Raw genomic sequence first — 55,529 nt, forward strand, 5'->3', positions numbered from 1 at the left:
CCACGGCGTCCGCGTTCTTCGCGAACTCGGGGGCCTCGGTGGTGTCGAGGACGAGGAGGTGGACCTCGACCCCGAAGGTCCGGACGGCGTAGGCCGCCTCCTCGGCGAGGTCCACGATGGTGCCGGGACAGGCCCGCATGGTGGGCAGGGCGAGGCAGACTCGTTGCATGGTGTGGGATCTCCGTCTGATCGTCAGATTCGTTGCGACGCCTGGCAGTCGAGCGAGGAGAAGACGCCCCGACCGGCCCGCCGGGCCGTCCCGGACGGGCTCGCCGGCGGGCGGAGGGCTGCGGCGGCGCCGTGGACGACCTGGTTCCACCACCCTGGATCAGGCCGAACCGGGGTGTCAACGCACCGCCCCCGGCCCGTCCCCGCCGCCCGCCGACACTGCCCGATGGGGCAGCGGACCCTGCCCCGGACGGGCCCCGGCGCGGAATGGTCCGCATGCGCCCGGGGGCTCTCCGGGTGAACGGGGAACGGTCGTGCGGAATCCCGCCGGGAATCGCCCGCGGCCGCCGCGGCCCGCCTTCCGTGCCCGAAGTCCGCCGGAGCGGAACCCGGCCGGGGCGATTGATCTCCCGCGCGCCTATTCGGCACCCGGCCGCCCGCACCGAAATTGATCCGTGATGATCGTTGCGCACCCTGCGCCGAATATCTCGGGAAGATAACGGACTTGCGGTGGAGATGTTCCGGAGTGGGCGAACGCCCTTGAATTCGGGCCGCCCCGGACCGGCCGCCTACGCCAGGCAGGTCCGGCCGCGGCCGTGCTCCCCGAGGTCCGCCAGCGCGAGGTCGATGGCGCTCAGCGCCCCCGCCCGACGGTGCTCCAGACCGACCCGCTCGGCGATCGCCAACGCCTCCTCGGCCGCCTCCAGCGCCTGGGCCGGACGCCCGGCGGCCCGGTAGGAATCGGCCAGCGACACCAGCACGCCCGGCATCCGGTCCCAGGAGCCGAGCGCGCGCAACGCGCCCAGACACTCCTCGTAGTCCCGGCCCGCCGCCTCGAACCGGCCCGTCCCGTGCAGCGCCCCCGCCCGGGCGTACAGCATGTGGACCTGGCCGACGAAGTCACCGAGATCCTTGAAGGTCGCCAGGCTGCGCTCGGCCCGCTGCAACGCGGACTCCGGCCGGTCGACGGCGATGTCGGCCAGCGCCGCCATCCCCTCGACGAAGGCGTGCGCGGACCGGTTGCCCAACTCGACGCTCAGCGCCACGGCCTCGTCGCACCAGGCGGTGACCTCCTCGTCGGTGCAGTACGGAAGGCTGGTCAGCGCCAGCACGATCAGCGCACCGGGCAGCAGGGCCGCCTGCCCGGTCCGCCGCGCCAGCGCGACCACCCGGACCGCCTCGGAGCGGGCCTGCGAGGTGCGCTGGAACTCCCGCTGCGCCCACATCAGCGTGTACCGGGCCCGCGCCTCGCTCTCCGGCAGGCCCGCCGCGCCGGCGGCCTCGGCCACCCGCCCGGCCAGGTCGCACAGCTCCGGCACGGCCGTGCCCAGGTCGATCAGCTGGGTGAGCACCAGCGTCAGGTCCGCGACCACCGCCAGCGGGCCGTCCGGATCGCGGGCGGCCTGCCCGGCGACCGCCAGCACCGCGGGCACCTCCCGCCGGGCCCAGCGCAGCCCCTCGGCCGGCCCGGCGAAGACCGGCTCGACGACGACCGGTTCGACGAAGACCTGCCCGGCGGTGGCCTGCCCGGCGGTGGCCTGCCCGGCGGCCTCCGTCGCCACCAGGTCGGGGAAGGGGTAGCCGGGCCGGACCACCCGGTACAGGCCCGCCACCGTCGCCAGGTAGTGCCGCAGCAGCCGTTCGACGGCGGCCCGCCCGGCGGCGTCCCCGTCCACCTCCCGGACCAGCTCACGGGCGAACAGCCGCAGCAGGTCGTGGTACTGGTAGCGGCCGGGGTACGGGCAGGACAGCAGCCCCAGATCGGTCAGCGAATCGGCCAGCCGCTCGGCCTCCGGCTCCGGCAGCCCCAGCAGCACCGCGGCCGCCGCCGAGGACACCCCCGGGCCGTCCGCCGACGACAGCAGCCGGAACGCCCGGGCGGTCTCCGCGTCGAGCTGGTCGTAGCTGAGCCGGAACGAGGCGGCGACCGCCAGCTCCCCGGCCTCCAACTCGGCCAGCCGCCGCCGCTCGGAAGCCAGCCGGTCCGCCATGTGCGACAACTGCCAGGCCGGCCGGGCCGCCAACCGGGACGCCGCCGTCCGCACCGCCAGCGGCAGGAACCCGCAGGCCGCCGCCACCCGCCGGGCCGCCGCCGGCTCGGCCGACACCCGCGGCTCCCCGGCGATCGCCGTGAGCATCCGCACCGACTCCTCCGGGGTCAGCGGCTCCAGGCCGACCTGCCGGGTCATCGCCACTCCCGACAGCCAGGCCCGGCTGGTCACCAGCACCGCGCAGGTGCGGCTGCCGGGCAGCAGCGGCCCGATCTGCTGGGTGTCGCGGGCGTCGTCCAGCACGATCAGCACCCGCAGGCCCGCCACCCGGGACCGGAACAGCGCGGCCCGCTCCGCCGTTCCCTGCGGGACCACCGCGTCGGCCACCCCCAGCGCGCCCAGGAAACCGGCCAGCACCTCGCCCGGGTCGGCGGGGAACGCTCCCGCCCCCCGCAGGTTCACGTACAGCTGCCCGTCCGGGTACTGCCCGCCCACCGCATGCGCGACGTGCACCGCGAGCGTCGACTTGCCCACCCCGCCCAGGCCCGACACCCCCACCACCGGCATCGCCGGGCCGTCCGGCGCCAGGTCCGCGCAGAGCGCCGCGCAGAGCTCGTCCCGGCCGGTCCAGTCGGAGATGTCGGCGGGCAACTGGGCCGGCGGGAGCAGCGCGGAGCCGGCCGGCCCGCCGCCCGCCTCCAGCGGCGGCGCCGGTGGGGCGGCCGGCACGGCCAGCTTCGGATCGCCCGACAGGATGCCCAGGTGCAACTCCCGCAGCCGCGGCCCCGGTTCGACCCCCAGCTGCTCCAGCAGCGCGCGGCGGACGTCCGCGTACACGCCCAGCGCCTCGGCCTGCCGCCCGCCGCGGTACAGCGCCAGCATCAGCAGTTCGCGCATCGGCTCCAGCAGCGGGTACTGGCTGACCCACATGGTCAGCTCACCGACCGCTTCGGCGTGCCGCCCCGTCTCCAACTCGGCTTCCAGGCAGGCCTGGACGGCATTCAGCCGACGCTCGACCAGCCGGGCCCGGTGCGCCTGGGCGAGCGGCCCCGGCAGCTTGGCCAGCGGCTCGCCGTGCCACAGCCCGCATGCCTCCCGCAGCAGCCCGAGCGCCCCGGCGGTGTCCCCCAGCGCGCGGGCCCGGCCCGCCGCCGCGACCCGGTCCTCGAACACCTCGACGTCCATGCAGTCGGCCGGGAGCCGCAGCACGTAGCCGCTGCCCGAGGACACCAGCACCGTCGGCTGCACCCGGTCCGGCTCCAGCACCCGCCGCAGCCGCGACACGTACGTCCGCACGATGGCCGCAGCGCGGGCCGGCGGCTCCTCCCACAGCGCGTCGAGCAGCTCGTCGACGGACACGATCCGGCGGGCCCGCAGCGCCAACGCGGCCAGCAGCGCCCGCTGTTGCGGCGGGCCGAGCTCCAACTCGCGTTCCCCGCGCCAGGCCTGCACCGGCCCGAGCAGACACAGGCGCAGCCGTTCCCCGCCGTCCGGCTCCGGGGCCGGGCTGCCGTGGGGCTCTCCGATTTCCGTCATTGTCCGAAGGTAGCGGCTCGGCCCGCCGGACCGCGGTGCCGGGGCGGGCAATTCCACCGCCGCGGACGGGTCTTGTCGGTCGCCCGGGCCCGCGCATTCGATTCCGCCGGGTCCGCGCGCGGAAACGGCCGTGCCGCGGACCGTCCTCCCGCCGGGCCGAGAAATGCAAAATTTTCCCGTGGAACGGGAACCACTGGCGCAGATGCGCATCCATCAATCTTTTATTGACCGGCGGCGGATAGCTTGGCCCGGTCCGCCGAACCTCCGGTGGACACGGGCAACTCCCGCGGTGCCAGCCGGGCCGCGGGAGGAGGACAGGCGTCGCGTGCGGACGACGCCGGCCGACCGGTTCTGACGGTGCGCCACCGTCCGTGGGGGGCGGTGGCGCACCGGCGAGCGCAACGAAAGGAATCCAGCGCCGTGCTCCAGTACGCCGACGACGTCCGTACGACGACCCGACCGATCCCGACCGAGGCCACCCGGACGATCCCGGTGGCCGTCCACGCCCTGGACCCGCTCTCCCGGGCCGGAGTGGTGAGCTTCCTCCGGCAGTGCCCGGAGGTCTCCCTGGTGGACGACAGCCACCGGGGCGGGACCGGCGTGGCCCTGCTGGTCGCCGACACCTTCGACGAGACGGCCCTGACCAGCCTGTCCCGGCTCGTCCGGGCCGACCGCACCCGGGTGGTGCTGGTCCTGGACCGGATCCAGGAACCGGAACTGCTCAACGTCGTCTCGCTCGGCGTGACCGCCATCCTCTGGCGCCGTGAAGTGACCAGGGACCGCCTGCGCCAAGCCGTCCTCAGCGCCGACCGCGGCCACGGCGACCTCCCGCCCGACCTGCTGGGCAAACTGATCGGCTGCATGGGCCGCCAGCGCACCGGCGACGGCCCCGCGCACGACAACGGCCCCACCGACTTCGGCATGCTCCCGCGCGAGGTCGACGTCCTGCGCATGGTCGCCGACGGCATGGACACCGGCGAGATCGCCGTCAAGCTCCTCTACTCCGAGCGGACGATCAAGAACATCATCCACACCGTGACAACCCGCTTCCAACTGCGCAACCGCGCCCACGCCGTGGCCTACGCCCTGCGCGAGGGCTACATCTAGCCCGCCCCGCCCGGCCCCTCCGCCGGACTGCGGTCAGCAGAGCCAGTGCGCGGCGGCGGCCAGTAGGGCGGTGACGCCGGTGTGGATGGTGGGGTCGGGGACGGGGGCGTAGCGGGCGGAGTGGTTGGTGGGGACGTCGGCGGGGAGGCCGTTGGCGGCGAGGTCCTCGAGGGTGAGGCCGTGGAAGAGGGCGTGGTCGGTGCCGCCGAAGTGCCACATCACGGAGGGGACGCCGAGGGCGGTGCCGAAGACGCCGAAGTCCTCGCTGCCGGTGAGGGGGTGGGGCAGGACGACGACCTGCTGGTGGCCCAGGGTGTCGCCGAGGGCGGTGATCACGGAGTTGGTGGTGCCGGGGTCGTTGAAGGTCACCGGGAAGGACGGCAGGGCGGTGATCTCGGGGTGCTGTGGAGCGCCGGAGGCGGCCGCCTCGGCGTGGACGATGCGTTCGACGGCCCGGAGGATCCGGTCGCGCACCGCGGGGGCGGTGCTGCGGATGTTGATCAGCAGCTCGGCGGTGTCGGGGATGATGTTCTCCTTGGTGCCGGCGTGGATCGCGCCGACGGTCAGCACCGCCGTCTCCGTCCCGCCGACCTCGCGGGAGACGACCGTCTGAAGGCGCATCACCACGGCGGCGGCCATCACGATCGGATCCACCGTCATCTCCGGGACGGAGCCGTGCCCGCCGCGTCCGAAGAGGCGGATCCGGAAGCTGTCGGAGGCGGACATGATCGGGCCCGGGCGGGTGACGACGATGCCGACGGGGACGGGCATGACGTGCTGGGCGAGGCAGACCTCGGCCCGGGGGAAGCGGTCGAGGAATCCGTCCTCGATCATGGCCGGTGCGCCGCCGACCTCCTCGGCGGGCTGGAAGACCGCGACGACGGTGCCGCGCCAGTGCTCCCGGTGGGCGGCGAGCTGCGCGGTGGCGCCGAGCAGGCAGGTGACGTGCATGTCGTGGCCGCAGGCGTGCATCACCGGGACTTCGTTCCCGTCGGGGTCCACGGCCCGGACGGTGGAGGCGTACGGCAGGCCGGTCTGCTCCTCGACGGGCAGGCCGTCCATGTCGGCGCGCAGCAGCACGACCGGGCCGTCGCCGTTGGTGAGGACGCCGACGACGCCGGTGCCGCCGACCTGCTCGGTCACCGCCCAGTTCTGCGCGCGCAGTTGCTCGGCGACGATTCCCGCGGTGCGGACCTCCTGGAAGGACAGTTCGGGGTGGGCGTGCAGGTCCTCGTACAGCGCCCGCAGTCCGGGGACGCGGCCGGCGAGGCCGGCGAGCAGCTCGGTGGCGGGTGCGGGGACGGTGGCGGTCATGAGGGCTCCATGCCGGTGCTGGGAGTGCCGGTGGTCGGACGGGTGCGGACGCGCGCGCCGAACGCGGCGCGGAAGGAGGCGGGGTCCTGCGGGGTGAAGACGGCCATCAGCGCGGTGACGACCGCTCCGACGACGAGCGAGGCGAAGGCGGTCCGGAAGGAGAAGGCGTCGATGATCACGCCCATGACGGGCGGGGTGACCATGCCGGCCAGTTGGCCGCCGACCACGACGACGGCGCCTCCCACGCCGACGAAGGCGGGCGGCAGGCCGCTGAGCGGCACGGCGAAGATCGGCATGTAGGCCAGCGAGGCGGCGGCGACGACGACGGTGGCGAAGACCACGAAAGCGGTGGTCGAGGAGGAGAAGGCCATCAGCGGCAGCGCGATCGCGGCGACTGCCATGCCGGGCACGACCAGCTTGCGGTGGTGGCCGCCCAGCCGGTCGGACAGCCGCCCGCCGATGATCGTCGCGGCCGCGCCGGCGAGGGCCGGCGGGACCATCAGCGCGCCCACCGCGGCGAGCGGGACGCCCATCCTGGTGTTGAGGTAGGACGGGGCCCAGGCGAGCAGGCCGCCCTGAAGGATGTTGTAGCCGAACATCATCGCCGCGAAGCGCCAGAGCGCACCGACCCGCAGCACCTCCCGGAGGCCGTGGCGCCTCCCGGCGACCCCGGCCCCGACCCCGGCTTCGGCCCCGGCCTCGGTTCCGGTACGGGGCAGCGGGGCCGGCAGCCAGGCCCGCATCGCCAGGACGACGAACACGCCGAGCGCGGCGGCCGAGAAGAACGCCGAGCGCCAGCCGAAGACGGCGACCAGCGGGGCGACGGCGAGCGGGGCGGCGATGGCGGCGACGGCGCTGGAGCTCATGATCACGCCGTTGGCGCCCATCCGCTGCTCGGGGCTGGTCCGCTCGACCAGCACCTTCATCGAGGCCGGCGGGAAGATCCCCTCGGCCGCGCCGAACACGAAGCGCACGGCCAGCAGGGCGGCGAACGACCAGGCGAAGCCGGTCAGGGCGGTGAACAGCGACCAGGCGAGCAGGGCCCAGGTGGTGACCCGGTGGGCGCCGAAGCGGTCGGTGAGCAGGCCGCCCGGGATCTGGGCGAGGGCGTAGGCGAGGAAGAACGCCGAGACGACCAGGCCCTGTTGACCGTGCGACAGGTGGAATTCCTTGCCGACGGAGGGCAGGACGAAGTTGATGACCAGTCGGTCGGCGTAGTCGATCAGCCAGGCGGCGAAGAGCAGGACGACCGTGATCCTGGCGACGCGCTCGCCCGGGACGGCTCGGCCGACGGCGGCCGGCGCCGGGTGGGTGGACGGGGGCGGGACAGCGGGAGCAGACATGGCACTCCTCTCACCAGTGGTCAGGGCAGGGTTCAGCAGGGAAGTGCACCTAAGATCCGGCTTGTGAGGGAATAGATCGACGATTCGCCGGAAAATTGCAGAACTGGCCCACTGGTGCAGGATTCCGCCAACACGGCCCCGTCCCGGCCCCGGCCCGATACCGGCTGGACTCTCGCTGGAGCCCGGCTCGACCCGGGCCCCGCTCGACCTGGGTCCCGGGTCCGATCCGGGCCCGGCCTGCGTCGGATGCCCGGGTCGAGGTGACCGGGCGTCAGGCCGGGGTCCCGACGAGGTGGTGGGGGACGGGCGCGGCGTCGGGGGCGAGTCCCAGGACGCGGTCGAGGTAGGAGTTGGCGAAGACCCCGGACGGGTCGACGGCGTCGCGCTGGGCGACGAAGTCGTCGAAGTGCTGGTAGCGGGGGCGCAGGCCCGCCGCGTCGAGCGTGTGCATCTTGCCCCAGTGCGGGCGGCCGCCGTAGGAGCCGAGGATGTCCTCGCAGGCCTGGAAGTACCGGCGGTAGGGCATCCGGTGGTACTGGTGGAAGGCGATGTAGCAGGTCTCGCGGCCCTGCGCGGTGGACAGCCAGATGTCGTCGGCGGCGGCGAACCGCACCTCCAGTGGGAAGGACACCCGCTCGCCGGTGGAGTCGATCCACCGCTTCAGCTCCCGCAGCGCGTCGACCGCGTGCGCGCGCGGAATGGCGAACTCGCCTTCCTGGAACCGGACATCGCGCGGCGAGGCGAACACCTGCGGGGACAGGTCCGTCCACTCCCGGGTGGACATCGCCCGCGCCGCGAACCGGGCGATCGGCGGGACGAGGGCCGGGACCGCGGTGCCGATCCGGCACAGCGCCTCGAACCCGAGGTCGCTGACCGCCCGGTCGATGCGGCGGGCGGCGGGGCCGATCGGCTTCAGCGGGGTGGAGTCGGGCAGCCGGGTGAAGCGCCGGGTCAGCGCCAGCTCGCTGTGCGGGAACCAGAAGAACTCGAAGTGGTCGTTGTCCTCGGTCAGTTCGTCGATCCGGTCGAGGACCTCCCGGACCGGCATCGCCGTGTCGCGGGCGTGCAGGGCGAACCGGTCGACGCACTGCAGGGTGACCTCGGTGACCACGCCGAGTGCCCCGATCCCGACCCGGGCGGCCCGGAACAGTTCGGGACGCTCCTCGGCGGAGCAGCGCACCGTCGAGCCGTCGGCCAGGACCATCCGCAACGCCCTGATCTGGGTGGCGATTCCGCCGAAGCGCAGCCCCGAGCCGTGCGTCCCGGTGGAGACGGCCCCGGAGACGGTCTGCCGGTCGATGTCGCCCATGATTTCCATGGCGAGCCCGTGCGAGGCCAGCAGCGGGCTCAGCTTCCACAGCGGCATGCCGGCCCCGACGGTGACCAGCCGGCGGTCCGCGTCCACCGAGCACAGGCGGTCCATGGCGTCCAGGCGCAGCTGCATGCCGGGGGCGACGGCCGCGCCGCTGAACGAGTGCCCCGAGCCGACCGCCTTGACCCGCAGTCCGCGCCCGGCTGCCTCCGCGACGGCGGCGGCCACCTCGTCGGTGTTCGCCGGCCTTCGGACGAGGGCGGGCCTGACGCTCTCGCTGCCCGACCAGTTGCGCCACAGCTCGGTCATGCCGGAAGTCCTTTCCACGGGGTCGACAGGGGTTGACGGGGGTCGACGGGGGTCGACAGAGGGCAACGGGTCGAAGGCGCCGACCCGTCGGCGGGCGACGAGGTTTGTCGGGCAGCGTCGTCTTGGTCGGTTGTCCAAGTCAAGAGGCGCGGGCCATTGACTTGGACAACCGACCAAGTCAGGGTTGGCACCTCCGAGCAGGGCACACACTGCCCCGGGCAGGCCCCGGGCGCCGAGAAAGGCCCCGTCAGCCATGGGACGTCCCACCCCGATCCCGCCGACGACACACCCCGGCGGCAGCGACCGCACCCCCGCCCGGCGGCCCGCCACCCCCACCGAACTGGACCGGGCGACGGCCGGCCTCCAGCCGCCGTTCGCGGTCGTCGACCTCGGGGCGCTGGACGTCAACGCCGCCGCGATGGTCCGCCGCGCCGGCGGGAAGCCGATCCGCCTGGCCAGCAAGTCGCTGCGCTGCCGTCGGGTGATCCACGACGTCCTGCGCCGGCCCGGCTTCTCCGGCATCCTCGCCTTCACCCTCCCCGAGGCGCTCTGGCTGGCGCAGGACCACGAGGACGTCCTGGTCGGCTACCCCACGGCCGATCTGCCCGCGCTGCGACGCCTGGCGGCGGACCCCGAACTCGCCGCGCGCGTCACGCTGATGGTCGACTCCGTGGAGCACCTGGACCTGCTCTCCACCGTCACCGGGCCCGACGGCCCGCCGCTGCGCGTCTGCCTCGACCTGGACGCCTCCCTCCGGCTGGCCGGCGGACGCGTCCACCTCGGCATGCGCCGCTCACCGCTGCACACCCCCGGCCAGGCCCGCGACCTCGCCCGCGCGGTACTCGCCCGACCGCGGCTGCGCCTGGTCGGCGTGATGGCGTACGAGGGGCAGATCGCCGGCGTCGCCGACGACCGGCCCGGCCTGCCGCTCGCCCGCGCCGCCGTCCGACTGGTGCAGCGCCTCTCCGTGCGGGAGTTGAGCGAGCGCCGCGCCGCCGCGGTCGCGGCCGTCCGGGAGCTCGCCCCGCTGGAGTTCGTCAACGGCGGTGGAACCGGCAGCCTGGAGACCACCTCCGCCGAACCGGCCGTGACCGAACTCGGCGCGGGCTCGGGCCTGTTCGCGCCCGGGCTGTTCGACCACTACCGCCGCTTCCGCCCGCTGCCCGCCGCCCACTTCGTGCTGCCCGTCGTCCGCAGGCCCGCCCCCCGGCACATCACCCTCCTCGGCGGCGGATGGATCGCCTCCGGACCGCCGGGCCGCGACCGGCTGCCCCTTCCGGTCCGGCCGGCCGGGCTGCGGCTGCTGCCCGGGGAAGGCGCGGGCGAGGTCCAGACCCCGCTGGGCGGCGGCGTGGCCGACGGCCTGCGGCTGGGCGACCGGGTCTGGTTCCGGCACGCCAAGGCGGGCGAACTGTGCGAGCGCGTCAACGAGTTGCACCTGGTCGAGGGCGACCGGATCGTCGACGTGGCCCCCACCTACCGGGGCGAGGGGCGCGCCTTCCTGTAGCGACTGCCCGGCCCCGGCGGGCCGGTGCCGGGGTACCTTGACCGGGCCCGCCCCCGCCCCAGAACCACGGGAGACCACATGGTCCGCCAGTCCGCCGACGCGCGCCGCGAGCAGCTCGTCGAGGCCGCCATCCGCGTCATGATCCGCGACGGCGTGGCCAGGGCCACCACGCGGGCCGTCGTCGGCGAGGCCGGGCTCCCGCTGGGCGTGTTCCACTACTGCTTCCGCTCCAAGCAGCAGCTCCTGCACGGCGTGATCGAACGGATCATGCTCCGCTCGCTCGCCTTTCCCCCCGTCACCCCCACCGCCGGGGCCACCCCGCGGGACTTGCTGCACGCCTACCTGCACGCCTACTGGGACCGCGTCCGGCAGAGTCCCGACGAGCACCAACTCACCTACGAACTCGCGCAGTACGCGCTGCGCGAGCCGGGCCTGGAGGACGTGGCCCGCCGCCAGTACCGGCAGTACCTGGACGCCAACGTCGACCAGCTGGAGGCGGTCGCCCGGCTCGCCGGAATCCGCTGGAGCTTGGAGGTGCCCGTCCTCGCCCGCTACGGGATGAACTTCCTCGACGGTCTCACCCTCAACTGGCTGATCGACCGCGACGACGCCGCTGCCCGCGCCGCCCTCGACGCCTACGCCGACCACCTGTCGACCCTGGCGGTCGGCCGTGACTGAACCGGGCCGGTGCGCGAACCCGCAGGGCAGTCAACGTCGTTGATGTGTAACGGAGTTGGTTCCGAGGTGTGCGAGGTCCCTCAGGGCGGTGCCATGGTGAGCCCGGCGTCGGCGCCGCCGCGGCTGAGGACCACGGTGCGGATGTGGTCGAGCGCCCGGGCGAGGTCGGCGCGGTCCGGGTTGCGGCGGACCGCCGCGCCGAGGTCGAGGACCCGGTACGGCGGGCCGTCCATGAGCTGCGGGAGGAACTCGGCCTTGGTGACGGTCCATCGACGGCCGGGTCCGGCGGGTGGCGAGAAGGTGAATCGGGCGATCGAACTCCAGTTGCCGCGCGGGTCCTTGGCGCCGGTGTAGTTGTACATCTGGCCGGCGATCTGGTCGCCCATTCCGTAGACCGTCCAGGTCCCGTTGACCTTCTCGTACGCCTGGGGGATGTGCGCGTGGGTGCCGAGGATCAGGTCGATGTCGGGCGCGTCGGCGGGCTGGTCGGCAGTCAACTCGCGGGTGAGGGAGAGTTGTTGATCGTTCGGCTCGTCCTGCCACTCGGTGCCCCAGTGCAGGCTGACCACGACGATGTCCGCGCCGGCGTCGCGGGCGGCCCGGGCGTCGGAGAGGATCCGGTCCCGGTCGATCAGGTTGACCGCCCAGGGCTGCCCCGGTGGCAGCGGGATGTCGTTGGTGCCGTAGGTGTAGGCGAGTTGAGCGACGACGGCGCCGTGCACCCGCAGCAGGGCGGGCGCGCCCGCCTCGTCGGCCGTCCGGGCCGAGCCGGTGTGGGCCAGGCCCACCGCGTCCATGGCGTCGAGGGTCCGGCGGATGCCGTCGGGGCCGTCGTCGAGGCTGTGGTTCGACGCCGTGTCGCACGAGGCGTAGCCGGCGTCCTTGAGGGCGCGGGCGACCTGCGGGGGAGACTTGAACGTCGGCCAGCCGGAGAACGGCCCGCCGTCGGCCCCGTACACGGTCTCCATGTGGCAGATGGCCAGATCCGCGGCGCTCACCACCGGCTTGACGTCCGCGAGCATCTTCGAGAAGTCGTAACCGTTCTCGCCGGCGTCGTCCGCGGCCTGCCGGATGATCTCGGCGTGCGGCAGGACGTCGCCCGAGGCGAGCAGCGTGAACGGCTGCGGCCCGGCGGGGGAGGCGGCCGCGGTGCCCGGCTGGTGCCGCTGCGACCGGGCCTGCGGTGACGGCGGCGGGGCGCCGCACGCCGCGAGGGCCGTGAACAGTGCGGCAGCCATCGTCATCGCCGGCAGACGCATCCCGGAGCCTCCTCGCAGTCGGGAACGGATCGAGCAAGTCCCGAACCATGCAAGCCGCCGCCCCGCCGCAACGGAGCGGCACACGGTGGACGAGTCGCCTGGCAGCACCAACAGGAACCCCCGGGCGGCGGAAGCCCCGCCGGGACGGCGTCGCCGTTGCGGCCGAAGCCGAGCAGCGCCTGCCGCACCTGCTCCTGCCGCGCCTGCTCCCGCTGCCCGAGCTCGTACGGCTCGGCGATGGCGGCGTCCCCGAGCGGATCACCGGTGGTGCGCATGCGGCCGAGCAGGTCGAGCAGGTCGGCCGTCCAGCCGCCGGCGGCCATGTGATCCTCCTTCAGGGCCGGTAGGTGCTGCGCACGAGTACCAGCTCGCGCCGTGCCGAGGCGGCAACCCCACCCGAACGAAGGCGCGTCGAACCCGTCGGCCGGGCTCGGGCGACCCGGCGGCTCCCTGCCGGCCGCGGGGAGTCGGGCACCCGAATACCGGCCCTCCGCTGCTGTGCGACTACCGGCCGTTCGACCGGTCGGAACCGGCCATGCAGGCGGACGGCGTGTTGAACCCCCGTGCGGACGGGCACCGTTGACGGCGAAGGACGGCAAGCAGTCGGCTGCCGTCCCGGCGGGTGCTCGGGAGGACCGCGCTGTGGCATCGCTCGCGCCGTACCTCCTGGCCGGCGCGCCGCCCACCGCCCTCGGGCGGGTCGTGAAGCCCGGCCGCCGGCGCCCTTGCCGAGCTGATCGGCCGCAGCGGGTTCCGGCTGTGCGGGGCCTGTCTCGTCGCGGCTGCGGCGCACGGCCGGGTGCTCGGGCCGGCGCTGCCGGCGTGGCGGCGCGCCCTGCAACAGGCCCGCGCGGCACCGAACTTGGCCCTTTCCGGCCGGCGGCCGACCGGATCGCCACCGTCCTCGCGCGGAAGAACCCCGCGCTCGTCGGCCTGCCCGCCATGCGCCGCCGGACCGCGCTCACCCGCCGGGCGTCTGCCGGAACGACGGCCGAAGCGGGGCCGGCGTGAGCCGGGGCACGAGTTCGGTTCCACCAGGACAGTCGTCACCCGGGGGTGGGCATTGGGCACGGAATCTCGGCGGGCGGCGCAGTCGTCGCTGTTCCGGATGCTGGAGCGGCACGAGTGGATCGAGAACGAGCGCCTGCACCCCCGGGGCCGGGTGTTCGTGTCGGACTACAACGGCGCACATCCGTTCGTGGAGACATACCTGGGCGAGCTGGCCGACCTCGCGCCGCACCGCCTGACGGACATCACCCGCTACTCGGCCCTGGACGAGGACACGGCACTGCGCGACAAGATCGCCCGGATGCACGCCCGCCTCGACGGCGTCCCGTACGAGGCGCAGAACGTGGTCCCGGCGGGCGGATCGAGCGGCCTGCTGGCCACGTTCGTCCTGTGGCTGCTCGTCAACGGCCACCGGCGGATCCACTACCTGCCGCCGGTCTACTACAAACTCGCCTATCTGCTAAGGGAGTTCGGAATCGAGCCGGTTCCCGTGGCCCGGGCGCACGCCCATCAGGACGGCTTCGATCCGGAACTGCCCGCCGAGCGGACCGTCCTCGTACTGACGGATCCCGTCTGGTACGCCGGGCGCCGCGTGCCCGACCGCGTCCTGCGGGCGGTTGCCGACTGGCAGCGGGCCACCGGCTCCCTGGTGTTCGTCGACGGCACCTTCCAGTACCTGCCGTGGGACGGCCGCCCGGGGGAGGCCAGCGCCCGCCTGCCCGTCGAACAGACCCTGCGCCTGGTCTGCCCCACCAAGTACCTGTCCATCCACGGCTATCGCGCCGCCCACCTGCTGGTGCCGACCGTGCTGCGCCGACCGCTGGCGGACCTGCACATCAATCTGCACGGCGACGTCGCCGTCTCCGACCGCCTGTTCGCCCACCGCGCGGCCGACCTCATGCTGGCGGGCGGCAACGCCGACCTGGTGGGGCACATCCGCGACAACCACCGGGCGCTGGCGGCGAGCGGGGCGCTGGCCGCCGAAGTGCCGGCCGAGTGCGGCTTCTTCCTGTTCGCCCGCCCCCGTGCGTCGCTGGAGCGCTACCTCGCGATGGGCGCGGAGTTCTTCGAACTGGACGGCCACGAAGGCCATGTGCGGATCAACCTGCTCAATCGGACCGGCCTCGATGCGCTGATCGCCGGGGCGCCGACACCTGAGGCAGCCTCAGCGGCCGGCCGGGGCGATGGCGTGCCGTCGCTGCCACACCCCGCGTGAGATGCGGGCCAGCAGCCGCGCGGCGGGATCCTCGGCGTCGTGGCCGTTGGCCAGCGGCCCGGTGTAGCAGACGGCCAGCACGTACGGCGGTGCGTCGCCGGGGCGAACGAGGGCGGCGCTGTGCCGCAGGCCGGGGAACCATCCGTTCTTGCCCGCCAGGAGGACGCCCGGCGGCAGGCCGGCGGCCAGGTCCACCCGGTGCGCGTTGTGCTCCAGCAGGGCCAGCACCTCCGGCTCCAGGGACTGGAGCAGCCGTACCAGGTCCAGCGCGCTGACCCGGTTGTGCACGCCTGCGTCCCGGCCCGCGTAGTCCTCGATCCCGCGCGGGCTGCCGCCCGTCGCCCCGGCCCGCCGCCACACCTCGGCCACCGCCGTCGGCCCGACCTGATCGAGGCACAGGTTCGTCGCCAGATTCGAGGAGTGGGTGACCATCCGCTCGGCCAGCCAGCGCAGCGGCACCCGCTCGCCCAGGCGCTCCCACGGCAGCGGATCGCTGTCCCAGGAACGGCTGTTGCCGTACACCGCGCCGGTGACCGACCGGAACCGGTTCACCACCCGCACCCGCACGTCCCAGTCGACCGCGCTGCGGTGCAGAGCCGCCAGCACCGCCGCCTTCATCGTGCTCGCCGCGTCGTGCGGCACCAGCGCGTTGCGCGAGAACACCGGAGCGCCCTGCCCGGGCGCCACTACCACCGAAAGCACCGTGCCATCGTAGGGGGCGCGAGGGCGAACGGTTCCGTGGGCCGGTCGGCCATCGCGGTCGATCCTTCGGCGGGATGTCATGACTGGGTGTCAGTCGCGTTCTCCCACCGGATCGTTCGGGTGCCGGGGTGCCGGGGTGCCGGGGTGGCTCCGCCCGCATCCGCATCCGGCCGGGCAAGTGACGCCATCGCCCTCGCCGTGGAAGCCCCGAACGCCCCCTGCCACGCGCGGCGCGGTCGCCTCGCGGGCGGCGCGTGTTGCACGCGGCAGGCCGGCGTTCGGGCGGGCAGTCGCCCTGCGGGGGCATCAGCCCTCGACGACGCCCAGGATGTCGTCCTCGCGCAGAACGATGAACTCCTCGCCGGGCTTCACTCCCTCCGGCAGGGTTGCCGCGGCCTCGGCGTCCCGCTTGGCGGCCTCCTCCGCCCGCTGCTCGGGGGTCTTGGCCGCCCACTCGGCCGCTGCCTTCTTCAGCCCGGGGATCTCCATCTGCTTCCTCTTCTCGCTCTCGGTGGCGTTCATGTGACGCGTTGTCACCGAGCGAAGCGTCCCAGGATTCGGGCCCGGCGGTGGCAGGACGCCTGAAGTGCAGCGGTGGGGCGCGGGTGTCGCGCCGCCCCGGCCCCGCGCTCGGTCGAATGTACGGACAAGTTGAGCCGGATCGCGCCAGGTGGCTTGCGTGTTCGGGCTGGGCGGTCCTAACTTAATGTCCGTACATTTGAAGGGGGGCCTTGATGGCCAAGCAGCATCATCGGATCGTGATCATCGGTGGAGGGACCGCCGGGATCACCGTCGCGGCTCGGCTCCGCCGGGCCGGCCAGCGGGACGTCGCGGTGGTCGACCCGAGCGAGCAGCACTACTACCAGCCGCTGTGGACGCTGGTCGGCGGCGGTCGGGCTCCGCTCGGGGAGAGTGTCCGCCCGCAGGCGTCCGTCATGCCGAAGGGCGTCCGGTGGATCCGCCGTGCCGCCGTCGCCGTCGACCCCGAGGCGCAGGAGGTGGCGCTGGACGGCGGCGACACCGTGTCGTACGACCAGTTGGTGGTCTGCCCGGGCATCCAACTGGACTGGGACCGAATACCGGGCCTGGAGGGCGGGCTCGGCAAGGGCGGGCTGTCCAGCAACTACGCGTTCCAGCATGCCCCCGCGACCTGGCGCTTCATTCGTGAAACCCGTTCCGGCAGCGCGGTGTTCAGCATGCCGACGGGCGCCGTCAAGTGCGGCGGCGCTCCGCAGAAGATCGCCTACCTCGCCGCCGACTACTGGCGCGAGCAGGGCGTCCTCGACCGGATAGACGTCCACCTGGTGATCCCCGGCACCGCCATCTTCGGCGTGCCGGAGTTCGCCCGGGTGCTCGACGGCGTGGTGCGCCGGTACGGGATCAACGTCCACTACGGCAGCGAAGTCACCGAAGTACGTCCCGAGGCACGCGAGTTGGTCGTCACCGAGTTGGACGGCGGCGGCACGACGGTGCTGCCGTACGACATGGCCCACGTGGTGCCGCCGCAGAGCGCCCCGGACTGGATCAAGCGCAGCCCGCTGGCCGGCGCCGACGACCCGGCGGGCTACGTCGAGATCGACAAGCACACCATGCGGCACGTCCGTCACCCCAATGTCTGGGCCCTCGGCGACGCCGGATCGTCCCCGAACTCCAAGACCGGCGCCGCCGTGCGCAAGCAGGCGCCCGTGGTGGTGGAGAACCTGCTCGCGGTGCTCAACGGCCGGGAGCCCACGGCCACTTACCAGGGCTACTCGTCCTGCCCGCTGACCACCGCGCGCAACAAGATGCTGCTCGCCGAGTTCGACTACAGCGGACGTCCCACCCCGTCGATCCCGGTGATCGACACCGTCCGCGAGCGCACCGACATGTGGTACCTCAAGCGCCGCGGACTGCCCTTCCTCTACTGGAACCTGATGCTCCGCGGCCTCGCCTGAGCCGACGGCCCGGGCCTTCCGGCCCATCGGCCTCCCGGCCCACCGACACACCGGCCGCAGCGTCGGAGGCCCACCCGCGTCGCCCCTCGTGCCCCGTGGCCGCACCCATCCCTGCCCACCCCCAGGAGCCCGTCATGCCCGAGAACGCCGGACCGCTGGTCCTCGTGCAGTTCTACCTCGACTGCCTCTCCCACGCCTCCTACCTCGTCGGCGACCGCACCACCGGCCGCGCCGTCGTGGTCGATCCGCAGCGCGACGTCAACGACTACCTCGCCACCGCCGAGCGCCACGGCCTGACCGTCGAGCGGGTCATCGAGACCCACATCCACGCCGACTTCCTCTCCGGCCACTTGGAGCTGGCCGAGCGCACCGGCGCCCGGATCTCCTACGGCTCCACCGCCACGCTCGACTTCGACACCGACCCGCTGGCCGACGGCGAGCGCCTCGTCCTCGGCGAGGTCGAGTTGGAGATCCTGCATACCCCGGGCCACACCCCGGAGTCGATCTGCGTGGTGGTGCGCGAGCACGCGGGCGACGCCGTGCCGTACGGCGTGCTCACCGGCGACACGCTGTTCATCGGCGACGTCGGCCGCCCCGACCTGCTCAGCTCGCGCGGCCGCTCGGCCGAGGAGATGGGCCGCCTGCTGTACCGGTCCACCCGCGCGCTGCTCGCCCTCCCGGACGGGACTCGGGTCTACCCGGCGCACGGGGCGGGCTCGGCGTGCGGCAAGAACCTCTCCGCCGAGCTGAGTTGCACCATCGGCACCCAGCGCACCGGCAACTACGCGCTGGCCGACATGACCGAGGACGAGTTCGTCGCGGTGGTGACGGACGGTCAGCCCGCCGTGCCCGCCTACTTCGCGTTCACCTCGGTGCGCAACCGGCAGGCCCGTCCGGTGCTGGACGAGGGCACGCAGGTCCCGGCGCTCACCCCGGAGGCGTTGCTCCAGGCACGGGCGGGCGGCGCGATCGTGCTGGACACCCGGGACCCGGAGGCGTTCGCCGCCGCGCACCTGCACGGCGCGGTCAACATTCCGCTCGGCGGCCGGTTCGCCGAACTCGCCGGGCAGGTGCTCGACGCCCAGGACGCCATCGTGCTGTGCGGCGAGCCGGACACCGCGGCCGAGGCCCGCACCCGCCTGGCCCGGATCGGCTTCGACCGCGTGCTGGGAGCCCTGGCCGCCCCGGTGGACACCGTCGACGCCGAGTACCTGACCCGCGCGATACGCCTGGACGCCGACGCCCTCGCCGACCGACTCGCCGATGCGGCAGCCGAGTTCACGCTGCTGGACGTGCGTGGCCCGGGCGAGGTGCGGGACAGCGGCACCGTCCCCGGCGCCCACCTGATCCCGCTGCCCGAACTGCTCGCCCGGCTGGGCGAACTGCCGACCGGGCAGCCGCTGACCGTGATCTGCGCGAGCGGCAACCGCTCCTCGGTGGCCGCGTCCGTGCTGCGCGCCCGCGGCTTCGACACCACCGACCTGCGCGGCGGCTTCGCCGCCTGGCACGGCGAGATCGCCCGCCCCGCCGACCAGGCCGCCCGCCCCGCCGACCAGGCTGTTCGCGCCGCCGGCCAGGCTGTTCAGTCTTCCGGCCATGACGTGGACGGCGTCACGGCGTGAGCGTTCTGATCACCGCTCTGCTCTGCGGAGCCGTGGTCGGCGTGGCGCTCGGCGGGCTCGGCGGCGGCGGGGGAGTGCTGGCGGTCCCGGCCCTGGTGTACCTGCTGGGCGTCGCGCCCGCCGCGGCCGGGACCACCAGTCTGGTCATCGTCATCGCGACCTCGGTCACCGCGCTCGCCCGCCACAGCGGCGCCGGCACCGTCGAGTGGCGGACCGGTCTCCTGTTCGCCGCGGCCGGCGTGCTCCCCGCCATCGGCGCGTCCGCGCTCGCCCACCGCATCCCGCAGGCGGCGCTGACCGTCGCGTTCGCCGCGCTGGCCGCCCTGGCCGCCGCGGCCATGCTGCGCGGCGCCCGCACCGCGCGGCGCGCGTCGACCGCGGACGACGGCGCCGCCGCCGCGCCCGCGGAGCCGGCCGGCCGGGGCGGGCACCCGGCGACGCTCGCCGCCGGGGCCGGACTGGGGGCGGTGACCGGGCTGCTGGGCGTCGGCGGCGGGTTCCTCGCGGTGCCCGCCCTGGTGTCCGTGCTCCGCCTGCCGATGCGCAAGGCGGTGGGCACCAGCCTGGTGGTCATCCTCGTCAACTCGACGGTCTCCCTCACCACCCGCCTGGCGGTCTCCGGCATCTCCCTCGACCCGGCGGTCTTCGGACCGTTCGTCGGCGCCGCCGTCCTCGGCGCCTGGGACGGCAAGCGACTGGCGGCCAAGCTCACCGGCAGCGCCCTTCAGCGCACCTTCGCCGTCGTGCTGCTCGCGGTGGCCGCCGCCATGCTGATCGGCGTTCTGGTCTGACGGCCGCCGACGGCTCCCGCCCGACCGCTGCCCGGACGATCCCACCCCGGGCAGCGGTCGCCGCATCCCCTCGTCGAGCGGCCGGCGTCGATTTGGCGCTGCCCCCGCAAAGGTACGAACATTCACCTCGTGCCCCGCACCACCCATCCGACCCATGACCCTCAGGACGGCGCCGTGACCACCGCTCCCGGCCCCCGGCCCCTCGTCCGATCCCCCGGGAACCCGCTCTGGGCACAACTGCGCGCCGACCTGCTGCGGCGACTCGACGACGGCGAGTTCCGCGACGTCTTCCCCGGCGAGCACGACCTGGTCGCCGAGTACCAGGTCAGCCGGCACACCGTCCGCGAGGCGCTGCGGCAGCTCCGCGAGGAGGGCCTGGTCAGCGCGCAGCGCGGCAAGGCCTCCCGGTTCACCGCGCACCGCCCGCTGGAGCAGGACGTCGGCGAGGCGTACAGCCTGTTCCGCTCCGTCGAGGAGGTCGGAGCCGTCCAGCGCAGCGTGGTGCGCGCACTCGACCGGCGCGCCGACGGCGTCATCGCGGCCCGCCTCGGGCTGGAGGAATCCACGCCGCTGATCTACCTGGAGCGGATCCGCCTGGCCGACGAGGAGCCGCTCGCCGTCGACCGGATCTGGCTCCCCGCGGACGTGGCCGACCCGCTCCTCGACGTCGACTTCACCCACACCGCGCTCTACGACGAACTGGAACGCCACTGCGGCAGCCGCATCTGCGGCGGCTGGGAACGCATCCGCGCGGTCGTGCCCGGGCGGGGCGAGCGCATCCTGCTCGACTGCCCGCCGACCACCGCGTTGCTCGCGATCGACCGGCTCGGCCACGACACCACCGGTCGCCTGATCGAGTGGCGGCAGACCCTGGTCCGCGCGGACCGCTTCGCCGTCTCCGCCGCGTTCTCCAACACCGACTACCGGATGGGCGCGCCGATCCACGCACTCTGACCCCGGCCCCCGCGCCCGGGCCCCCGCGCCCGGGTGCCCGCAGGCGATCGGGTGTTCAGTGCGCGGCGGCGCAGTCCGGGTGGCCCCAGCCGGAGCCGACCTTGGTGATGGTGGCGCCCTTGGGGTAGGCGGTGCCGCACGGGCAGGTGCCCGGGAAGCGGGCGGCGAGGGTGCGGCCGGTGCCCTTGGCGGAGCTCTTCGCGGTGCTCTTGCCGGCCGTGGCGCGGCGGGGCCTGGCCGTGGCCGCCGCGGAGCTCTGCGGTTCCGGCTCGGGCAGGTCGGCCGCGGTGCCGGCCGCGCCCTGCTGGGTGCGGGCGGCGTCGCTGGCGGCCTTGTCCGCGACGGCGTTCAGCGGGTCGCCGTCGACCTGGTGGGCGGCGACGTAGACGAAGGTGACGTCGCGGCCGGTCAGCAGCGCGTCGATGCGCTGGATCAGCTCCTGGTTGGCGACCGGCTTGCCCGCCGCGGTCTTCCAGCCGTTGCGCTTCCACCCCGCCAGCCACTTGGTGACGGCGTCGCGGGTGTAGGTGCTGTCGAGTCGCACCTCCAGCGGCACCCCGGGGTCGGTGGAGGCCAGCAGCCGCTGAAGGGCCGTCAACTCGCCGACGTTGTTGGTGCTGTGTCCGAGCGCCCCGGACTCCCACCGCTGCGGCACGGCGGCACTGTCGGCGACCACGTACGCCCAGCCCGCCGGCCCGGGGTTGCCCTTGGCTGCTCCGTCACATGCGGCGATCACTCGTTCGACCATGTGTCGATCATGCCAGCCGCGGCGGACCGTCCGCGCCGGGCCGTCGCGGGTCGGGTCGTCGCGTGCCGGGACGCGCGCGGTCCGACGACGGTCAGGCCGTGCCCCGGTCGGCGGGGGCCAGGCCGAGGAGTTCGGCGAGCCGGTGGATCGTCGCCGGGGACTCGCGGTGCAGGGCGGCGACGTCCAGGCCCTCGTCGCCCAGGATCATCAGCAGCGCCCGGTCCCCGATCGCCAGCACCACGGTGTAGCCGCCGTTGCACCGGGTGACGACATCGCGCAGCCCGCCCAGGCCGACCTCGTCGGCGGTGCGCCGGCCGAGGCCGAGCATGGCGGCCGAGAGCGCGGCGGCGGACTCGGCGTGCACCGTGGCGGTGTCGGCGGCCACCAGCAGGCCGTCGGCGGTCGCGACGACGCTCTCGGCGATGCCCATGACCCGTTCCCGGAGGGACTTCAGCTCGGCTTCGAGCGCGGTCGGGGTGATCTGGCTGCTCATGGTGCGGTCTTCTCGCTCTTCTCGGTCAATGCGGTCGGCTCGGCGGGCACGGCCACGGGGTGGGCCGGGCGGGCGGCCTGCGCGCCGGGGGGCTGTTCGCCCCGGACCCGGCGCGGCAGCGGCCCGTTGCTGATCGGCGGCGGCCCGTCGGGAGGGGTGCGCGGGGCGACGCTCGGTACTCCGGGGGCGGCGGGCGCGGCCTCCCGGTGGAGCAGGCGTCCGGCATCCATCCGGACGAGGTCGAGCATCACCGCGAACACGCCGCGCCCGAGGGCGAACGCGAGGTCGCGGGCGGTGCGCCGGCCGGTGGCGGCGACCACGATGTCCCGGTGGCGCGCCGAGATCCGGGCCGTCGGGGCGGTGGCCCGTTCCGACGGGCGGATCCGGACGGCGGCCAGCTCCTGCGGGAGGCTTCCGAGCCGGGTCAGCAGGGACATCCGCCGGGCGGTCTCCTCGGCCAGCTGCCCGGGGTCGACGCCGGGGCGCAGCGCGATCCTGGCGGGCAGGTCCGCCTCGGCGACCTGCCAACTGCCGGGCAGGCCCAGCGCCAGGGCGAAAGCGCCGTCGAAGACGGCGGCCGCGCAGACGGTTTCGAGCTCGGCCGCGCCGATCGCCCCCTGGGCCACCAGCACCGCGCCGAGGTCGGCGTGGCCGCCGCCCGGCTCCGTCGAGCCTGCGGCGGCCTCGGCGGCGGCCCACTGGGCCTCGCCGATCCGCCCGGACTTGAGCAGCAGCGTCCCGACGGCGGGAGCCCCCGGGGTCTCGACCGCCGTGACCAGCCCCTGTTCCAGCCGGATCGTGCCGCCGGGTGTGCCGGAGATCAGCACCGATCCGGTGAACGCGGCCCGACGGAGCGTCAGCAGCAGCTCCGGCAGGCTCGGTGCGGCGGGAGGGCCGGACCGGGCGTCGAGGTCGGGGTCGGCGGTCATGCCAGGAGTGCCCTTGCCTGGTCGGCGGTCTGGCGGACCGCCAGCGCCAGGTTGGTCCGGCTGCGGTCCAGGAGGGTGGCCAGCAGCAGCGGGTCGCCCGATCGCGGGATCAGCTGGACGACCTGGTGATGGCGGGCGGTGCTGACCACCAGGCTCTCCACCTCGCCGTCCGCCCCCGCCGCGCGGAGCCCTTCGTCGATCAGGCCCACCAGTTCGGCGAGTTCGGCCGCGGTTCCGAGCGGCCGGTGCTCGCCGGCGGATGCGTGGCCGAGGCCGGAGACGGCGTCGGCGACGACGGCGCCGATCACCCCGGGGGAGTCGAGTACCGCGGAGAGTGACGTTTCGAGTGCGCGCACCATTACCCCCTCGCTTCTCCAACTCCTGTGCAGCGTACTTTATTCGCCAATTCCGTGCGGTGACCAGAGCGGGTTCCGGTTGCTACTTTGTCCACCTGCATCCGGGAGTCCTGCCCGGATGCCACGCAAAGAACGGACGGCTCATGAACATTGACAGCGCGCTCGCGGATGCGATGAGCATCGAGGGTGCCATCGGGGTGGCCCTGGTCGACTACGAGAGCGGAATGTCGCTCGGGTTTCTCGGCGGAAGCCAGCAGCTCGACCTGGAGGTCGCGGCCGCGGCCAACACCGAGGTCGTCCGGGCGAAGATGCGGGCCCTGGCCGTGCTGTCGATCGACGACGCCATCGAGGACGTGCTGATCACCCTCAGCAGCCAGTACCACCTGATCCGCCCGCTGGCGGACAGTCAGGGCTCGCTCTTCCTCTACCTGGCGCTCGACCGCTCGCGCGCCAACCTGGCCCTCGCCCGGCACAGCCTCAAGCGGATCGAGACCGGGCTGGCCATTCGGTAGCCGAACGCGCTGCCGACGGCGACGGGTCGGGCCCGGGCCGGGTCGGGGAAAACCGGGAATGAGAGCCGGGCACAACGATTCGATCACCGGAAGGTTGTGATTGGGAATTCCGGTGGCGAGCGCCGGGGCCGCATGGTGAGCGGCCGGATTGCGTGACGTTTCGATGACGGTGCGTCATAGGCGTGGCATATGCGCCTCCGGCGGTTTCGGGCGCCTTGCCGAAGGCCGGGAGAGACCGCCGACCGGAATCCGCCGCCGCCTCCCCCGGGTGAACGGGGCGGGGCGCGACCACGGCCCGTCACCCGTCCGGGTGGTTCGGCCGAGTGGCGCAGCGGTGCCTGCCGCCGGGCTCGCGATACTGGGCACTGCCCGAGCCGGCCCGGTGACCCGGGTCACCTGCGGTCGGTCGGCCCGGACCGACGAGGAAAGGTGATCCGATGACACCGGTGAAGAAGCTGCTCCGGACCGCAGTCGTGGCCGCGTGTGCGGCTAGTGCCGCGCTGGCCGTCGTTCCCGTGGCGCACGCCGCGTCGCAGGGGCAGGGCTGCCGCTACTACTACACCAGCTGGTTCAAGGGCCCGAACGGCCAGACGGACGGGTACGGCGACTACCCGGAGGGCGCCACCGACCCCGAGGGCCGGGTCTGCCAGAACGGCTGGTGGGTCGACCAGGACGCGGACTACTGAGCCGAGTCCCCGGCCCGTCCAGGAGGTGCCCGCCGGCCGCGCCGGCGGGCCGTTCTGTGCGGTCGGCGCCCCGGTGCGCCCGTCACCGGTGGTCGACGATGACGGAGATGCCCCAGCCGATCGCGGCGAGCACCACGGCGAGGAGCAGTCCGGCCAGGGCGCGGGCGGCCGGTCCGGCGGTGGGCTGATCGACTCCCGGGCGGGACAGGACCGCCGGCGGGTGGAGCAGGCGCAGGGCGAGGGCGAACAGGGCGGGCAGGCCGGCGCCGGTGAGCAGGCCGACGGCGACGATCTTCCAGATCGCGTTCAGGTTGATCCAGGCGTTCACGAGTTCACCTCGTCGTCGGCCTTGGCGGGCTCGGGGGCCACCGAGCCGGTCCAGGCGGCGTTGACGTTCTCCGGGGTCACGGCCGGGTACCGGGACGCGGCGAAGAACGCCACCGACGCCAGGATCAGCGCCACGAAGATCACCACCACGCCCGCCGTCCCGCCGATCCCGGCCGCCACCCAGTACGCCAGTGCGCCGACCAGGGCGGCGGCGGGCAGGGTCAGCAGCCAGGCCACCACCATCCTGCGGGCGAGCTGCCAGCGGACCACGGCGCCGGTCCGGCCGAGGCCGGAGCCCAGGATGGATCCGGTGGCCACGTGCGTGGTGGACAGCGAGTAGCCGAAGTCGGTGGAGCACAGGATCACCGCGGCGGACGCCGACTCGGCGGCCATCCCCTGCGGCGATTCGATCTCCACCAGCCCCTTGCCCAGCGCCCTGATCACCCGCCAGCCGCCGATGTAGGTGCCCAGGGCGATCGCCAGCGCGCAGGAGAGGATCACCCAGTCCGGCGCCTTCGCGCCGGGCGGCAGGGTGCCGTTGGCGATCAGGGCCAGGGTGATGGCGCCCATGGTCTTCTGCGCGTCGTTGGTGCCGTGGGCGAGCGAGACCATCGACGCCGAACCGACCTGGCCGAACCGGAACCCGCGCCCGCGCGCGCCCTCGGGGACGCCGCGGGTGAGGCGGTAGACCAGGACGGTGCCGGTCGCGGCGACCGCGCCCGCGATGAACGGCGACAGCGCCGCGGGCACGATCACCTTGGAGACCAGGCCCTGCCACTTGACGGCCGAGACGCCGGCCGCCGCCACGGTCGCGCCGACCACCCCGCCGATCAGCGCGTGCGAGGAACTGGACGGGATCCCCAGGTACCAGGTGGCCAGGTTCCACAGGATGCTGCCGGTCAGACCGGCGCAGACCACCGTCAGGGTCACCTCCCCGGTGGCGACCAGACCGTTGGCGATGGTCGCCGCCACCGCGGTCGACAGGAACGCCCCGACCAGGTTCAGCACCGCCGAGACGCCGACCGCGACCCGGGGCGGGAGCGCCCCCGTGACGATCGAGGTCGCCATCGCGTTGCCGGTGTCGTGAAAGCCGTTGGTGAAGTCGAAGCCCAGCGCAGTGGCCACCATCAACGCCAGGACCGCATCGTTGCCGGTCACGGAACCGAACCTACCCCGCGCCCCGGCCCCGGCCCGGCTCCCGCGACGGCGCGGCGTGCCGGTGGACCCGGTCGGCGAGCGCGGCATGTCGGCGGCCCGATCGTCCGCCGGGATCCGAGGATTGACGCAGTGACAGCTCGCGGCCCCGGCGTCCACGCCGACCGGGCCGACGGGGACGGGGCGACAGGACGAGGTCGAGCATGGCCGTGCAGCGCGTCGGACTGGTGGTCCACCGGGGCCGGGCCGCCGCCCGGGAGGCGGCAGGAGTGGTGCACGCCTGGTGCACGGCGCACGGCGTCCGGTGCACCGAGATCGACGTGTGGTCGCGGGACCACCACCGCCGCTCCGGACGCGAGGAGGCGCTCGCCGCCGGGAACCCGGACCTGGTGGTCACCCTCGGCGGGGACGGCACCTTCCTGCGCGGCGCCCGGATCGCCGTCAAGACCGGCGCCGCCGTGCTCGGCGTCGACCTGGGCAAGGTCGGCTTCCTCACCGAGGTGCCGGCCCGCGACCTCGCCACCGCCCTCGACACCGTCCACGCCGGCCACGCCCCCGTCGAGGAGCGCATGACACTGACCATGCGCGCCTCCCGCCCGCCCGACGTCCCCGCCGAGCTGGAGCCGTTCCTCGACCACGGACGCGGCCCGACCCTGCCGCCCCCGCCGGAACGGCCGGAGAGCACCGCCGGCGACGGCTGGGGCGTGTCACTGGACGTCAACGCCCTGAACGACGTGGTGGTGGAGAAACTCGCCCGCGACCACCAGGTGAGCGCGGGCGTCTACATCTCCGGCCGACTGCTGGCCGCCTACTCCGCCGACGCCCTCGTGGTCGCCACACCCACCGGCTCCACCGCGTACAGCTTCTCCGCCGGCGGGCCCGTGCTCTCCCCGCACATGGACGCCGTCGTCTTCACCCCCATCGCCGCCCACATGACCTTCAACCGCACCGTCGTCGCCGCCCCCGACGAACCGATCGCGCTGCGCATCCTGCGGCACTCCGGGCGCGCCGCGGTCAGCATCGACGGCCAACTCCGGGGAGTCCTCGACCCCGGTGACTGGATCGGCGTCTACCGCGCCCCGCAACGCGTCCGGCTCGTCCGGCTCCACCCCACCGACTTCTACGGCCGCCTCCGGGACCGCTTCCGGCTCACCGACGCCCCCGCCACCGCGACCGACGGGCAGTCCGCCCCGTTCTTCCGCCCCGACTCCTGCGTCCCCCCGGACCTGGCCGGCCTGCGCCTGGGTCCTCCCGCCGCAGCCCGCTGAGCCGGCCCGGCCGACCTGCCGGGGACGGCCGCCGCGCGGCGCGCGGCATAGGCTGAGCGGGCCGGCCCACAGGCCGACGAGCCAGGGGGAGACGGATGGGGAAAGACCGCGATCGAGGGCTGTCGGCCCGGTTCCAAGCGCCGACTGAGCCTCGCCAACCGCAAGGTGACGTGGCATCACCGGTGCTGACCGCCGAGGACATCCAGGTCTGCGCGGGCGGCCGGCAGCTGCTCGCCGTGCCGGAACTGGCCGTGCCCCCCGGCGGGTGCCTCGGGCTGGTCGGCGTCAACGGATCAGGGAAGTCCACGCTGCTCAAGGCACTCGCCGGACGCTGCCGCCTCGACCGCGGCACCGTACTGCTGGACGGCCGCCCGGCCCGGGAGCACGAACTCGCCTTCCGACAGCACGTCGGCGTCCTCCTCGACGACGCCGACTGCTTCCCCGACCTGACCGTCGCCGAGCACCTCCGCATGGTCGCCACCGCGCACGGCACCGACCACGTCGACGCCCGGTGCGACCGGCTGCTCGACGCGCTGGGCCTCCGCCACCGGGCCGACGCCTTCCCCGACACGCTCTCCGCCGGCCAACGACAACTGCTCCTGCTGGCCGCCGTCCTGGTCCGCCCGGCCCGACTGCTCCTACTGGACGAGCCCGAACAACGACTGGACACCGGAGCCCGCGAACGCCTGGCCGCCGCGCTGCGACAGTGCCGGAACGACGGCACGGCGATCGTCCTGGCCGTGCACGACCAGCACCTGCTCGACCGGGTCGCCGACCGGGTGATGGTGCTGGACGGCGGCCACGTCGTCGACCACGGCCCGACCGCCGAGGTGCTCACGAGGGGAGCGACGCCGTGGCGCTGACGATCTGTCGGATGCCGCAGTCCGTGCGGGTGTTCGACGGGCCGGGTTCTGTCCGGGTGGGGTGGGGAGTCGCGTGGTGGCGCTGACGACCCGACGGATTACGCAGCCCGCACCGCCCTCCGGCAGTGCCGCCCGCGGCGCCGTCGAGGAACTGCGCCGTGTCCGGGCCCGCCGGGCTGCCCGTGCCGCGGGCGGCCGTGCGCAGCGGGTGTGGGGCGGGCTGGTCGGTGGCGTGGTGCTGGTGGCCGTGGTGTCCGGGGCGGTCGGCACCCTCTCCGGTCTGGCCGGATCGGTGCTGGTGCCCGGTGACGGGCGGCTGCCCGGGCTGCTGGTCGGCCTCGGCGTACTCGGCACCGCCGGGCTGTTGCGGCTCTCGCTGTGGCTCGGCCCGGTCGTGCTGTCGGCGCCGGAACTCGGTTGGCTGCTGCCGTTGCCGGTGGACCGCCGATGGCTGCTGCGCCCGTCGTTGGTGGCGGCGCTGACTGCCGCCGGGGCGGGCGGTGCCGTGCTGGGCGCGCTGGGCGGTGCGGTGGCTGCCGCCGGCGGGCGGCCGGGCCCGTTCGGGATCGGACTCGCCATGGCCGTCGGCGTGCTGACGGCGTGGTCCGCCACGGCCCTCGGCGTGCTCGCCGAGGGCTCACCGGGGTGGGCCCGTTCGGTGCGGGTCGGCTCGGCGGCCCTCGCCCTGGCCGGTCTGACCCAGCTCGGCGCGCTCGCCGTCGGCCGCCACCACCTGGCCACCGGCCTGCTGGCCGCGTCCGGCCCGTGGGGCTGGGCGGGCTGGGCACTCGGCGGCACGGCCGGCGGCTTCCGGCCGACCCAGCTGCTCGCCGCGGTGGCCCTGGCGGCGGCCACCGCCCTCGCCGTGACCGCAGCCGACCGCTCCCTCGCCACCCTGCCGACCGCCGATCTCGCGCTCCGCTCGCACGCCCTCGGCCGGGCCCGGACCGGCCTGCTGCTGCTCGACGTCCGGCAGATCGCACTGGTCGCGCAGGCCGCCGCCCGCGCCCGGCGGACCGGGCCCGGACTTCGGCTGCCGATGCCCGAGTCCCGGCTGCTGATTCTGTTCTGGCGGGACGCCACCGCGCTGCTGCGCCGCCCATGGCGACTGGTGGCCGCCGCCGCGTGGAGTGCCGGCACCGTGCTGCTGCTGGACGCGACCCGGCTGTGGGCCGGGCACGCCCATCCCGCCCCGGCCACCGCCGCCTGGCTGGGCTGCCTGCTCAGCGTCGGCCCCTACCTGGCGGCCGCGGCGCTGATGGAGCCCGCCCGGGAGGAGACCGACCGGCCGGCCCGCACCGGCCTGCTGCCGTTCACCCCGGCCCGGATCGCGCTCTCCCACCTGGTGGTGCCGACCGTGCTGCTCGCCGTACTGGGCACGGCCGCCGCGACCGTCACCGCCGCCCTCGTCCCGACCCCGGCCGCCGTCCTCCGGGCCGTCCTGCTGCTCCTCACCGCGGGCGCCCCGGCGGCGGTCGGGGCGGCGCTGCTCGGCGCCTACCGCGGGCCGCTCCGGTACGACCTGATGGCGCTGTCCGCGGACTGGTACGGCGCGCTGCCGTTCGTGCTCTGGTACGCCGCCCCGGCGCTGACCGCAGTCGCCGTCGCAGGCCCGCTGCTCTGGCACGCCGCCACCGCCACCGCCCTCACCCACGGGACCGTCCTCGCCCAGTTCGCCGCCTCTGCCGTCCTCGCCCCGGCCTTGGCTGCCCGGCGGGTCGCCCGTTCGGTGGTGCGCCGCACGGAGGCCTGACGCCGCGTCCCGAGGTCCGGACCCGCGCGCCGCTGTGCTCACGGTTCGGGTCTCGCCCGGTTCCATGGCCTCCGCCGTGTTCGGCCCCGCCCGGTTGCCGGTCAGGTTGTCCGCTCGGAGGCCTGACGCCGCGTCCGGTGGGTCGGGCCCGTGCCGCTGTGCCCATGGCTCCGTTCTCGTCCGGTTCCATGGCCTCCGCCGTGCTCGTCCCCGCCCCGGCGGTCCGTCAGGTCGTTCGCGCGGTGGTGTGTCGGGCCGAGGTCCGGGCCTGTTCAGGGCGGGGTGTCGGGGCCGGGGAGGTGGAGGTGGGCGAGGGCGCCGCCTTCGGGGTGGTTGGCGAGGGTGAGGCGGGCGCCGATCGCGGTGGCGTGGCCCTGGGCGATGGTGAGGCCGAGGCCGTGGCCGCCGCCGCGTTCGCGGGCTCCGGTGCGGAAGCGTTGCGGGCCTTCCCGGAGGATGTCCTCGGGGTAGCCGGGGCCGTGGTCGCGGACGGTCACGGTGGTGCCGTCGACCGTGGCCAGGACGGGCGGCCGGCCGTGCCGGTGGGCGTTGGCGATCAGGTTGGCGACGACCCGGTCGAGGCGGCGCGGGTCGGTGGTGACCGTCGCGTCGGAGTCGATCCGCAACTCGACGTCCACGCCGGTGTTCGCGGCGATCCGGGTCAGCAGCGGGGCGAGCGGCAGGTCGGCGAGGTCCGGCGTCTCGGCGCCGGCGTCCAGACGGGACACCTCCAGCAGGTCCTCGGTCAGGTCGCGCAGCGCGCGGACCCGGTTGCGGACCAGTTCGGTGGGCCGGCCGGGCGGGAGCAGTTCGGAGGCGGTCAGCAGGCCGGTCAGGGGCGTGCGCAGTTCGTGGGCGACGTCGGCGGTGAAGCGCTGTTCGCCGGCGAGCTTGCTGCGCAGCGCGGCGGACATCGAGTCGACGGCGGCGGCCAGTTCGGCCACCTCGTCGCGGGTGCGGCCGAGTCGGCCGATCCGGGCGTCCAGGTCGCCGCGGGCGATGGTGCGGGCGGTGCGGGCGGCGGTCCGCAGGCGGCTGCTGATCCGGTCGGCGGCGAGGACCCCGGCGAGCACGGTGACCAGGACGGACAGTGCGGCGCCGATGGCCACGGCGCGGTCCAGGTCGGCGATCGCCCGGGCGTCCTCGGCGTAGTCGATCCGGACGGACAGCACCCGTCCGTCGGCCCCGGCGGCCGCCCACATCGCGGGGCCGTGCGGCCCGGGGCCGAGCATCGAGCCCTGCCGGCCCCGTTCGGCCAGCCGGCGCAGTTCCGCGGGCAGCGCCGGGTCGTCGGCGGCGGAGTGCCAGCCGCCGACCAGGTCGCCGGTCGCGTCGTAGCCGGTGAGCACCGAGTCGAGGGCGGCCATCGCGGACTTGCGGGCCTGGTCGGTGTGCTGACGCACCGAGGCCTGGTGGACCAGGGCGCCCACGGCCAGTGCGACCAGGCAGGAGACCAGGGCGATCACGGCGGCGATCTGCCGGCGGAGCGTCACAGCGTCCGCCGCAGTCTGTAGCCGAAGCCCCGGACGGTTTCGATCCGGGCGGCGCCGATCTTCGCCCGGAGCCGTTGGACGTGGACGTCCACCACCCGGCTGTCGGCTCCCCAGGAGTAGTCCCAGACCCGCTCCAGCAGAACCTGACGCTCCATCAGGACGCCGGGTGCGGCGGTGAATTCGAGCAGCAGGCGGAGTTCGGTCGGGGTGAGCGGCACCGGCCGCCCGGCGACCCGGACCTCCAGCGCGTCGGTGTCCACCTCCAGGTCGTCGATCACCCGTACGGCGTGCGCGGGCCCGGGCGTCGCGGTGGTGGCGGCCGGTCCGAAGCCGGTGCGGCGCAGCACGGTGCGGATCCGGGCGACCAGGACGGCGATCTCGAACGGCTTGACCACGTAGTCGTCGGCGCCGGCCTCCAGGCCGGAGATCACGTCGATGGGTTCGGTGCGGGCCGACATCATCAGGATCGGCAGCCGGCTCTCCTCGCGGATGCGCCGGCACAGGCCGACGCCGTCGAGCAGCGGCAGCATCACGTCGAGCAGCAGCAGGTCCGGCGGTGCGGCGCGGAACCGCTCCAGGCCCTCCAGGCCGTCGGCGGCGGTCTCGACCGGGAATCCGTAGCGTTCCAGGGCGAGTTGGGTGGCCTCGCGGATCACCTCGTCGTCCTCGACCAGCAGGATGCGGGGGGTGCCGGGTGCGGGAGTGGTCATCGGTTCCTCGACGGGGTGGGTCGGACGGCGGCGCCCTGTCGCAGGGCCGGGGCGTCGTCGGTGGCGGCGGGGACCGGCGAGGGCACGGCGGACGGTGCCACGGGCCGGGTCGACGGACCGTCGGGCAGGCAGCCGGCGGCGTTCTGGTCCGGGTCGGTGCCCTTGATCCGGCGGTCGACGAAGGCCATCCGGTCGGAGCTCCACCGGTAGGTGCTGCTGGTCTCGGCGGACGGGCCGGTGGGCTCGTGGACGACCAGGTCCTCGCCGACGGTCTCGGCGGTGAATCCCGGAAGCACCGTCAGGGCCAGGACCGGCAGCACGTCGTGGCCGCGCAGGGTGTAGACGCGCAGCACGGCCCGTCCGGCGTCGGAGTCGGTGCCGGTGACCACGGCGGTCAGCATCTCGGGGCTGCCGTCGCCGTCCAGGTCGCGGTACTGGGCGGGCCGGACTTCGCAGCCGGTGCACCGGCCGTTCAGGGCGGCCCGCTCGCCGGAGGTCAGGTCCGGGTCCTGGGCGAGCACGGTGCGGGTGTCGAGTTCGTCGAGCGAGCCGGCCGACAGTCCGGGCAGCGGGACGGGCGGTTGCCGGTCCGCCACGGCCTGTGCGGCGGGCGGCGCGGAGGTCCCGGAGGCCGGCCACAGCGGTCGGGGGCTCGGGTGGGACCGGATCGGGCGGGTCGCCCCGGCGTCGTCCAGGCCGCCGGGCGACCGGCAGCCGGTGGCCGCCGCGACGGCCAGCAGCCCGAGCAGTGCGCACCGCAGCAGGGCGGAGCGGATGGGCCAGGTCTTCACGTCGAGACCGCGCCTTTCGGGTGCGAGCGGGGGAGCAGCAAGTGTCCACCACCGCCGGACCGCCCACCGTCGCGGGGTCGCGGGCGGCGGGCGGTCGGGGTGTGGGGTCGGGGTCAGGGGGTGACCGGGTCGGCGAAGACGATGATGTTGTCGGTGTAGTGGCCGTTGCCGCCGAGGGTGCCGCCGCAGGTGATCAGCCGCAGCTGCGGGCCCGGGGTGTCGCCGTACACCAGGTCGGTCGGGAAGGCGTCCTTCGCGAACTGGCGCAGCTCGCGCACCTGGTAGGAGAGGACGCTGCCGTCCTCCCGCCGGATGTCGATCCGGTCGCCCGGGTGCAGTCCCGGCAGCCGGTTGAACACCGCGGGGCCCTTGTGGGTGTCGTAGTGCCCGAGCAGCACGGCCGGTCCGACCTGGCCCGGCGCGGGGCCGCCCCGGTACCAGCCGACCTGCTGCGGCCGGTCGAGCGGCGGGACTTCGACGGTGCCGTCCGGGTTGAGGCCGACGTCCTGCACGGGCGCGTCCACGCCGATCCGGGGGATCAGCAGCCGCACCGGCGGCGAGAGCGGGACCTGCGCGGTCGCGGGCGGCGGCGAGGTGGCCGGTGGTGCGGCGGCGGCCGGTCCGGCCGGGTCGGCGGCGACGATCCGCACCGGCGCGGGATCCGCGCCGCGCGTGGTCGCCAGCGTCACCCCGACGGCGATCAGCAGTCCGGCCGCCACGGCCGGCACCCACGAGGAGCGCCGGCCGCGGCGGTGCGGACTAGTTCCGGGCTGCGGCACGGCGCCGGGAGACCAGCACACCGATCGTGGCGACGCCGGCCGCCGCGAGCCCGGTGCCGAGCACGAGCGTGGTGGTCGAGCCGCCGCCGGTCGGGCCTTCGCCGGTCTGCGCGCCGCCCCGGGGCACCTGGCCGACCTGGGCGCCGGGCGTGGCGGCCACGCTCGGCGCGGACGCCACCGGGGACGGCGCCGCCGAGCGCACCGCGCTGGGCGACGCGGCGGCCGGGGCCAGGGTCGGGGTCGGGGTGGCGGTGTCGGCGAACGCGGCGGCGCCGGGCAGCACGAGCGCCCCGGCGGCGGCCGCCGAGACCAGTGCGAGGCGAACCGCGCGGCGGACGGACGTGGTAGCTGACATGGGCTTCCTCCGAATGTCCGTCACCTGCGGGCCGTTGCCCGCGGGTTGACGTCGCTCACGCTAGGAAGCGAGCCGCTCGGCGAACCGCCGGTCGTGTAACAGCCACCGGCCGGCTCCGTAACAGTTCGAGGCCGCCCACCGGCGGGTCGGCGGCACCGCGGGCACCGACGTCCGGGCGGCGCCGGCCGTCACGGTGCTGCTCGTCGCGGGCTGCGTCCGGCTGGCCGTCCGGCTCGGCGCGCGCCGGGAAGTCGCGCAGCCCCGCGCCGCGTCACGGCGCCGGTGGCGACGGCGCCGTGACGCTCAGCCGGTCCTCGCGGACCCGGGCGGCCAGGTCGAGCTTGGTGAAGGTGGGGCGGCCGGCCCGCTGGTACTTCTCCTTGACCTGGTCGAGGTACCACTTGGCGGTCTGCGGGCTGATGCCGGCCCGGCGGGCGGTCGCCTTGAGCGTCAGCCCGGAGGCGTAGTCCAGCAGCACCTGGAGCTCGCGGGGGGCGAGCCGGGGACGCCCCGGGCGGTCGTCGTGGGCCAGCGCGAAGGCCATCTCGGGGGAGTGCACGGCCCGGCCCGCGGCGACCTCGCCGATCACGTCCACCAGGCGGTCCAGGTCGTGATCCTTGGTCAGGTAGCCGGCCGCGCCCGCCGCGATGGTGTCCGCCACGTCGGCGGGCGCCGCGTGCGTGCTGATCACCAGCACCCGGGGGCCGGCGGCGCACAGCCGGGAGACGTTCGACTCGGGCGCCGAGCCGTCCCGCAGCATCAGGTCGAGCAGCACGACGTCCGCCGCGCGGCCCGGCCCGGAGAGCAGGTCGCCCACGGTCGGGGCGCTGGCGAGCAGCCGTAACTGCGGGACCTTCTCCAGCCACGAGCACAGGCCGTCCAGCAGCATCCGGTCGTCGTCCACCGCCGCGACCGCGATCGCGTCGCAGGTCCGGTCGGTCATGCGGGCCACCTCAGTTCCACCAGGGTGCCCTCGCCGGGGGCACTGTCCACTGCGGCTGCGCCGCCGATCTCCTGCATCCGGCTGACGATCGACTGCCGCAGGCCGGTGCCGGCGGCCGGGGTGCGCCCGGTGTCGAAGCCGCAGCCGTCGTCCACGACGGTGACGGCGATCCCGTCGCCCTGCCCGGCGGCGGTCAGGTGCGCGGTCGACGTGCCCGCGTGGTGACGGACGTTGTTGAGCGCCTCCGTGACGGCGGCGGCCAGCGAACGGGCCACCGGCGCGGGCAGCGCGGGCAGCGCGTGGTACCGGGCGCTGACGGCCAGACCGATGCCCTCGGCGGCGGTCACCGCCTGTTCCAGCACCTCGCCCGCCGCGATGGCGCCGCCCTGCCCGTCCTCCTCGTCCGAGCGCTGGATCAGCCGCCGCAGGTAGGACGCCTCCCGGGCGCACCGCTCGCGGAACCGCGGCGCGGTGGCGTCGACCCGCTGGTGCGCGATGGCGGTCAGGGTCGCCAGCACGGTGTCGTGCAACGCCCGGTGCTGGGCGGTCCGTTCGGCCCGGCGGGCGCGGGCGGCCTCGGCCCGCACCGCCCGCTCCCGGGCCTCGTCGAGCTGCACGCCCTGCCGGTGCAGGTAGCTCCGGAAGACCTGGGCCAGCAGCGCGGAGGAGACCAGCGAGACCAGGTGCCCGGCCAGCGGGCGGGCCGCGCTCTCCTGGAGGAAGCAGGCCGTGTGCACGGCCACCACCAGGGCGACCGCGCCCGCCGCCTCGCGTCCCGACAGCCCGGCCGCCGCCGCGGCGGTCGCCGAGCTGCCCAGCAGCATCACCCAGGAGCCGGCCTGCGCGCCCGGCGCGGCGCCGGTCGCCAGCGCGACGACGGGGACCAGGCAGCCGGTCAGCAGGACGTCGCACCAGAGCCGGTAGCGGCCGAACTCCCCTTTCCGGTACCCGGGGACGAACAGGACCGCGCTGCTGGTCAGCGACACCCCGAACAGCAGCATCGCGACGCCGGTGCCGCCGGCCGCGGCCACGCCGTTGACCAGGTGACTGGCCCGGTACAGCCCGGTGGCCAGGAGCATGAACTGCCGGGCGCGTTGCAGCCCCGATCCCAGCCCCGAACGCGGCCCTGATCCCAACGAGACCCCCTGGCAACGTGAATTGACGGGGGACAAGTTGATCTCGAAACGTGTGCATCGTCAAGATCAAGCGGAGAATGGGGAATTGGTTCGTCCGGAGGGTGTCGCATCGGTGAGCAGCTGCTGGGCGGCCAGTTGGGCGTAGAGCCGGTCGGTGCGGAGCAGCTCCTCGTGGGTGCCGACCGCGCCGACGGCGCCGGACCGCACCACGGCGATCCGGGTGGCGTCGCGGACCGTGGACAGCCGGTGGGCGACGGCGAGGACGGGCATCCGGGCGGCGAGGTCCTGCACCACGGAGCGCAGCGCCGCCTCGTTGACGGCGTCGAGCTGCGAGGTCGCCTCGTCGAGCAGCAGCAGCCGGGGCCGGCGCAGCAGCGCCCGGGCGATGGCGATCCGCTGCCGTTCGCCGCCGGAGAGCGAGACGCCGCGGTACTGCACGGGCGCGTCCAGGTCGCCGCCGAGGCGGGTCAACAGGCCGTCGAGTCGGGTGAGTCCGAGGACTTCGTGGAGCTCCGCGTCGGTGGCCCGGTCGGCGGCGTAGGCGAGGTTCTCGCGCAGCGATCCGGCCATCACCGGGGCGTCCTGCTCGACGTAGCCGATGACCGAGCGCAGCCGGTGCAGGTCCCAGTCCCGGACCTCGGCGCCCTCCAGTGCGATCGTGCCGGCGTCCGGGTCCCAGAAGCGTTCGATGAGGCTCAGCACGGTGCTCTTGCCGGCGCCGGACGGTCCGACCAGGGCGGTCAGGCCCACCGCGGGCACGGCCAGCGAGAACTCGCGCAGCACCGGGTCGGGCGTGCCGGGGTAGCGGAACGACACCCGGTCGAAGACCACGGCGGCGTCGCCGGACGCGGCGGCGGCGGGTTCCCGAGGCGCGGCGGGCGCGCGCGGGGCGGCAGGCGCACGCGGCGGCTCCGGGGGCAGCCGGGTGATCTCGCCGATCCGCTGGAGCGCCGCCCGCCCGGTCTGCGCGAACGCAAACACCCCGACCAGCGACATCACCGGCTCGGTGAGGAAGAAGACGTACAGCAGGAACGCCACCAGGGTGGCGACCGGGATCGCGCCGTAGGAGACCCGCAGCGCGCCGACGCCGAGCACCACGAGGAAGACCAGGTGCACCGCGAGCATGGCGACGGCGTTGGCGGTGGAGTCCCAGCGGGCCCGCACCACGCCGTGCCGGTACGCAGCCTCGGCCGCCTCGGCGACCCGGCGGGCCTCCAACTCCTCGGTGCCGCAGGCCTTGACGGTGGTGAACGCGGTCAGCGACCGGTCCAGCACCGCGCCCATCTCGCCGACCGAGTCCTGCGCGCCGATCGACGCCCGGCGGATCCGCGGCATGACGAGCCCGAGGGCGCCCAGCAGCAGCGCGATGGCCAGCACGCTGGCGCCCAGCAGCACCGGGTCCAGGACGGCCATCATGACGAGCGCGCCGAGCGTCATGATCAGGCCGGTGACGGCCTGCACCAGGGTCTGCTGGACCACCTGGCGCAGCAGGGTGGTGTCACCGGTGACCCGGGCCATCAGGTCGCCGGGGGTGGCCCGGCGGAACGCGGTCATCGGCAGCCGCAGCACGTGCGCGGTCAGCTGCCGACGGGCCGTCAGCACCGCGCCCTCGGCGGCCGAGCTCAACTGGTAGCTGCCGTACGCCGAGGCGGCCGCGCCGACCAGGACCAGGGCCATCAGCGCGAGCAGCGGCCGGGCGGCGCCGCTCAGCGGGTTCGCGCCGCCCAACAGGTGCTGGACGACCAGCGGTTGCACCAGTCCGACGGTTCCGGAGAGCAGCAGCAGCCCACCCGCCGCCAGCAGCCGCCGGCGCTCGGGGGCCACGTAGCGGCGCAGCTGCGCGAGGGCTTCGCGGAGCGTCGGTTCGGCGGCCCGCGGTCCGTCGGCGGCGCCCGGCCGCGTCCCGGTGGCGGCCCCGGCGGCCCCGGCGGCCCCGGTGGTCCCGGCGTCGCCGACGGCCGGAGCCGGCATGGTGTCGACCATCCGGATGTGCCTTTCCCCTCGTGCGGAAATTCTCGTGCGAAAAAATCTGGTGCGTAAAGTGGAGCCGGGCGGCATCCGGCAGTTGAGGTCTGTCGGATGCCGCCCGGGGCTGTCAGGCCACCGATCGGAGGATCAGGCGATCTGGCAGCTGGAGGAGCACTCACTGAACCGGCTGATGAAGCTGCCGATGGTGGTGACGGCCAGGCCCTCGGCGGACCCGGCGCTCTCCGGCAGGCCCTGGAGGGCGAGAACAGCGTTCATGTCGAGGCCGTCCTTCCGGTGGAGGGCGTGGGTCACGCCGGGCGGCAGCTGGTGGAGCAGGAGCCGTAGAGGCTGATCAGGCTGCCGAGGCCGGAGAAGCCGGGGGTCTCGATGGCCTCGGTGGTCTCTTCCAGGGCCTGCAGGGCGATGACGGCGTTCATGTCGTGTCCTTCCTTCGCTGTGGTTACCGATGTGACGGTCCGTCGACTCGAGGGGGTTCGAGGGACGGTGACCGGTTCCCGGCGGCGCCGGGGACCGGAGTTCAGTGGGCGGTCGGGTCGGGGAGCAGCTGCACCCCGGGTCCGTCGAGCACCCTGGAGAGGGCGAGCAGGACGCCCGCGCTGCCGGAGGCGAGGTCCGCGGTGTACCGCTCCTGACCGCCGGCCAGCACCCGCAGGCCCGACGGTTGGCGGATCGCGTACTTCGCCAGGCCGGTCGCGATCCGCACCGCGACCTGCTGCTCGGCGTCGTCGCCGGAGCGGTGGGCGTGCTCGGCGAGGGTGTACGCCCAGCCCGCGACGCCCAGGTAGAGGCCGGGTTCGGCCGCACAGGTGAGCCGGCACATGGTCAGCACCCGGGGCAGCTCGGCGGTGCAGCGCTCGTCGCCGGTCACGGCCGCCAGCCGGGACAGCGCCAGTGCGACGCCGGCCGAACCGATCGACAGATAGGGCAGGTTGCGGATCCCGGAGTCGTCCCGGAACAGCAGCCCGTCCGTACCGCCGTCCACCGCCCGGTCGAGCTCGGCGTGCATCAGCTCGACCGCGCCGTCCAGGTAGCGGCGCTCGCCGGTGTACTCGCCGAGCGCCGTCAGGAAGAGCGCCGTCCCGGACAGGCCGTCCGCCAGGCCCGCGGTGCCCGCGTCGGACCGGACGACGTCCCGGTGCTGCCCGATGAACGTGTCGCCGAGCTTGGTGGCGGTGACCAGCCGCTGGTCGCCGCCGTACCGGGCGTGCAGGTCCAGGTGGACCAGGCCGATGCCGGCCGCGCCGTTGCCGAGGTGGGCGGAGGCCAGCGCGAGCGGATGCTGCAGCGAGGTGTGCAGCAGCTGCTCGGCCTCCTCGGCCAGGCCGAGTTCGGCCATCACCCAGGCCAGGCCGGCGGTGCCGACCTGTAGGCCCGGGGCCATGGCACCGGTGTTCGCCAGCACGTCGCGGCGGAACCGGGCCAGCACCTCGTCGGGGATCGGCACCTTCGCCTGGTGCAGGGCGTGCAGCACACCGGCCGAGCCGTGCTCCAGACAGTGGGTGTTCGCCGCGTAGCCGCGCGGCGAGGGCGGGAACAGCCAGTCCGGGCCGTCCGGCCTGGCCATCGCGAGCAGGCCCGCGGCGATGCCGTCGCGCAGCCCGGCGAGCGCCCGCTCCGGGTCGTCGTCCAACTCGTCGGCGGTGGGCAGTTCATGACTGCTCGTCACGTCGGGGGTGGCCGTGCCGTGGTACCTGGTCGCGGTGCGCCACAGCGCCTCCGGGATCGGCACCTCCTGTTCGAGGTCGCGCAGGTACAGCTCCGCCCGGCCGCGCGGATCGCGCTCCAGCGGCTGGCTGAGCGGGAACAGCGCGCACAGCGCCAGGCCGGCCAGCCCGTACTCGTCGTTGTCGACGCCCGCCTCGCGCAGCGGCCGCGGCGGGGTGTACCCCGGCGTGCCGAGCGGGGACGGCGCTTCGGTCAGCAGCGTCGAGGTCTCGAAGTCGATCAGGCGGACCGTCAGGTCCTCCAGGACCACCACGTTGCCGTGGCTGAGGTCGCCGAACCGCATGCCGATCGCGTGCAGCTGGTCGATCCGCTCCCGCAGGCCCGCCATCAGCTGCTCCACCTTGGCGAGGTAGGCCGCGTGGCGTTCGGCCGCCACGCCCAGCCGGCCCATCACGGTGTTCCCGGCGACCCACTGGAGGAAGCCGGTGCCCTCGACGAACTCGGCGACCAGGAAGTCGTGTTCCCACTCCGTGAAGTAGTCGACCGGCTCCGGGCAGAGCCCCGGGGCCTGCTCGTGGATCAGCTGCAGCATGGCGTACTCCTTGCGCAGCCGGTCCCGGGAGTCGGTGTCGTCGCCGATCAGGCCGTTGTGGGCCCGGGCCTCCTTGATGAACACCGTCCGGCCGGTGGTGGTGTCGACCGCCCGGTAGGTGCCGCCGCCGTTGCTGTGCCGGATCACCTTGTTGATCTCGAACCGGTCATGGAGCAGGATCGGCCCCGCGTGCGGCTCGGCCGGCAGTGCGAACGGGTCCTCGATGCCGGCCGGCAGCACGAACTGCGCGGACCGCACGTCCGGGACGTCGTTGCCGTGCCCGTCCCTGATCAGGTGCAGCCTGGTGCCGTCGAGCTGGGTGAGGGTGCGGGTCAGGTAGGCGCCGTAGCGGTAGTAGACCACCCCGGTGTCGCCGTACCGCCGGTCGGAGAGCACGTACGGACCGACCTCGTCCTTCAGCTCGACCGACAGCCGGTCCAGCAGCCGCCGCGCACTGTCCGCGTCCGGCGGGTACACCGCGCAGAACTTGCCGGCCTGCGACCGCGCCGCGTGCTTGTGGTGCATGGTCTCGAAGAACAGCCGGTTCGCCAGGTGCTTGAACGCGAGGCCTTCCTCGAAGCAGATCCGCGCCACCGTGTCGAGGGTGAACTGCAGCCGCGGCACCGTGGTGGAGACGTGCACCTTCCACCCCTGCTCCGCGATCACCGGCTCGGCGGGCTGCCAGTGCATCCACACCCCGTCGGCGGTTCCGCGCCACCCGTCCGGCACCTCGCCGGGCCGGTACCGCTCGCCCACCTCGGGGGCCCGCTCCAACGGAACGTAGAACTCCCGGTCCGCCAGCGTCAGCCAGAAGTCCAGCACCGCCACCTCCGAAGGTCTCTGCCGCCGGAGTCCGCTTTCCGGTGGCAGGGACGACGTTAGGCGGGTGATGTGGATCACCTGTACCCCCCTCTTTGGGGGGCTTGGATCACGGCGCCCGCCCCTGTCCGGCTCCGGCGGCGACATGAAGCTTCAAGTGGGTGACGCCCGCTGTTCGCCCAGGTCATGTGCCAGGTGCGGCTGATACGCTCGCGCAATGAGCACCCAGGACGAGGCGCCGGCCCGGACGGGCGAGGACGATGTGCGGTGGCTCGGCGCGGGGGAGCTGGCCTCCTGGATGTCGGTGGTCCGGCTGATGACCAGGCTCCCGTGGGCCATCGACGCCGAGCTGCAGCGGGACGCCGACCTGAGCATGGTGGAGTACATGACGCTGGCCATGCTGTCCGAGGCCCCCGGGCGGACTCTGCGGATGAGCGTGCTCGCCGAACACACCAGCACCTCGCTGTCGCGCCTCTCCCACCTGGTCAAGCGCCTGGAGGGCCGCGGCTACCTCCGGCGCGAGACGGACCCGGCCGACGGTCGCTTCACCAACGCGATCCTGCTGCCCGCCGGGACGGCCAAGCTCGAAGCCGCCGCCCCCGGGCACGTGGCCCTCGTCCGCCGCCTGGTCGTGGACAACCTCTCCGCCGAGCGCCTGCGCCGCCTCGGCCAGGACGCCGAGCGCATCCTCCAGCGCATCGACTCGCCGGCGCGGTGACCTGAACCGTCAAGCCGGATCCCGGTGGCCCGGCGGGCGGCTCCGTCCCGCGAGGCCGCCGTGCGCCTGCACGCTGTAGTGGTGCGCCGCCGTGATGTGCCGCCATGATGCGCTGCCATGACTTGAAGGTTAAAGTTGTTGTGAACGCCTGAGGCATGCGGCAACCGCCGCCGACGGATCAGGAGAATCGAGATGTCCCACGACAACGAGAAGATCGTCCGCGCCGCCTACCAGGTCGCCGAGGACCAGGACGTCCCCGGTTGGATCGCGGCCTTCACCGAGGACGGCACCTTCACCGACATGTCCCTGCCGCGCACCTACCGCGGCCCCGCGGAGCTCGGCCTGACGGTCGAGGTCTACGCCAAGGCCTTTCCCGACATGCACCGCGAACTGGAGCGCGTCTACGTCACCGGCGACATCGTGGTGGTGCAGCTGCGCCTGCAGGGCACCCAGACCGGCCCGCTGGAACTGCCCACCGGCACCGCCCCGGCCACCGGCCGGCGGATGGACGCCCCCTGCTGCGACGTGTTCGAGCTGGTCGACGGCCGGATCAAGCGCTTCGACTGCTACCCGTCCGGAACGGTGATCGCCGCGCAGCTCGGCCTCGGCTGACCGCCGCGGGCGGGAACAATCACCCTCCGGTCCACGCTGTCACTTGAGTCTTCAAGTCGAGCGGTTCGTGAAACGACTTGAAGACTCAAGCTGACGGGGGTCGCCTGCGCCCCGCGCCACCGGGTGCCTCCCTCCCGTGGAAGGGGCGAACGACATGAGCACCCTCAGGATCGCCGTCATCCTCGGCAGCACCCGACCCGGACGCAACGGCAAGGCCGTCGCCGACTGGATCGTCGACCGGGCGGCCGCCCGCACCGGCGCCGAGTACGAACTGGTCGACCTCGCCGACTGGCCGCTGCCCTTCATGGACGAGCCGCTGCCGCCGTCCATGGGCCAGTACCGGCACGAGCACACCAGGGCCTGGGCGGCAAAGGTCGCCGGGTTCGACGGCTACGTCTTCGTCACCCCCGAGTACAACCACTCCATCCCCGGCGCGCTCAAGAACGCGATCGACTTCGCCTACGCCGAGTGGAACAACAAGGCCGCCGCCATCGTGTCCTACGGAACGGTCGGCGGCATCCGCGCCGCCGAGCACCTGCGCGCCGTCGCCAGTGCGGTCCAACTGGCGCACATCAACCAGCAGTTGGCGTTCTCACTGTTCACCGACTTCGAGGACCTCACGCGCTTCGAGCCCGCCCCGCACCACGACGCCGCCGCGACGAAGCTGTTCGACGGCCTCGAAGCCTGGTCGACGGCCATGAAGGCGCTCCGCGACTGACGGCCGCCGGACGTCGGGCCCGACCGCAGTCGGCGACCCGACGCCCGACGGTCCGGCAGTCGGCGTCCGGCGCGCGGAATGCTACGGAGCGTGAGCGGTGCCTAGCATGTCGTCACCGAGCGGTTTGTCGAAGGCGACCAGGAGCGTTCGTCCGGCGACTCGACCCCTCGGCAGGGGCGTCGACACGGCGCCCGGCCCACGACGAGAATCGGTGACACCCATGCCTGACCAGTCCACCGGCCCCACGGTCCGGAGCGTGACCTACGACCTGCTGCGGACCCTGAAGCTCACCACCGTCTTCGGAAACCCCGGCTCCACCGAGCAGCCCTTCCTCCAGGACTTCCCGTCCGACTTCACCTATGTGCTGGCGCTCCAGGAAGCCTCGGTGGTCGCGATGGCCGACACCTTCGCCCAGGTCACCGGCCGCCCGGCGCTGGTCAACGTGCACTCCTCGGCCGGCCTCGGCAACGCCCTCGGCAACCTGGTCGCCGCCTACCACGGCAACACGCCGCTGATCGTCACCTCCGGTCAGCAGCACCGCGAACTGGTCATCGGCGAGCCGTACCTGAGCAACCGTGAGGCCGTCACCCTGCCCAAGCCGTGGGTGAAGTGGTCCTACGAACCCGCCCGCGCCGAGGACGTGCCCGAGGCCTTCATGCGGGCCTACGCCGAGGCGCTGCAACCGCCGGCCGGCCCGGTCCACCTGTCGATCCCGATGGACGACTGGAAGCGGCCGCTGTCCGCCTTCTCCCGGCCGCGGACGGTCAGCGACCGCGTCCATCCCGACCCGCAGCGCCTGCGCGGCTTCGCCGACCGGCTCTCCGCGGCCCGCCGCCCCGCGCTGGTCCTCGGCCCGGAGGTCGACCGCAGCGGCGGCTGGGACGCGGCCGTCGCCCTGGCGGAGAAGCTGCGGGCGAGCGTCTACGGCGCCCCGCTGGCGGACCGCACCTCCTTCCCCGAGGACCACCCGCTGTTCGGCGGCCCGCTCGGCATGTCGGTGAAGGCCGTCGGCGACCGGCTGACCGGGCACGACCTGGTGCTGGTGATCGGGGCGGAGGTGTTCCGCTACTACCCCTATGTGCCCGGCCCCTACCTCCCGGACGGGACGGAACTGCTGCACATCACGGCCGACCCGGCGGTGGCCGCGGCGGCCCGGGTGGGCGACAGCCTGTTGGGCGACCCCCGGGCGGCGATCGAACTGCTGGTGGAACTGGTCGCCGACGGTGCGGCGCGCAGCGCCCCGGAGCCGATGGCGCGGCCCCGGGTGCTCCCGCCGGAGCAGCGCAGCCCGCTCACCCCGCCGGAGGTCTACGCCGTCCTGAGCCGGATCCGGCCGTCGGACGCGGTGATCGTCAACGAGTCGACCTCGACGATGGCACAGCAGACCGAGTGGCTGCCGACTGCGCGGACCGGCTCCTTCTTCGCCACGGCCAGCGGCGGGATCGGCTGGGGTGTCCCCGCAGCGGTGGGCGTCGCGCTCGGCGACCGGGACCGGGGCGCGGTGCGGCCGGTGATCGGCCTGATCGGCGACGGCTCCTTCCAGTACTCCGTGCAAGCCGTCTGGACGGCGGCGCAGCACCGGCTGCCGATCGTCTACGTGGTGATGCGCAACGGCGAGTACTCCATCCTGAAGTCCTTCGCCGAACTGGAGCAGACCCCGGGCGTGCCCGGGCTCGACCTGCCGGGCCTCGACATCGCCTCACTGGCACGCGGCTTCGGCTGCCGCGGGGTCGAGGCGGCCACCGCCGAAGACCTGGAGCGGGAGTTCGAGGCCGCCCTGACGGCCGGCACCACGACCGTCATCGTGGTGCCGACGCAGCCTCAGCAGGCGGTGCTCGGGTCGGCGTGACTCCCCACCGGCCCGCTCCCGCCGCTCGTGCGGTTCGGAGCTGCTTGCTCCGGGCGTTCGCGGGGCGGTCCGGGACCGGGGCTCAGTCCCCGGGGGAGTCGGCGGGGGCCGCGGGGCTGACGGCGCCGGGCGAACTCTGCGGGGAGGACGCGACCTTGGGGACGAGGTCGGCGACCGCCTTCGTGAAGGCTTCCGGGGAGGAGAGCGGGCCCGAGGCGAGCGCCGGGTCGAGTCTGCTCCCGTTGAGCAGCATCGTCGGGGTGCCGGTGAACTTGCGGTCGTGGAACTCCTGGGTGACGTCGCGCACCCAGCCGTCGTGGACGCCGTTCCTCACACACCCCTCGAAGGCCGGCGTCCGCAGTCCGGGGACCTGGTCGGCCAGCTTGAGCAGCGTCTCCCGGCTGCCGAACGCATCGTCGTTCTCCGCGGGCTGATTGGAGAACAGGACGGCGTGGTACTGGCCGAACTTGTTCTGGTCCTGGGCGCAGGCGGCGGCGTTGGCGGCGCGCCTGGACCCGTAGCCCTGCCTTCCGGCGTCGATGAGAGCCGCCGTGTGGTACTGGATCCGCAGCTGGCCGGCCTGGACGAGTTTCTGGAACGCCTCGCCGAAGCGGGCCTCCGCGCCCTTGCAGGCGGGGCAGCGGAAGTCCTCGAAGACGTCCAGCGTCGCGGGGGCCGTCGGGGCGCCCACCAGGATGGCCTTCCCGTCGGCGACCGCGCCGAGCGGGGCGAGCGCGGGGCCGGCGGAACGCTGGTGCTGGACGACGAATCCGACCAGGCCGGTGGTGGCGAGCACCAGCGGGACCACTCCGTAGACGAGGAGCCGGCGGCGCCTTCTGGAGAGTTCGGCGGCCAGTACCTGCTCGTGCTCGGCGCGTTCCCGGGCGAGTTGCTTGCCGTCTCGGTTGGCTCGGCTCATGGTCGGGCTCCCGTGGGGTCGGTGGGGGCTAGGTGGTGGACTCGGCGGCGTGGCCGGGGTCGGTGCTGCCGGCACCGCGGTTCCCGGCACCGCCGTTCCTGGCGCTGCCGTGCCCGGTGCTGTGGTGCCCGGTGCCGTCGGGCAGGTGCTCGGAGCCGGCGTCGGCCGGGTCGGTCGAAGGCGTGGCGCTCGGGGACTGGGAGTGGGGCTGCGGGTGGGGCCGGGGCTGCGCGGGGGCGGTGGAGCCGGCGGCGGGGTTCGCCCCGTGCTGCGGGGCTCCCGGCGGCACGAAGGCGGGGTCCTTCAGTGCCAGGTCCTGGACGGCCTTCCAGAACGCCAGGGCGGTCTCCGGGCCACCGAGTTTCACCTGCTTGCCGTTGAGCGTGACGGTGATGGCGTCGGTGTGGGGCTGCTTGGCGAATTCCTTGCTAAGGCGGTCCACCCACTCGGTGTACGTCCGGTCCTCGACGCATTTGTCGAACTGCGGCGTCCGCAGGCCGGCGATGCGCCCGGCGACGCTCAGCAGACCCGGCTTGCCGGTCACATCGGTGGCGCCCGCGCGCGCCAGGGCCTGACGGAAGAGGTCGAACTTCCCGGAGTCCTGGGCGCAGGCGAGTGCGTTCGCGGCGCCGGTCGAAGCGGGACTCTCCGAGGTGCCGACCGGTTTGTAGACGACTCGCAGTCGCTTTTCGGCCTGGAGCTGACGGATCGTCGGTCCGAAGGTCTCCTCGAAGGCCCGGCAGGCCGCGCAGTTGAAGTCCGAGTAGACGGTCAGGGTGGCGGGCGCCTTCTCGTAGCCGACGGCGATCGAGTCGGCGCTGGCGCCCTTGGGCGACTTGGGTGGCTTGGCGGGTTCGGCGGGCTTGGCGTCGGAGAAGGAACCGAACAGGTAGAGACCGCCGGCCGCGAGGGCGGCGATGGCCGCCGCCGTGATCGCCACGATCCGTCCACGCAGCGTTCGGCCGCGCCCGGTGCGGGCGGTGGCCGGTCCGGGGTGCCCGTCGCCGCCCGGGGGGCCGTCGGTGAACGTGGACATGGACTCCCACCAGCTGTCGGAGCGTCTCGGTCGGGGGCCGGCCCTTCGCCGGGCGGCCCTCCCCGATTAACCGGTGCCGTGCGACGGCGCTCAACCGACCACGCCGGAGCCCGAGGGAAACAACACGAATGAAGCACTATCGGGTTCAATGACCGGCTCGGACCCGGAGTGAAGTCGCCTCCTTCGACACCGACCTGATGCCCCGACAGCTGGTGTTCCGCGCCGCGAGGACGTATCCGTTCACCGCGGCCGACGAGTCCCGCCCGCCGACGAACCGTCCTGTGGCACGCCGTCCTGCGCCGCGCCGTCCTGTGCCGCACCGCCGTCGAAGGCATCCACCTCCGGCGAGCAGGCCCGCGGCGGCCCCGGCGATCGGGCGGGCCCGCCTCCCGGGGGTGCCACCTGCGTCAATTCCCGTCCTGTGTCAGCGTGTTCACCGATGTCCGGCAGGTCGAGCGGCTGCTGCGCCGGTGGCACCGCCCCGATGGCGGCGTCGGCCGCCCGGGTGGTTCTGCTGGGCTGTGTGAAGGAGTACCCGTTCGGCCCGGGCGGAGTTGCGGACCGGCGGGGAACCCCGTTCGGCATGTCGAGATTCAGGATGCGCAGACGTCCGTACCTGCCGGCCGCCGGTCTGCTCGCCGTCGCGGCCCTCGTCACCGCCGCGCCGTTGCCGGGCGTCGGTGCCGCGGCCGCGCCGGTGCAGCGCGGGGTGACCATCACGGTCAACGAGACGGCCGAGTCGGCGACCTACAACCCGCCCGGCCCGGTGTATTCGAGCCAGGTCAGCGACCCGTCCAACCACAACGGGCTGTGTTCGCTGCGGGAGGCCATCGAGGCGGCCAACACCCAGACGGCGGTGGACGGTTGCCCGGCAGGCGGGCCCGGGACGAACACCATCGTGGTGCCCGCCGGGACGTACGTCGCCCAGTCGGGTTTCTTCGTCCTCGGCCGCATCGCGTTCGTCGGCGCCAACGCCGGTAACCCCGGCTACGGTCCGCGCACCGCCGAGACCGTCATCCAGCTGGAGGGCAACCCCGGGTGGCGTGCCCACCAGGGGCTGTTCTGGCTCAACACGGCGCTCCCGCAGCCCGGCGGGGTGGCGCTCGGCGCGGGCTCCACCTTCGACGGGTTCACGCTGATCGGCACCGATCAGCCGATGTGTGACGACGAGCCGTCGCCCGTCACGGCCGTGCCCTGCGACCTCCAGGCGATCGTCGAGCCCTCGCAGAACCCCAACGACATCGGTTTCGACCTGCGCAACTCGATCGTCAGCGGCTTCAGCTCCGGCCTCTACCTGGGCGGCAAGGGCGGCACCGTCGAGAACAACCTGTTCCGGGACAACAACGCGTTCCCCGACGCCAACCATGCGGTCGCCGCAGGTGTCGACGTCTACTCGGACTCCACGCTGCCGGCCACCGAGGGGTTCATCCAGAACAACGTCTTCGCCGATCCGGCCATCGCGGCGATCGACTTCGAGGGCGGCGAGGACGGGCAGCAGATCCTGACCAACGTCATCGACACCCCGGACCCGGGCGGCGGGCCCGGCGACACCGGGATGTACATGTTCGGGGTGCAGAACCTGACGATCGCCGGGAACACCCTGGTCAACGGCGCCCCGCCGGCCGGCTCCGGGCGCACGCGGTTCGGCCTGCGGTTCGCCGACGCGGAGCACATCACGCTGCGGGACAACACGCTGACCGGGTACGCCTACGCCATCGCGTTCAGCGAGTACGGGCTGCCGCCCGGCCCCACCACGGGCTGGAACGCCTTCCACAACCGGATCTACAACAACGACGTCGGCCTGGTCGCCAAGCCGGACACCGCGTTCGCCGCCGGCAGCATCGTCGCCGACGACAACTGGTGGGGCGCCAACGGAGGCCCCGGGTCCACCGGCGCCCGCACCCTGCCCGCGTCGCCCGACGAACGCAGCCTCACCCGTCAGATCGGGCCGGTCAACGGCATCCAGCTCCTGGACGCCGCAGGCAACCAGGTGCCCAACACGGGGCAGGTGGTCGCCGACACCTGGCTGCACCTCACCTGCTCGCTCGCCGACACCACCGTGCCGGTCGGCGGCAGCACCACCGCCACCGGTGCCGTCACCGGCATGCCGGTCGTGGACCACCCGCTCGGCTCGGTCCACTACCAGCCGGTCATGGTGGCCGCCGTCACCGGCGGCATCGGCAGCGTCAGCGGCTTCGGCGTCGTCCCGCAGCCGGGCGCGGTCCTCGACGGCACCTTCACGGCGTCCGCGGTGGGCAGCGGCGCGGTGCAGATCGCGCTGGACGCGGAGCAGGTGGAGTGCCCGCTGACCACCGTCGAGGCGCCGGCCTCCGGCCTGTCCCTCAGCAAGAGCGCCAATCCCACCACCGTCACCGGCCCCGGCGACACCGTCACCTACACGTTCACGGTGACCAACACCGGCGGCACGGCGGTGGAGAACATCGTGGTGGACGACCCGAAGGTCGGGCCGGTCGGTTGCCCGGGCACCGGTCTGGCGGCCGGGGGCTCGATGGAGTGCACGGCCACCTACACGGTGACCGAGCAGGACGCCGCCGCCGGGGAGATCACGAACACCGCGACGGTCAGCGGCGCGGCACCCGACGGGTCGACCGTCACCTCGCCGCCGGCCAGCACGACCGTCAGGGTGACGCCGCAGCCGAGCGGCGCGCTGAGCCTGTCGAAGAGCGCGGACCCGGCGACGGTGCACACCGCCGGACAGACCGTCACCTACACGTTCACGGTGACCAACACCGGTGACACGGCGGTGGAGAACATCACGGTCGACGACCCGAAGGTCGGGCCGGTCGGCTGCCCGGGCACCGGTCTGGCGGCCGGGAGTTCGATGGAGTGCACGGCCACCTACACGGTGACCGAGCAGGACATCGCCGCCGGGGAGATCACGAACACCGCGACGGCCACCGGCACGGCGTCCGGCGGGTCGACCGTCACCTCGCCGTCGGCCGGCGTGACCGTCGCGGTGACGCCGAAGCGCCCGCACGGCCCGAAGCACGAAGGCGGGGCGCTGGCCGCGACCGGCTCGCCCGTCCCCGGGATCGCGGCCGCCGCCGCCGTGGCAGTGCTGACGGCCGGACTCGTGCTGATCCGGCGCGGCAGGCAGGGGCGCAACCGGGGGTGACGCGTCCGTGGACGGGGCCCGCCGCACACCTCGCGGTGCGGCGGGCCCCGGCGCCCCGACCAGCGGCGGAACTCCGGGCGGGCCCCGGTGCCCCGACCGGCGGCGGAACCCCGGACGCAGGTCGAGGACGGGCGGCAGTGTTGGTTAGGGTTCGGAGTATGAGTGCCCGTTACCTTCTCCCGTACGCCCCCGACGTGATCGGCGGTCTGCCCGCCGACCTCGACGCCCTCGTGTGGGACGGGGACGGGCCGGTGCCGCCGGACGAGGCGCTGCGCGAGGTGGAGTTCTTCTGCCTGCCCTACATGCGGCACGCCGCCGCGCTCCCGGTCATCCCGCACCTGCCGTCGCTGAAAGCGGTTCAGACCCTCACCGCCGGCATGGACGACGTGCTGCCGCACGTCCCGCCCGGCGTCGTCGCGTGCAACGCGCGCGGCCTGCACGACGCCAGCACCGCCGAACTCGCGGTGGCCCTGATCCTCGCCTCGCTGCGCGGCATCCCGCACTTCACCCGCCTTCAGGACCAAGGGCGTTGGAACCAGGAGTTCCACCAGTCCCTCGCCGACCGGACCGTGCTCATCCTCGGGTACGGCTCGATCGGCCGGGCCCTCGCCGCCCGGCTGGAGCCCTTCGAGTGCGAGGTCGTCCGGGTCGCCCGACGGGCCCGCCCCGAGGAACGGGTGCACGGCGTCGCGGAGTTGACGCAGCTGCTGCCGTCCGCGGACGTCGTCGTGCTGCTGACGCCGCTGACCCCCGAGAGCCGCCACCTGGTCGACGCCGGGTTCCTGGCCCGGATGAAGGACGGCGCCCTGCTCGTCAACGTCGCGCGCGGCCCCGTCGTCGACACCGCGGCACTCCTCGCGGAACTCACCGCGCAGCGGCTGCGCGCGGCGCTCGACGTCACCGACCCCGAACCGCTGCCCGCCGACCACCCGCTCTGGCACGCCCCCGGCGTGCTGATCACCCCGCACGTCGGCGGCCCCAGCAGCGCTTTCCTGCCGCGGGCCGAGCGGCTGCTGCGCCGGCAGATCCTGCGGTTCGAGAACGGCGAGCCGCTCGCGTCCTGACGCTGACACGTCCTACGGCCTCCGCGGGGGCCGGAACCTGATCGGTCGTCGGTTCGTCGAACTGCTGACCTGGAGATCGTCGAAAGGCAGCCGAATGCGATGGCCGATACGTAAGCGGGCGTTCCTGCGCGCGGTGGGGGTGATGGTGGTCCTGGCCGCCGTGACCGCGTCCGCGGGACCCACGGCACCGGCGGAGCGCCTGGCGGCGCAGGCGCTGGGGGCCGACGCCTCCACGGGCGACGGCCCGGGGACGACCGACCTGCCGGACGGTCAGCTGCCGTTGGACGGCGGCGGCACGCGGGACCTCCCGCAGCCGCCCGCACCCGGGGCCGAGACGCCGAGTCCGGGGGTGGAGACCGTCGGGCTCCAGGGCGGGGCGCGGCTGCCGTCCACCGTCTTCGACGCCTACCGGAAGGCGGAAGCGTCACTGGCCGCGTCCTCCCCGGGGTGCCACCTGCCGTGGCAGCTGCTCGCCGCGATCGGCCAGGTGGAGTCCGGGCAGGCCAACGGCGGCCAGGTGGACGCCAACGGTACGACCTACCGCCCGATCCTCGGCCCGGTGCTCGACGGGAACGGCTTCGCGGCGATCCCCGACACCGACGGCGGCCGGTACGACGGCAGCGCCGTCTGGGACCGGGCAGTCGGCCCGATGCAGTTCATCCCGTCCACCTGGGCGATCTGGGGCGCGGACGGCAACGGCGACGGCAAGGCGGACCCGAACAACATCTGGGACGCGGCGCTGGCCGCCGGCCGCTACCTCTGCGCGGGCGGCCGGGACCTGTCCGTGCCCGCGCAGCTCGACCGGGCGATCCTCGGCTACAACAACTCCACCGAGTACCTCCGGACCGTCCGGGCCTGGATGGTGCACTTCCAGTCCGGCGCAGCGGCAGTGCCCGACCGCCCGGCACCGTCACCGACCACCACCCCGGGGCCGACTGCCGGAGCGACTCCGACCCCGACCCCGACTCCGGCGCCGAGCCCGAGCCCGAGCGCGGACCGGTCGCCGACCGCCAGCCCCTCCGCGACAGCCTCGCCGTCGCCCACGGCCGGCGCGTCGGCATCACCGTCACCGTCGCCGTCCGCCTCGCCGAGCGGGACGCCTTCCAACTGCCCGTCCCCGTCGCCGAGTTCCTCCGCGAGCCCGAGCCCGAGCCCGAGCCCGAGCGCCAGCCCGAGCGCCAGCGCGTCGCCGTCGCCGTCGGCCAGTGCGTCGCCGCTGCCGTCGCCCTCCGCGACTCCCTCGGGTTCGCCCACGCCCGGCTGCAACACTCCTGCGCCGACAGCGCCCGCGTCGCCGTCACCTTCGGCGGCCCACGTCGCCCCGTCCGCCTCGCCCGCTCCGGTCGGGTGAGGAAGGCCGGTCGGCGGCGGATGCCGTCCAGCGCTTTGGGCCGCACGGTTTTCGGGGCTCACAGCCTGGGCGGCGGCGGGAGGTTCGCGGGCGGGCACAGGGTTCGGTCGCGGGCGCGGAAGCCGAAGCTGATGAGGGTGACGCTCTCGTCGGCGCTGACGGGTGTGCGGCCGTGGGGTGTGAGCGCGCCGTCGAAGACGACGCAGTCACCTGCAGCGAGGTCGTGTTCGAGGTAGCCGTCGGCGGTGATGAAGACGGTGGAGCTGGGGGTGGCGGTGCCGGTGGGGCGGGCGTGCTTGAGGCACAGGATCAGGTTGGCCTCGCCGAAGCCGAACTCGTCGACGTGGAAGTCGAGGAACTGCCCGTTGTCCCGGTACGCGATGTAGACGGCGGTGTGCGGCTGCTCGACGTCCAGCCCTGTGGACCGGGCCACGACGGCGGCGAGGTCGACGTGGTCGGCGAAGCTCGCCGCCGCGTCGCCGACGGGTGCGTTCCACTTGCCGTTGTGGAGGTACCCGTCGGCGGCCAGGGCGCTCTCGGCCTCGCGCGCCATCGCGGCGGTCGGCTCGGTGGCGAACGGCTGGTCGCGCAGGTGGCGGAGGAGGCTCGGGCGCACGCGCTGATGCACGGCGAGCCCCCGCACACCGTCCCGGATGCTCGGGAAGTCCTCCGCCCATCGGGCCGGCGTCCGGGTGCTGGTGCGGGACTGGAGCCAGGCGGTCCACCCGGCGCTCCACCCCTGCGGTACGGGGGAGTTGGGGTCGGCGTCGGCCCGGCCGAGCAGCAGCGCGACCCGGTCGAGTGCGGCCTGCGTCGATTCGACCAGTTCCGCGTTGCCCTTGGCGATCCGCAGCCGCAGTGCCTCTTGCAGGTGGGCCAGGGCGCCCGCGTGGTCGCCGAGTTCCATCAGGTGCTTGCCGAAGTGCTGGTGGGCGAAGTCGAGGAGTTCCGGGTGGAGGCTTCGTGCGGTGGCCAGTGCGCTGCGGTAGAGGGCGTCCGCAGTCTGCGTGTCGCCGGCGTAGCGGTGGGCGTCGGCGAGGTTGATTCCGGCGGCGATGACGGAGCGGGTGTTGCCGGCGGAGGTGGCCAGGTCGAGTGCCTGCCGCAGGAGGGTTCGGGCTTCGTCGTGGTTGCCCAGGGTCATCTGGGCGATGCCGATCTCCCGGGCCAGTAGCCGGGTCCGGGCGGGGTCTGTGGTGACGTCCAGCTCCTGGCGGAGCTGGCCGACGACGATGGTCAGCTCGTCCCGGTCGACGGGGACCATGCGCAGCTGGTCGTCCTGGGTGATGAGGTGCTGGAGCACGGGGCCTTCCCTGGTTCGGTTTGCGCTCGGCGTTGCACTACAGCTGGTCGGCCTGGTGGCGCAGGTCGGCCAGCAGCTCGACCCCGTGGGGGGAGAAGTGCTCGCCGAGCAGCTCCAGTTCGCGCGTGAGGTAGCGGACGGCCGGCAGTCCCTCGTCGTAGGCGTCCTGTAAGCGTGTCCGCTCGTTGCTGGTCAAGTCGTCGCGGTCCAGTTCGGTGCGGCGGAACCGCAGCAGCTGGTTGTACACGCAGGCTGCGTGGAACGCCCGGTCGATCTCCCAGAACTGGTTGCGGGCCATGCCCTGCGTCGCACGCCACCCGATCGCGATCTTCGGAGAGGTCCGGGAGGAGTAGCCGTCGGCGAACACCCGGTTCTGGAGGATGTGGAAGCTGGTCGACTGGTGCGTCCCCTCGTGCAGCAGGTTCTCCGCCAGGAAGAGGGACGACGGTTCGGGGCTGACGGTGTTCGGCGGGATGTGGTGCCGGGCCTTGTCGGAGAACACGATGACGTACGGAAGCGCCGGGTCACTGGAGCTGGTCAACGAGGACGCCCGGACACCGGGCTTGAGGCCGACCCACAGCAGGCCTCGGACGAACTCGCGTACGCGGGCGAACCCCTCGGGGTGGACCAGCGACAGGCGGTCCAGGGCCTGGATCAGCGTCGCGCGGCGCTCGTCGGTGTGCTGAACGATCTCGTAGTCCGTCAGGCTGAGTTCGTCGGCGATCTCGCGGGGAAGCCCGGCGTCGAACCAGTCGAAGGTCACGCCCGCCACGGTCACCGTGTCACTGCGCAGGGCGCGGGCGTGCTCCGCGAAGGGAGTGCCCGACCTCACCAGGCGCTCCATCAGAACGAACGGGAGCACGGGTTCGGCGCCCGCCGCGCGAAGCCGGGTCAGCGCCGGGTCCTTGCGGGTGAGGTCGAAGAAGGAACCGGGCTCCACTCGGGTGGCAATCGTCGGCGACACGATGGTTCTCCTCATGGTCGAGGCGTGCGGGTGGCTGGTCGGGAGGGGGCAGGCCGCCCGGCTGCGTATGCCGGGTCGGCCCGCCGTGCCGTCAGTGGGACGGCGTCAGTTCGGAGTTGCGGTCAGCTCTCGGTTCCCGCCGGGGCGAAGTCGCCGTCCGGGACCATGTGGTCCAGCCGCCGCGTCAGGGACGCGACGCCGGTGGCCGGCGCGAAGTCGCCGTCCGGGACGGAGTGGTCCAGCCGCCGCGTCAGGGCGGTGACCTCCGGGTCGGGCGTGATGGTGGTGTCGCTCACGATGCCTCTCCAATCGGGTTGGCTCCGCTCGTCCGAGATGGACGAGCCGTGGTGCGGGGTGATGCAGACCCGGCCCGACGGACCCTTTCCAGCGGGCCGGGAACTCATGGGCGCCCAGCGGGCGCGGGGGTCGCTAGTAGCGGCCGGAGACGATCAACGCCGTGGCAACCGCTATGAGCGCGAGCAGGGAAACCGTGTACGCGACGGCAAGCGGCCAGGACGTGGGGGTCTCGTGCGAGGCCCGCCCGGCGGTCTCCCGGACGTTTGTCAGACCGTCGTCCACGGCGTTCTCTCCTCGGGACGTCACGCCTCCGCCGGCCGCCGATCGAGCGCGGCCCGCAACGCTGCGCGACGGTAGGGCGTCCGGGCGCGGGCAATGCAGTCGTCGCAGATCGCATGACGGGTGGCCCGGGCTTCGCCGGGGACCTGGAGAAGGATGCCCGCGCAGAC

The 55,529-nt window shown here is 74.0% G+C and carries 53 protein-coding genes (2 of these 53 running past the window's edge); 21 read left to right on the plus strand and 32 right to left on the minus strand.

Annotated elements, in window-relative coordinates; genetic code table 11:
- On the minus strand, positions 1-169 hold the start of the coding sequence (locus ACIQF6_RS00490) for a DUF6271 family protein (protein WP_400888307.1). The gene continues 1,136 nt to the left of window position 1, outside the view; 169 of the gene's 1,305 nt are visible here — the first part of the coding sequence; the start codon lies at positions 167-169; the stop codon falls past the left edge of the window.
- A gap of 568 nt (positions 170-737) precedes the next feature.
- On the minus strand, positions 738-3,695 hold the full coding sequence (locus ACIQF6_RS00495; protein WP_400888309.1) for a BTAD domain-containing putative transcriptional regulator: 2,958 nt from the start codon (positions 3,693-3,695) through the stop codon (positions 738-740).
- Positions 3,696-4,115: 420 nt separating this feature from the next.
- Between ACIQF6_RS00495 and ACIQF6_RS00500 the strand changes: the two genes are divergently transcribed.
- On the plus strand, positions 4,116-4,802 hold the full coding sequence (locus ACIQF6_RS00500; protein ID WP_400888310.1) for a LuxR C-terminal-related transcriptional regulator: 687 nt from the start codon (positions 4,116-4,118) through the stop codon (positions 4,800-4,802).
- Positions 4,803-4,835: 33 nt separating this feature from the next.
- Here ACIQF6_RS00500 and ACIQF6_RS00505 read toward each other — a convergent pair whose 3' ends face one another.
- The 3 genes from ACIQF6_RS00505 to ACIQF6_RS00515 all read right to left on the minus strand — a co-directional run bounded on the left by ACIQF6_RS00505 (position 4,836) and on the right by ACIQF6_RS00515 (position 9,080).
- On the minus strand, positions 4,836-6,116 hold the full coding sequence (locus ACIQF6_RS00505; protein ID WP_400888312.1) for an amidohydrolase: 1,281 nt from the start codon (positions 6,114-6,116) through the stop codon (positions 4,836-4,838).
- Positions 6,113-7,459 carry an MFS transporter gene (locus tag ACIQF6_RS00510; RefSeq protein ID WP_400888314.1) on the minus strand — a complete coding sequence of 449 codons (1,347 nt, stop codon included), beginning with the start codon at positions 7,457-7,459 and terminating at the stop codon, positions 6,113-6,115. Before ACIQF6_RS00510 ends, ACIQF6_RS00505 begins: the two co-directional genes overlap by 4 nt.
- 271 nt (positions 7,460-7,730) lie before the next feature.
- Positions 7,731-9,080, minus strand: coding sequence for a D-arabinono-1,4-lactone oxidase (locus ACIQF6_RS00515; protein WP_400888316.1), 1,350 nt, complete (start codon positions 9,078-9,080; stop codon positions 7,731-7,733).
- A gap of 253 nt (positions 9,081-9,333) precedes the next feature.
- Here ACIQF6_RS00515 and ACIQF6_RS00520 point away from each other — a divergent pair, with 253 nt between their 5' ends.
- Both ACIQF6_RS00520 and ACIQF6_RS00525 read left to right on the plus strand, forming a co-directional pair.
- A complete protein-coding gene (locus ACIQF6_RS00520) occupies positions 9,334-10,587 on the plus strand; it encodes an amino acid deaminase/aldolase (RefSeq protein WP_400888318.1) in 1,254 nt (417 codons plus the stop codon).
- A 78-nt stretch (positions 10,588-10,665) separates the two neighbouring features.
- Positions 10,666-11,265, plus strand: a complete 600-nt coding sequence (locus tag ACIQF6_RS00525) for a TetR/AcrR family transcriptional regulator (RefSeq protein ID WP_400888320.1) — start codon at positions 10,666-10,668, stop codon at positions 11,263-11,265.
- Between the two features lie 80 nt (positions 11,266-11,345).
- On the opposite strand, the gene ACIQF6_RS00530 is transcribed toward ACIQF6_RS00525, so the two are convergent.
- Positions 11,346-12,524: a CapA family protein gene (locus ACIQF6_RS00530; protein WP_400888322.1), complete on the minus strand. Its 1,179-nt coding sequence runs from the start codon at positions 12,522-12,524 to the stop codon at positions 11,346-11,348.
- 47 nt (positions 12,525-12,571) lie between these two features.
- On the opposite strand from ACIQF6_RS00530, the gene ACIQF6_RS00535 reads away from it, so the two are divergent.
- On the plus strand, positions 12,572-12,871 hold the full coding sequence (locus ACIQF6_RS00535) for a hypothetical protein (RefSeq protein ID WP_400888323.1): 300 nt from the start codon (positions 12,572-12,574) through the stop codon (positions 12,869-12,871).
- A 716-nt stretch (positions 12,872-13,587) separates the two neighbouring features.
- On the plus strand, positions 13,588-14,748 hold the full coding sequence (locus ACIQF6_RS00540) for an aminotransferase class I/II-fold pyridoxal phosphate-dependent enzyme (RefSeq protein ID WP_400888325.1): 1,161 nt from the start codon (positions 13,588-13,590) through the stop codon (positions 14,746-14,748).
- Here ACIQF6_RS00540 and ACIQF6_RS00545 read toward each other — a convergent pair.
- Together ACIQF6_RS00545 and ACIQF6_RS00550 are read right to left on the minus strand one after the other, a co-directional pair.
- The gene (locus tag ACIQF6_RS00545) at positions 14,698-15,450 is read right to left on the minus strand and encodes a serine hydrolase (RefSeq protein ID WP_400888327.1); all 753 of its coding nucleotides are present in this window, start codon (positions 15,448-15,450) and stop codon (positions 14,698-14,700) included. The two genes, ACIQF6_RS00540 and ACIQF6_RS00545, sit on opposite strands and share 51 nt — an antisense overlap.
- Before the next feature lie 306 nt (positions 15,451-15,756).
- A complete protein-coding gene (locus ACIQF6_RS00550) occupies positions 15,757-15,987 on the minus strand; it encodes a hypothetical protein (RefSeq protein ID WP_400888329.1) in 231 nt (76 codons plus the stop codon).
- Positions 15,988-16,184: 197 nt separating this feature from the next.
- Here ACIQF6_RS00550 and ACIQF6_RS00555 point away from each other — a divergent pair, with 197 nt between their 5' ends.
- The 4 genes from ACIQF6_RS00555 to ACIQF6_RS00570 all read left to right on the plus strand — a co-directional run bounded on the left by ACIQF6_RS00555 (position 16,185) and on the right by ACIQF6_RS00570 (position 20,751).
- The gene (locus ACIQF6_RS00555) at positions 16,185-17,384 is read left to right on the plus strand and encodes an FAD/NAD(P)-binding oxidoreductase (protein ID WP_400888331.1); all 1,200 of its coding nucleotides are present in this window, start codon (positions 16,185-16,187) and stop codon (positions 17,382-17,384) included.
- 134 nt (positions 17,385-17,518) lie between these two features.
- On the plus strand, positions 17,519-19,006 hold the full coding sequence (locus ACIQF6_RS00560) for a rhodanese-like domain-containing protein (RefSeq protein ID WP_400888333.1): 1,488 nt from the start codon (positions 17,519-17,521) through the stop codon (positions 19,004-19,006).
- Positions 19,003-19,797 carry a sulfite exporter TauE/SafE family protein gene (locus ACIQF6_RS00565; RefSeq protein ID WP_400888335.1) on the plus strand — a complete coding sequence of 265 codons (795 nt, stop codon included), beginning with the start codon at positions 19,003-19,005 and terminating at the stop codon, positions 19,795-19,797. The genes ACIQF6_RS00560 and ACIQF6_RS00565 overlap by 4 nt, the downstream gene beginning before the upstream one ends.
- Before the next feature lie 174 nt (positions 19,798-19,971).
- Positions 19,972-20,751, plus strand: a complete 780-nt coding sequence (locus ACIQF6_RS00570) for a GntR family transcriptional regulator (protein WP_400888338.1) — start codon at positions 19,972-19,974, stop codon at positions 20,749-20,751.
- Positions 20,752-20,806: 55 nt separating this feature from the next.
- On the opposite strand, the gene ACIQF6_RS00575 is transcribed toward ACIQF6_RS00570, so the two are convergent.
- From ACIQF6_RS00575 to ACIQF6_RS00590, 4 genes are all read right to left on the minus strand, one after another.
- Positions 20,807-21,499 (minus strand): ribonuclease H, encoded by a 693-nt coding sequence (locus tag ACIQF6_RS00575; protein WP_400888340.1) that lies wholly within the window; start codon positions 21,497-21,499, stop codon positions 20,807-20,809.
- A gap of 91 nt (positions 21,500-21,590) precedes the next feature.
- Positions 21,591-21,992 (minus strand): roadblock/LC7 domain-containing protein, encoded by a 402-nt coding sequence (locus tag ACIQF6_RS00580; RefSeq protein ID WP_400888341.1) that lies wholly within the window; start codon positions 21,990-21,992, stop codon positions 21,591-21,593.
- Positions 21,989-22,921: a hypothetical protein gene (locus ACIQF6_RS00585; protein WP_400888343.1), complete on the minus strand. Its 933-nt coding sequence runs from the start codon at positions 22,919-22,921 to the stop codon at positions 21,989-21,991. The genes ACIQF6_RS00580 and ACIQF6_RS00585 overlap by 4 nt, the downstream gene beginning before the upstream one ends.
- Positions 22,918-23,277 (minus strand): hypothetical protein, encoded by a 360-nt coding sequence (locus ACIQF6_RS00590; RefSeq protein WP_400888345.1) that lies wholly within the window; start codon positions 23,275-23,277, stop codon positions 22,918-22,920. Before ACIQF6_RS00590 ends, ACIQF6_RS00585 begins: the two co-directional genes overlap by 4 nt.
- Before the next feature lie 143 nt (positions 23,278-23,420).
- On the opposite strand from ACIQF6_RS00590, the gene ACIQF6_RS00595 reads away from it, so the two are divergent.
- A complete protein-coding gene (locus ACIQF6_RS00595; RefSeq protein ID WP_400888347.1) occupies positions 23,421-23,789 on the plus strand; it encodes a hypothetical protein in 369 nt (122 codons plus the stop codon).
- Between the two features lie 437 nt (positions 23,790-24,226).
- A complete protein-coding gene (locus tag ACIQF6_RS00600) occupies positions 24,227-24,475 on the plus strand; it encodes a hypothetical protein (protein ID WP_400888349.1) in 249 nt (82 codons plus the stop codon).
- An 82-nt stretch (positions 24,476-24,557) separates the two neighbouring features.
- On the opposite strand, the gene ACIQF6_RS00605 is transcribed toward ACIQF6_RS00600, so the two are convergent.
- Both ACIQF6_RS00605 and ACIQF6_RS00610 read right to left on the minus strand, forming a co-directional pair.
- The gene (locus tag ACIQF6_RS00605; protein WP_400888351.1) at positions 24,558-24,803 is read right to left on the minus strand and encodes a hypothetical protein; all 246 of its coding nucleotides are present in this window, start codon (positions 24,801-24,803) and stop codon (positions 24,558-24,560) included.
- The gene (locus tag ACIQF6_RS00610; protein ID WP_400888352.1) at positions 24,800-25,960 is read right to left on the minus strand and encodes an anion permease; all 1,161 of its coding nucleotides are present in this window, start codon (positions 25,958-25,960) and stop codon (positions 24,800-24,802) included. The genes ACIQF6_RS00605 and ACIQF6_RS00610 overlap by 4 nt, the downstream gene beginning before the upstream one ends.
- Before the next feature lie 200 nt (positions 25,961-26,160).
- On the opposite strand from ACIQF6_RS00610, the gene ACIQF6_RS00615 reads away from it, so the two are divergent.
- The 3 genes from ACIQF6_RS00615 to ACIQF6_RS00625 all read left to right on the plus strand — a co-directional run bounded on the left by ACIQF6_RS00615 (position 26,161) and on the right by ACIQF6_RS00625 (position 29,841).
- Positions 26,161-27,225, plus strand: a complete 1,065-nt coding sequence (locus ACIQF6_RS00615) for an NAD(+)/NADH kinase (protein WP_400888354.1) — start codon at positions 26,161-26,163, stop codon at positions 27,223-27,225.
- A gap of 170 nt (positions 27,226-27,395) precedes the next feature.
- Positions 27,396-28,088, plus strand: a complete 693-nt coding sequence (locus ACIQF6_RS00620) for an ATP-binding cassette domain-containing protein (RefSeq protein WP_400888356.1) — start codon at positions 27,396-27,398, stop codon at positions 28,086-28,088.
- Between the two features lie 76 nt (positions 28,089-28,164).
- On the plus strand, positions 28,165-29,841 hold the full coding sequence (locus ACIQF6_RS00625) for a DUF6297 family protein (protein WP_400888358.1): 1,677 nt from the start codon (positions 28,165-28,167) through the stop codon (positions 29,839-29,841).
- Between the two features lie 272 nt (positions 29,842-30,113).
- Here ACIQF6_RS00625 and ACIQF6_RS00630 read toward each other — a convergent pair whose 3' ends face one another.
- The 11 genes from ACIQF6_RS00630 to lanKC form a co-directional block, all read right to left on the minus strand.
- Positions 30,114-31,334 (minus strand): sensor histidine kinase, encoded by a 1,221-nt coding sequence (locus tag ACIQF6_RS00630; RefSeq protein WP_400888360.1) that lies wholly within the window; start codon positions 31,332-31,334, stop codon positions 30,114-30,116.
- Positions 31,331-32,044: a two-component system response regulator CseB gene (cseB, locus tag ACIQF6_RS00635; RefSeq protein WP_400888362.1), complete on the minus strand. Its 714-nt coding sequence runs from the start codon at positions 32,042-32,044 to the stop codon at positions 31,331-31,333. Before cseB ends, ACIQF6_RS00630 begins: the two co-directional genes overlap by 4 nt.
- The gene (locus ACIQF6_RS00640) at positions 32,041-32,835 is read right to left on the minus strand and encodes a hypothetical protein (protein WP_400888364.1); all 795 of its coding nucleotides are present in this window, start codon (positions 32,833-32,835) and stop codon (positions 32,041-32,043) included. Before ACIQF6_RS00640 ends, cseB begins: the two co-directional genes overlap by 4 nt.
- A 113-nt stretch (positions 32,836-32,948) precedes the next feature.
- Positions 32,949-33,554 carry a class F sortase gene (locus ACIQF6_RS00645; RefSeq protein WP_400888366.1) on the minus strand — a complete coding sequence of 202 codons (606 nt, stop codon included), beginning with the start codon at positions 33,552-33,554 and terminating at the stop codon, positions 32,949-32,951.
- 40 nt (positions 33,555-33,594) lie between these two features.
- Positions 33,595-33,969: a sortase-dependent protein gene (locus tag ACIQF6_RS00650; RefSeq protein ID WP_400888367.1), complete on the minus strand. Its 375-nt coding sequence runs from the start codon at positions 33,967-33,969 to the stop codon at positions 33,595-33,597.
- 271 nt (positions 33,970-34,240) lie between these two features.
- Positions 34,241-34,912 (minus strand): response regulator, encoded by a 672-nt coding sequence (locus ACIQF6_RS00655; RefSeq protein ID WP_400888368.1) that lies wholly within the window; start codon positions 34,910-34,912, stop codon positions 34,241-34,243.
- Positions 34,909-35,991 (minus strand): sensor histidine kinase, encoded by a 1,083-nt coding sequence (locus tag ACIQF6_RS00660; protein ID WP_400888371.1) that lies wholly within the window; start codon positions 35,989-35,991, stop codon positions 34,909-34,911. Before ACIQF6_RS00660 ends, ACIQF6_RS00655 begins: the two co-directional genes overlap by 4 nt.
- Before the next feature lie 123 nt (positions 35,992-36,114).
- Complete coding sequence (locus ACIQF6_RS00665; RefSeq protein ID WP_400888372.1) at positions 36,115-38,031, minus strand: ABC transporter ATP-binding protein; 1,917 nt, start codon at positions 38,029-38,031, stop codon at positions 36,115-36,117.
- A gap of 132 nt (positions 38,032-38,163) precedes the next feature.
- Complete coding sequence (locus ACIQF6_RS00670; RefSeq protein WP_363471413.1) at positions 38,164-38,292, minus strand: hypothetical protein; 129 nt, start codon at positions 38,290-38,292, stop codon at positions 38,164-38,166.
- 32 nt (positions 38,293-38,324) lie between these two features.
- Positions 38,325-38,453: a class III lanthipeptide gene (locus ACIQF6_RS00675; protein ID WP_400888373.1), complete on the minus strand. Its 129-nt coding sequence runs from the start codon at positions 38,451-38,453 to the stop codon at positions 38,325-38,327.
- Between the two features lie 101 nt (positions 38,454-38,554).
- A complete protein-coding gene (lanKC, locus tag ACIQF6_RS00680) occupies positions 38,555-41,116 on the minus strand; it encodes a class III lanthionine synthetase LanKC (protein ID WP_400888375.1) in 2,562 nt (853 codons plus the stop codon).
- A 214-nt stretch (positions 41,117-41,330) separates the two neighbouring features.
- Between lanKC and ACIQF6_RS00685 the strand changes: the two genes are divergently transcribed.
- From ACIQF6_RS00685 to mdlC, 4 genes are all read left to right on the plus strand, one after another.
- On the plus strand, positions 41,331-41,831 hold the full coding sequence (locus ACIQF6_RS00685) for a MarR family winged helix-turn-helix transcriptional regulator (protein WP_400888377.1): 501 nt from the start codon (positions 41,331-41,333) through the stop codon (positions 41,829-41,831).
- 192 nt (positions 41,832-42,023) lie between these two features.
- Positions 42,024-42,443: a nuclear transport factor 2 family protein gene (locus tag ACIQF6_RS00690; RefSeq protein ID WP_400888380.1), complete on the plus strand. Its 420-nt coding sequence runs from the start codon at positions 42,024-42,026 to the stop codon at positions 42,441-42,443.
- 154 nt (positions 42,444-42,597) lie between these two features.
- Positions 42,598-43,161 carry an NADPH-dependent FMN reductase gene (locus ACIQF6_RS00695; protein ID WP_400888383.1) on the plus strand — a complete coding sequence of 188 codons (564 nt, stop codon included), beginning with the start codon at positions 42,598-42,600 and terminating at the stop codon, positions 43,159-43,161.
- Between the two features lie 220 nt (positions 43,162-43,381).
- Positions 43,382-45,010: a benzoylformate decarboxylase gene (gene mdlC, locus ACIQF6_RS00700; protein ID WP_400888385.1), complete on the plus strand. Its 1,629-nt coding sequence runs from the start codon at positions 43,382-43,384 to the stop codon at positions 45,008-45,010.
- A gap of 82 nt (positions 45,011-45,092) precedes the next feature.
- Here the strand turns inward: mdlC and ACIQF6_RS00705 are convergent, their stop codons facing one another.
- Positions 45,093-45,929 (minus strand): DsbA family protein, encoded by an 837-nt coding sequence (locus tag ACIQF6_RS00705; RefSeq protein WP_400888387.1) that lies wholly within the window; start codon positions 45,927-45,929, stop codon positions 45,093-45,095.
- A 28-nt stretch (positions 45,930-45,957) separates the two neighbouring features.
- Positions 45,958-46,965 (minus strand): thioredoxin domain-containing protein, encoded by a 1,008-nt coding sequence (locus tag ACIQF6_RS00710; RefSeq protein WP_400888389.1) that lies wholly within the window; start codon positions 46,963-46,965, stop codon positions 45,958-45,960.
- Positions 46,966-47,548: 583 nt separating this feature from the next.
- Here ACIQF6_RS00710 and ACIQF6_RS00715 point away from each other — a divergent pair.
- The 3 genes from ACIQF6_RS00715 to ACIQF6_RS00725 all read left to right on the plus strand — a co-directional run bounded on the left by ACIQF6_RS00715 (position 47,549) and on the right by ACIQF6_RS00725 (position 52,516).
- A complete protein-coding gene (locus tag ACIQF6_RS00715) occupies positions 47,549-50,101 on the plus strand; it encodes a right-handed parallel beta-helix repeat-containing protein (protein WP_400888392.1) in 2,553 nt (850 codons plus the stop codon).
- A 158-nt stretch (positions 50,102-50,259) separates the two neighbouring features.
- A complete protein-coding gene (locus ACIQF6_RS00720) occupies positions 50,260-51,165 on the plus strand; it encodes a 2-hydroxyacid dehydrogenase (protein ID WP_400888394.1) in 906 nt (301 codons plus the stop codon).
- A 94-nt stretch (positions 51,166-51,259) separates the two neighbouring features.
- On the plus strand, positions 51,260-52,516 hold the full coding sequence (locus tag ACIQF6_RS00725) for a lytic transglycosylase domain-containing protein (protein ID WP_400888396.1): 1,257 nt from the start codon (positions 51,260-51,262) through the stop codon (positions 52,514-52,516).
- A gap of 58 nt (positions 52,517-52,574) precedes the next feature.
- Here ACIQF6_RS00725 and ACIQF6_RS00730 read toward each other — a convergent pair whose 3' ends face one another.
- The 5 genes from ACIQF6_RS00730 to ACIQF6_RS00750 form a co-directional block, all read right to left on the minus strand.
- A complete protein-coding gene (locus ACIQF6_RS00730) occupies positions 52,575-53,819 on the minus strand; it encodes a tetratricopeptide repeat protein (protein WP_400888398.1) in 1,245 nt (414 codons plus the stop codon).
- Between the two features lie 37 nt (positions 53,820-53,856).
- Positions 53,857-54,783 carry a hypothetical protein gene (locus ACIQF6_RS00735; RefSeq protein WP_400888400.1) on the minus strand — a complete coding sequence of 309 codons (927 nt, stop codon included), beginning with the start codon at positions 54,781-54,783 and terminating at the stop codon, positions 53,857-53,859.
- A 122-nt stretch (positions 54,784-54,905) separates the two neighbouring features.
- Positions 54,906-55,079, minus strand: a complete 174-nt coding sequence (locus ACIQF6_RS00740) for a hypothetical protein (protein ID WP_400888402.1) — start codon at positions 55,077-55,079, stop codon at positions 54,906-54,908.
- A 133-nt stretch (positions 55,080-55,212) separates the two neighbouring features.
- Positions 55,213-55,386, minus strand: coding sequence for a hypothetical protein (locus ACIQF6_RS00745; RefSeq protein ID WP_400888404.1), 174 nt, complete (start codon positions 55,384-55,386; stop codon positions 55,213-55,215).
- Positions 55,383-55,529: the 3' portion of a hypothetical protein gene (locus ACIQF6_RS00750; protein WP_400888406.1), read on the minus strand. It continues 105 nt past the right edge of the window; 147 of the gene's 252 nt are visible here — the last part of the coding sequence; the start codon falls outside the window, past its right edge — the gene reads right to left on this strand; it ends in the stop codon at positions 55,383-55,385. The genes ACIQF6_RS00745 and ACIQF6_RS00750 overlap by 4 nt, the downstream gene beginning before the upstream one ends.

The organism is Kitasatospora sp. NPDC092948 (assembly GCF_044754805.1).
GTDB lineage: Bacteria > Actinomycetota > Actinomycetes > Streptomycetales > Streptomycetaceae > Kitasatospora.

What these genes read in the sequence shown, in the direction of transcription:
- ACIQF6_RS00495 (WP_400888309.1), bottom strand. Translation starts at nt 3,695, where the DNA reads ATGACGGAAATCGGAGAGCCCCACGGCAGCCCGGCCCCGGAGCCGGAC.
- ACIQF6_RS00505 (WP_400888312.1), bottom strand. Translation starts at nt 6,116, where the DNA reads ATGACCGCCACCGTCCCCGCACCCGCCACCGAGCTGCTCGCCGGCCTC.
- ACIQF6_RS00510 (WP_400888314.1), bottom strand. Translation starts at nt 7,459, where the DNA reads ATGTCTGCTCCCGCTGTCCCGCCCCCGTCCACCCACCCGGCGCCGGCC.
- ACIQF6_RS00515 (WP_400888316.1), bottom strand. Translation starts at nt 9,080, where the DNA reads ATGACCGAGCTGTGGCGCAACTGGTCGGGCAGCGAGAGCGTCAGGCCC.
- ACIQF6_RS00520 (WP_400888318.1), top strand. Translation starts at nt 9,334, where the DNA reads ATGGGACGTCCCACCCCGATCCCGCCGACGACACACCCCGGCGGCAGC.
- ACIQF6_RS00525 (WP_400888320.1), top strand. Translation starts at nt 10,666, where the DNA reads ATGGTCCGCCAGTCCGCCGACGCGCGCCGCGAGCAGCTCGTCGAGGCC.
- ACIQF6_RS00530 (WP_400888322.1), bottom strand. Translation starts at nt 12,524, where the DNA reads ATGCGTCTGCCGGCGATGACGATGGCTGCCGCACTGTTCACGGCCCTC.
- ACIQF6_RS00535 (WP_400888323.1), top strand. Translation starts at nt 12,572, where the DNA reads ATGCAAGCCGCCGCCCCGCCGCAACGGAGCGGCACACGGTGGACGAGT.
- ACIQF6_RS00555 (WP_400888331.1), top strand. Translation starts at nt 16,185, where the DNA reads ATGGCCAAGCAGCATCATCGGATCGTGATCATCGGTGGAGGGACCGCC.
- ACIQF6_RS00560 (WP_400888333.1), top strand. Translation starts at nt 17,519, where the DNA reads ATGCCCGAGAACGCCGGACCGCTGGTCCTCGTGCAGTTCTACCTCGAC.
- ACIQF6_RS00575 (WP_400888340.1), bottom strand. Translation starts at nt 21,499, where the DNA reads ATGGTCGAACGAGTGATCGCCGCATGTGACGGAGCAGCCAAGGGCAAC.
- ACIQF6_RS00580 (WP_400888341.1), bottom strand. Translation starts at nt 21,992, where the DNA reads ATGAGCAGCCAGATCACCCCGACCGCGCTCGAAGCCGAGCTGAAGTCC.
- ACIQF6_RS00585 (WP_400888343.1), bottom strand. Translation starts at nt 22,921, where the DNA reads ATGACCGCCGACCCCGACCTCGACGCCCGGTCCGGCCCTCCCGCCGCA.
- ACIQF6_RS00595 (WP_400888347.1), top strand. Translation starts at nt 23,421, where the DNA reads ATGAACATTGACAGCGCGCTCGCGGATGCGATGAGCATCGAGGGTGCC.
- ACIQF6_RS00600 (WP_400888349.1), top strand. Translation starts at nt 24,227, where the DNA reads ATGACACCGGTGAAGAAGCTGCTCCGGACCGCAGTCGTGGCCGCGTGT.
- ACIQF6_RS00615 (WP_400888354.1), top strand. Translation starts at nt 26,161, where the DNA reads ATGGCCGTGCAGCGCGTCGGACTGGTGGTCCACCGGGGCCGGGCCGCC.
- cseB (WP_400888362.1), bottom strand. Translation starts at nt 32,044, where the DNA reads ATGACCACTCCCGCACCCGGCACCCCCCGCATCCTGCTGGTCGAGGAC.
- ACIQF6_RS00650 (WP_400888367.1), bottom strand. Translation starts at nt 33,969, where the DNA reads ATGTCAGCTACCACGTCCGTCCGCCGCGCGGTTCGCCTCGCACTGGTC.
- ACIQF6_RS00655 (WP_400888368.1), bottom strand. Translation starts at nt 34,912, where the DNA reads ATGACCGACCGGACCTGCGACGCGATCGCGGTCGCGGCGGTGGACGAC.
- ACIQF6_RS00660 (WP_400888371.1), bottom strand. Translation starts at nt 35,991, where the DNA reads ATGCTCCTGGCCACCGGGCTGTACCGGGCCAGTCACCTGGTCAACGGC.
- ACIQF6_RS00665 (WP_400888372.1), bottom strand. Translation starts at nt 38,031, where the DNA reads ATGGTCGACACCATGCCGGCTCCGGCCGTCGGCGACGCCGGGACCACC.
- ACIQF6_RS00670 (WP_363471413.1), bottom strand. Translation starts at nt 38,292, where the DNA reads ATGAACGCTGTTCTCGCCCTCCAGGGCCTGCCGGAGAGCGCCGGGTCC.
- ACIQF6_RS00675 (WP_400888373.1), bottom strand. Translation starts at nt 38,453, where the DNA reads ATGAACGCCGTCATCGCCCTGCAGGCCCTGGAAGAGACCACCGAGGCC.
- ACIQF6_RS00685 (WP_400888377.1), top strand. Translation starts at nt 41,331, where the DNA reads ATGAGCACCCAGGACGAGGCGCCGGCCCGGACGGGCGAGGACGATGTG.
- ACIQF6_RS00690 (WP_400888380.1), top strand. Translation starts at nt 42,024, where the DNA reads ATGTCCCACGACAACGAGAAGATCGTCCGCGCCGCCTACCAGGTCGCC.
- ACIQF6_RS00695 (WP_400888383.1), top strand. Translation starts at nt 42,598, where the DNA reads ATGAGCACCCTCAGGATCGCCGTCATCCTCGGCAGCACCCGACCCGGA.
- mdlC (WP_400888385.1), top strand. Translation starts at nt 43,382, where the DNA reads ATGCCTGACCAGTCCACCGGCCCCACGGTCCGGAGCGTGACCTACGAC.
- ACIQF6_RS00705 (WP_400888387.1), bottom strand. Translation starts at nt 45,929, where the DNA reads ATGAGCCGAGCCAACCGAGACGGCAAGCAACTCGCCCGGGAACGCGCC.
- ACIQF6_RS00710 (WP_400888389.1), bottom strand. Translation starts at nt 46,965, where the DNA reads ATGTCCACGTTCACCGACGGCCCCCCGGGCGGCGACGGGCACCCCGGA.
- ACIQF6_RS00715 (WP_400888392.1), top strand. Translation starts at nt 47,549, where the DNA reads ATGTCGAGATTCAGGATGCGCAGACGTCCGTACCTGCCGGCCGCCGGT.
- ACIQF6_RS00720 (WP_400888394.1), top strand. Translation starts at nt 50,260, where the DNA reads ATGAGTGCCCGTTACCTTCTCCCGTACGCCCCCGACGTGATCGGCGGT.
- ACIQF6_RS00725 (WP_400888396.1), top strand. Translation starts at nt 51,260, where the DNA reads ATGCGATGGCCGATACGTAAGCGGGCGTTCCTGCGCGCGGTGGGGGTG.